56 protein-coding genes (1 of these 56 running past the window's edge) are annotated in these 54,947 nt (G+C 54.4%); 33 read left to right on the plus strand and 23 right to left on the minus strand.

The window, feature by feature from the left end; all coding sequences use genetic code 11:
* Positions 1-31: 31 nt before the first annotated feature.
* Positions 32-1,186, minus strand: a complete 1,155-nt coding sequence (locus tag AC9UEO_RS09020) for a zinc ribbon domain-containing protein (RefSeq protein ID WP_509532329.1) — start codon at positions 1,184-1,186, stop codon at positions 32-34.
* A gap of 8 nt (positions 1,187-1,194) precedes the next feature.
* A complete protein-coding gene (locus AC9UEO_RS09025; RefSeq protein ID WP_509532331.1) occupies positions 1,195-1,725 on the minus strand; it encodes a hypothetical protein in 531 nt (176 codons plus the stop codon).
* A 252-nt stretch (positions 1,726-1,977) separates the two neighbouring features.
* Between AC9UEO_RS09025 and AC9UEO_RS09030 the strand changes: the two genes are divergently transcribed.
* The 8 genes from AC9UEO_RS09030 to AC9UEO_RS09065 all read left to right on the plus strand — a co-directional run bounded on the left by AC9UEO_RS09030 (position 1,978) and on the right by AC9UEO_RS09065 (position 9,617).
* Complete coding sequence (locus AC9UEO_RS09030) at positions 1,978-2,361, plus strand: bactofilin family protein (RefSeq protein WP_509532332.1); 384 nt, start codon at positions 1,978-1,980, stop codon at positions 2,359-2,361.
* Positions 2,362-2,477: 116 nt separating this feature from the next.
* Positions 2,478-3,590 (plus strand): TatD family hydrolase, encoded by a 1,113-nt coding sequence (locus AC9UEO_RS09035; RefSeq protein ID WP_509532334.1) that lies wholly within the window; start codon positions 2,478-2,480, stop codon positions 3,588-3,590.
* Positions 3,591-3,624: 34 nt separating this feature from the next.
* Positions 3,625-5,031: an alkaline phosphatase family protein gene (locus AC9UEO_RS09040; protein ID WP_509532336.1), complete on the plus strand. Its 1,407-nt coding sequence runs from the start codon at positions 3,625-3,627 to the stop codon at positions 5,029-5,031.
* 17 nt (positions 5,032-5,048) lie between these two features.
* Positions 5,049-6,311, plus strand: a complete 1,263-nt coding sequence (locus AC9UEO_RS09045; protein ID WP_509532338.1) for a 3-dehydroquinate synthase — start codon at positions 5,049-5,051, stop codon at positions 6,309-6,311.
* Between the two features lie 4 nt (positions 6,312-6,315).
* Positions 6,316-7,518: a metabolite traffic protein EboE gene (gene eboE / locus AC9UEO_RS09050; RefSeq protein ID WP_509532340.1), complete on the plus strand. Its 1,203-nt coding sequence runs from the start codon at positions 6,316-6,318 to the stop codon at positions 7,516-7,518.
* The gene (locus AC9UEO_RS09055; RefSeq protein ID WP_509532342.1) at positions 7,515-8,384 is read left to right on the plus strand and encodes a UbiA family prenyltransferase; all 870 of its coding nucleotides are present in this window, start codon (positions 7,515-7,517) and stop codon (positions 8,382-8,384) included. Before eboE ends, AC9UEO_RS09055 begins: the two co-directional genes overlap by 4 nt.
* A gap of 6 nt (positions 8,385-8,390) precedes the next feature.
* Positions 8,391-9,299 carry an EboA domain-containing protein gene (locus AC9UEO_RS09060; protein ID WP_509532436.1) on the plus strand — a complete coding sequence of 303 codons (909 nt, stop codon included), beginning with the start codon at positions 8,391-8,393 and terminating at the stop codon, positions 9,297-9,299.
* A 12-nt stretch (positions 9,300-9,311) separates the two neighbouring features.
* Positions 9,312-9,617: a 4Fe-4S dicluster domain-containing protein gene (locus AC9UEO_RS09065; protein WP_509532344.1), complete on the plus strand. Its 306-nt coding sequence runs from the start codon at positions 9,312-9,314 to the stop codon at positions 9,615-9,617.
* 73 nt (positions 9,618-9,690) lie between these two features.
* Here AC9UEO_RS09065 and AC9UEO_RS09070 read toward each other — a convergent pair whose 3' ends face one another.
* Together AC9UEO_RS09070 and AC9UEO_RS09075 are read right to left on the minus strand one after the other, a co-directional pair.
* Positions 9,691-10,101: a c-type cytochrome gene (locus tag AC9UEO_RS09070; RefSeq protein ID WP_509532346.1), complete on the minus strand. Its 411-nt coding sequence runs from the start codon at positions 10,099-10,101 to the stop codon at positions 9,691-9,693.
* Positions 10,102-10,174: 73 nt separating this feature from the next.
* The gene (locus tag AC9UEO_RS09075) at positions 10,175-11,485 is read right to left on the minus strand and encodes a PQQ-dependent sugar dehydrogenase (protein WP_509532348.1); all 1,311 of its coding nucleotides are present in this window, start codon (positions 11,483-11,485) and stop codon (positions 10,175-10,177) included.
* 444 nt (positions 11,486-11,929) lie between these two features.
* On the opposite strand from AC9UEO_RS09075, the gene AC9UEO_RS09080 reads away from it, so the two are divergent.
* Positions 11,930-12,121: a hypothetical protein gene (locus AC9UEO_RS09080; protein WP_509532350.1), complete on the plus strand. Its 192-nt coding sequence runs from the start codon at positions 11,930-11,932 to the stop codon at positions 12,119-12,121.
* Here AC9UEO_RS09080 and AC9UEO_RS09085 read toward each other — a convergent pair.
* On the minus strand, positions 12,101-12,922 hold the full coding sequence (locus tag AC9UEO_RS09085) for a 2-keto-4-pentenoate hydratase (RefSeq protein ID WP_509532351.1): 822 nt from the start codon (positions 12,920-12,922) through the stop codon (positions 12,101-12,103). The genes AC9UEO_RS09080 and AC9UEO_RS09085 overlap by 21 nt on opposite strands.
* Positions 12,923-12,963: 41 nt before the next feature.
* On the opposite strand from AC9UEO_RS09085, the gene AC9UEO_RS09090 reads away from it, so the two are divergent.
* A complete protein-coding gene (locus tag AC9UEO_RS09090; protein ID WP_509532353.1) occupies positions 12,964-13,524 on the plus strand; it encodes a YaeQ family protein in 561 nt (186 codons plus the stop codon).
* A gap of 6 nt (positions 13,525-13,530) precedes the next feature.
* Here AC9UEO_RS09090 and AC9UEO_RS09095 read toward each other — a convergent pair whose 3' ends face one another.
* Positions 13,531-14,820 carry a Y-family DNA polymerase gene (locus AC9UEO_RS09095; protein WP_509532354.1) on the minus strand — a complete coding sequence of 430 codons (1,290 nt, stop codon included), beginning with the start codon at positions 14,818-14,820 and terminating at the stop codon, positions 13,531-13,533.
* A gap of 2 nt (positions 14,821-14,822) precedes the next feature.
* Positions 14,823-15,269, minus strand: coding sequence for a LexA family protein (locus tag AC9UEO_RS09100; RefSeq protein WP_509532356.1), 447 nt, complete (start codon positions 15,267-15,269; stop codon positions 14,823-14,825).
* 209 nt (positions 15,270-15,478) lie between these two features.
* Between AC9UEO_RS09100 and AC9UEO_RS09105 the strand changes: the two genes are divergently transcribed.
* A complete protein-coding gene (locus tag AC9UEO_RS09105) occupies positions 15,479-16,465 on the plus strand; it encodes an NAD(P)H-quinone oxidoreductase (RefSeq protein WP_509532438.1) in 987 nt (328 codons plus the stop codon).
* Here the strand turns inward: AC9UEO_RS09105 and AC9UEO_RS09110 are convergent.
* Positions 16,446-16,832 (minus strand): Fur family transcriptional regulator, encoded by a 387-nt coding sequence (locus AC9UEO_RS09110; protein WP_509532358.1) that lies wholly within the window; start codon positions 16,830-16,832, stop codon positions 16,446-16,448. The two genes, AC9UEO_RS09105 and AC9UEO_RS09110, sit on opposite strands and share 20 nt — an antisense overlap.
* A gap of 55 nt (positions 16,833-16,887) precedes the next feature.
* Between AC9UEO_RS09110 and AC9UEO_RS09115 the strand changes: the two genes are divergently transcribed.
* From AC9UEO_RS09115 to AC9UEO_RS09145, 7 genes are all read left to right on the plus strand, one after another.
* Positions 16,888-19,053, plus strand: coding sequence for a TonB-dependent receptor (locus AC9UEO_RS09115; protein WP_509532359.1), 2,166 nt, complete (start codon positions 16,888-16,890; stop codon positions 19,051-19,053).
* A gap of 12 nt (positions 19,054-19,065) precedes the next feature.
* Entirely contained in the window at positions 19,066-19,581 is a 516-nt protein-coding gene (locus AC9UEO_RS09120; RefSeq protein WP_509532360.1) for a ZrgA family zinc uptake protein, read from the plus strand.
* A 3-nt stretch (positions 19,582-19,584) separates the two neighbouring features.
* On the plus strand, positions 19,585-20,271 hold the full coding sequence (locus AC9UEO_RS09125; RefSeq protein ID WP_509532361.1) for an ATP-binding cassette domain-containing protein: 687 nt from the start codon (positions 19,585-19,587) through the stop codon (positions 20,269-20,271).
* The gene (locus tag AC9UEO_RS09130; protein ID WP_509532362.1) at positions 20,268-21,557 is read left to right on the plus strand and encodes an ABC transporter permease; all 1,290 of its coding nucleotides are present in this window, start codon (positions 20,268-20,270) and stop codon (positions 21,555-21,557) included. The genes AC9UEO_RS09125 and AC9UEO_RS09130 overlap by 4 nt, the downstream gene beginning before the upstream one ends.
* A gap of 87 nt (positions 21,558-21,644) precedes the next feature.
* Positions 21,645-22,148 carry a DUF3299 domain-containing protein gene (locus tag AC9UEO_RS09135; RefSeq protein WP_509532363.1) on the plus strand — a complete coding sequence of 168 codons (504 nt, stop codon included), beginning with the start codon at positions 21,645-21,647 and terminating at the stop codon, positions 22,146-22,148.
* A gap of 33 nt (positions 22,149-22,181) precedes the next feature.
* Positions 22,182-22,754, plus strand: coding sequence for a DUF4337 domain-containing protein (locus tag AC9UEO_RS09140; protein WP_509532364.1), 573 nt, complete (start codon positions 22,182-22,184; stop codon positions 22,752-22,754).
* A 33-nt stretch (positions 22,755-22,787) separates the two neighbouring features.
* Positions 22,788-23,225 (plus strand): bactofilin family protein, encoded by a 438-nt coding sequence (locus AC9UEO_RS09145; protein WP_509532365.1) that lies wholly within the window; start codon positions 22,788-22,790, stop codon positions 23,223-23,225.
* Positions 23,226-23,245: 20 nt separating this feature from the next.
* Here AC9UEO_RS09145 and AC9UEO_RS09150 read toward each other — a convergent pair whose 3' ends face one another.
* Both AC9UEO_RS09150 and AC9UEO_RS09155 read right to left on the minus strand, forming a co-directional pair.
* Positions 23,246-23,632, minus strand: a complete 387-nt coding sequence (locus tag AC9UEO_RS09150) for a hypothetical protein (RefSeq protein WP_509532366.1) — start codon at positions 23,630-23,632, stop codon at positions 23,246-23,248.
* 11 nt (positions 23,633-23,643) lie between these two features.
* The gene (locus AC9UEO_RS09155; protein WP_509532367.1) at positions 23,644-24,330 is read right to left on the minus strand and encodes a haloacid dehalogenase type II; all 687 of its coding nucleotides are present in this window, start codon (positions 24,328-24,330) and stop codon (positions 23,644-23,646) included.
* Positions 24,331-24,412: 82 nt separating this feature from the next.
* Here AC9UEO_RS09155 and aroQ point away from each other — a divergent pair, with 82 nt between their 5' ends.
* Positions 24,413-24,862, plus strand: coding sequence for a type II 3-dehydroquinate dehydratase (gene aroQ / locus AC9UEO_RS09160; RefSeq protein WP_509532368.1), 450 nt, complete (start codon positions 24,413-24,415; stop codon positions 24,860-24,862).
* 8 nt (positions 24,863-24,870) lie between these two features.
* On the plus strand, positions 24,871-25,245 hold the full coding sequence (locus tag AC9UEO_RS09165) for an MAPEG family protein (RefSeq protein WP_509532369.1): 375 nt from the start codon (positions 24,871-24,873) through the stop codon (positions 25,243-25,245).
* 17 nt (positions 25,246-25,262) lie between these two features.
* Here AC9UEO_RS09165 and AC9UEO_RS09170 read toward each other — a convergent pair whose 3' ends face one another.
* Entirely contained in the window at positions 25,263-25,604 is a 342-nt protein-coding gene (locus AC9UEO_RS09170) for a hypothetical protein (RefSeq protein WP_509532370.1), read from the minus strand.
* An 89-nt stretch (positions 25,605-25,693) separates the two neighbouring features.
* Here AC9UEO_RS09170 and AC9UEO_RS09175 point away from each other — a divergent pair, with 89 nt between their 5' ends.
* Positions 25,694-26,080 (plus strand): hypothetical protein, encoded by a 387-nt coding sequence (locus AC9UEO_RS09175; protein WP_509532371.1) that lies wholly within the window; start codon positions 25,694-25,696, stop codon positions 26,078-26,080.
* On the opposite strand, the gene AC9UEO_RS09180 is transcribed toward AC9UEO_RS09175, so the two are convergent.
* Both AC9UEO_RS09180 and AC9UEO_RS09185 read right to left on the minus strand, forming a co-directional pair.
* Complete coding sequence (locus AC9UEO_RS09180) at positions 26,077-27,012, minus strand: 3'-5' exonuclease (RefSeq protein WP_509532372.1); 936 nt, start codon at positions 27,010-27,012, stop codon at positions 26,077-26,079. The genes AC9UEO_RS09175 and AC9UEO_RS09180 overlap by 4 nt on opposite strands.
* Before the next feature lie 36 nt (positions 27,013-27,048).
* Entirely contained in the window at positions 27,049-28,125 is a 1,077-nt protein-coding gene (locus tag AC9UEO_RS09185; RefSeq protein ID WP_509532373.1) for a quinone-dependent dihydroorotate dehydrogenase, read from the minus strand.
* Between the two features lie 40 nt (positions 28,126-28,165).
* On the opposite strand from AC9UEO_RS09185, the gene rpiA reads away from it, so the two are divergent.
* The gene (rpiA, locus tag AC9UEO_RS09190) at positions 28,166-28,849 is read left to right on the plus strand and encodes a ribose-5-phosphate isomerase RpiA (RefSeq protein ID WP_509532374.1); all 684 of its coding nucleotides are present in this window, start codon (positions 28,166-28,168) and stop codon (positions 28,847-28,849) included.
* Here the strand turns inward: rpiA and AC9UEO_RS09195 are convergent.
* Genes AC9UEO_RS09195 through AC9UEO_RS09210 form a run of 4 tightly spaced genes read right to left on the minus strand, consistent with a single transcriptional unit; the run spans position 28,846 to position 34,895 of the window.
* On the minus strand, positions 28,846-30,873 hold the full coding sequence (locus AC9UEO_RS09195) for a M3 family metallopeptidase (protein WP_509532376.1): 2,028 nt from the start codon (positions 30,871-30,873) through the stop codon (positions 28,846-28,848). The two genes, rpiA and AC9UEO_RS09195, sit on opposite strands and share 4 nt — an antisense overlap.
* The gene (folD, locus tag AC9UEO_RS09200; protein ID WP_509532378.1) at positions 30,870-31,730 is read right to left on the minus strand and encodes a bifunctional methylenetetrahydrofolate dehydrogenase/methenyltetrahydrofolate cyclohydrolase FolD; all 861 of its coding nucleotides are present in this window, start codon (positions 31,728-31,730) and stop codon (positions 30,870-30,872) included. Before folD ends, AC9UEO_RS09195 begins: the two co-directional genes overlap by 4 nt.
* Positions 31,730-32,353 carry a response regulator transcription factor gene (locus AC9UEO_RS09205; RefSeq protein ID WP_509532380.1) on the minus strand — a complete coding sequence of 208 codons (624 nt, stop codon included), beginning with the start codon at positions 32,351-32,353 and terminating at the stop codon, positions 31,730-31,732. The genes folD and AC9UEO_RS09205 overlap by 1 nt, the downstream gene beginning before the upstream one ends.
* Before the next feature lie 28 nt (positions 32,354-32,381).
* On the minus strand, positions 32,382-34,895 hold the full coding sequence (locus tag AC9UEO_RS09210) for a PAS domain-containing sensor histidine kinase (RefSeq protein WP_509532382.1): 2,514 nt from the start codon (positions 34,893-34,895) through the stop codon (positions 32,382-32,384).
* A gap of 144 nt (positions 34,896-35,039) precedes the next feature.
* On the opposite strand from AC9UEO_RS09210, the gene aceE reads away from it, so the two are divergent.
* Genes aceE through AC9UEO_RS09230 form a run of 4 tightly spaced genes read left to right on the plus strand, consistent with a single transcriptional unit; the run spans position 35,040 to position 41,599 of the window.
* Entirely contained in the window at positions 35,040-37,751 is a 2,712-nt protein-coding gene (gene aceE, locus AC9UEO_RS09215; protein ID WP_509532383.1) for a pyruvate dehydrogenase (acetyl-transferring), homodimeric type, read from the plus strand.
* 16 nt (positions 37,752-37,767) lie between these two features.
* Positions 37,768-39,108: a dihydrolipoyllysine-residue acetyltransferase gene (aceF, locus tag AC9UEO_RS09220; protein ID WP_509532385.1), complete on the plus strand. Its 1,341-nt coding sequence runs from the start codon at positions 37,768-37,770 to the stop codon at positions 39,106-39,108.
* Positions 39,109-39,122: 14 nt separating this feature from the next.
* Positions 39,123-40,955: a dihydrolipoyl dehydrogenase gene (gene lpdA / locus AC9UEO_RS09225; RefSeq protein ID WP_509532386.1), complete on the plus strand. Its 1,833-nt coding sequence runs from the start codon at positions 39,123-39,125 to the stop codon at positions 40,953-40,955.
* Between the two features lie 23 nt (positions 40,956-40,978).
* Positions 40,979-41,599, plus strand: a complete 621-nt coding sequence (locus tag AC9UEO_RS09230; RefSeq protein ID WP_509532387.1) for a glutathione S-transferase — start codon at positions 40,979-40,981, stop codon at positions 41,597-41,599.
* 20 nt (positions 41,600-41,619) lie between these two features.
* Here AC9UEO_RS09230 and AC9UEO_RS09235 read toward each other — a convergent pair whose 3' ends face one another.
* A complete protein-coding gene (locus AC9UEO_RS09235) occupies positions 41,620-42,513 on the minus strand; it encodes a LysR family transcriptional regulator (RefSeq protein WP_509532389.1) in 894 nt (297 codons plus the stop codon).
* A 94-nt stretch (positions 42,514-42,607) separates the two neighbouring features.
* Between AC9UEO_RS09235 and AC9UEO_RS09240 the strand changes: the two genes are divergently transcribed.
* Entirely contained in the window at positions 42,608-43,765 is a 1,158-nt protein-coding gene (locus AC9UEO_RS09240) for an Acg family FMN-binding oxidoreductase (protein ID WP_509532391.1), read from the plus strand.
* A gap of 87 nt (positions 43,766-43,852) precedes the next feature.
* Here the strand turns inward: AC9UEO_RS09240 and AC9UEO_RS09245 are convergent, their stop codons facing one another.
* On the minus strand, positions 43,853-44,518 hold the full coding sequence (locus AC9UEO_RS09245; protein WP_509532393.1) for a cytochrome b/b6 domain-containing protein: 666 nt from the start codon (positions 44,516-44,518) through the stop codon (positions 43,853-43,855).
* 18 nt (positions 44,519-44,536) lie between these two features.
* Here AC9UEO_RS09245 and AC9UEO_RS09250 point away from each other — a divergent pair, with 18 nt between their 5' ends.
* Positions 44,537-44,992: a c-type cytochrome gene (locus AC9UEO_RS09250; RefSeq protein ID WP_509532395.1), complete on the plus strand. Its 456-nt coding sequence runs from the start codon at positions 44,537-44,539 to the stop codon at positions 44,990-44,992.
* A gap of 9 nt (positions 44,993-45,001) precedes the next feature.
* On the opposite strand, the gene AC9UEO_RS09255 is transcribed toward AC9UEO_RS09250, so the two are convergent.
* From AC9UEO_RS09255 to AC9UEO_RS09270, 4 genes are all read right to left on the minus strand, one after another.
* Positions 45,002-45,430, minus strand: coding sequence for a BLUF domain-containing protein (locus AC9UEO_RS09255; RefSeq protein ID WP_509532397.1), 429 nt, complete (start codon positions 45,428-45,430; stop codon positions 45,002-45,004).
* 1 nt (position 45,431) lies between these two features.
* The gene (aptA, locus tag AC9UEO_RS09260) at positions 45,432-46,781 is read right to left on the minus strand and encodes an omega-aminotransferase AptA (protein ID WP_509532398.1); all 1,350 of its coding nucleotides are present in this window, start codon (positions 46,779-46,781) and stop codon (positions 45,432-45,434) included.
* A gap of 2 nt (positions 46,782-46,783) precedes the next feature.
* Entirely contained in the window at positions 46,784-48,313 is a 1,530-nt protein-coding gene (locus AC9UEO_RS09265) for a helicase HerA-like C-terminal domain-containing protein (RefSeq protein WP_509532400.1), read from the minus strand.
* Positions 48,314-48,383: 70 nt separating this feature from the next.
* Positions 48,384-48,962, minus strand: coding sequence for a C40 family peptidase (locus AC9UEO_RS09270; RefSeq protein WP_509532402.1), 579 nt, complete (start codon positions 48,960-48,962; stop codon positions 48,384-48,386).
* A gap of 95 nt (positions 48,963-49,057) precedes the next feature.
* Here AC9UEO_RS09270 and AC9UEO_RS09275 point away from each other — a divergent pair, with 95 nt between their 5' ends.
* The 5 genes from AC9UEO_RS09275 to AC9UEO_RS09295 all read left to right on the plus strand — a co-directional run.
* A complete protein-coding gene (locus tag AC9UEO_RS09275) occupies positions 49,058-49,183 on the plus strand; it encodes a BrnA antitoxin family protein (RefSeq protein WP_509532404.1) in 126 nt (41 codons plus the stop codon).
* Positions 49,184-49,227: 44 nt separating this feature from the next.
* The gene (gene acuI / locus AC9UEO_RS09280; protein ID WP_509532406.1) at positions 49,228-50,202 is read left to right on the plus strand and encodes an acrylyl-CoA reductase (NADPH); all 975 of its coding nucleotides are present in this window, start codon (positions 49,228-49,230) and stop codon (positions 50,200-50,202) included.
* A gap of 3 nt (positions 50,203-50,205) precedes the next feature.
* Positions 50,206-50,814 carry an isochorismatase family protein gene (locus AC9UEO_RS09285; protein WP_509532408.1) on the plus strand — a complete coding sequence of 203 codons (609 nt, stop codon included), beginning with the start codon at positions 50,206-50,208 and terminating at the stop codon, positions 50,812-50,814.
* A gap of 25 nt (positions 50,815-50,839) precedes the next feature.
* Entirely contained in the window at positions 50,840-52,732 is a 1,893-nt protein-coding gene (locus AC9UEO_RS09290; protein WP_509532410.1) for a propionate--CoA ligase, read from the plus strand.
* Between the two features lie 176 nt (positions 52,733-52,908).
* Positions 52,909-54,947, plus strand: the 5' portion of a protein-coding gene (locus AC9UEO_RS09295; protein ID WP_509532412.1) for a 2-oxoglutarate dehydrogenase E1 component. Its footprint extends 841 nt past the window's final position; the window shows 2,039 of its 2,880 coding nt (coding positions 1-2,039); its start codon is at positions 52,909-52,911; the stop codon falls past the right edge of the window.

Raw genomic sequence — 54,947 nt, forward strand, 5'->3', positions numbered from 1 at the left:
AATCATGGGGTGCTTTCAGAATTTGCGTGCATCAATGTGATTTGGCTTTGGCAGGAGCTTCATGCTTATCCGCTGGAGCGTTCTTGTCTGCAGGCTCGCCATGCTTTTCAGAGGGGCTAGCCGTATGCGTATCCGTGGCATCTCCATGCCCTGCGCTGTCATGTTTGGCTTGGGCGTCAGTTTTGGCAGGTTCGTGCGACAAGAAGTTGTAAATAGCCAAAGAGCTCAGCACCACAGTCAAACCGCACAAAAGACCAATGACAAAAATCATGAAGCTGCCGCCATCGCTGTCGCTGTCCGCAGACGACATGGATTTGGGGGAGGATTTCTCGGCTGTTTTTTTCTGTACGGCCTGTAACTGAGCCTTAAGTTCGCTCATGCCAGAAGCTAAAGCGCCCATGTTTTTTTCCAAACTTTGCTGCGCAGCTTGGTGGTAGGCATCAACGCGTTTTTCAAGGTGCTCTATGACCTCATGTTGGTCATCTTTGAGGTTTTCATTGTTTTGCGCCATGCTTTGCGCAAGTAATTTATGAATCTCAATTTTTTGTTTTTCAAGTTGAAGCTTGAATTCGTCTGGCATACGCTGCGAATATTGTTGCGCTTCATTCTGAGAAAACAACGCAGCCAATTGGGTAAGTTGACTTTGCAAGTTGGTTTGTTGCTCAGCCACTTGGCTCACCAAAGGCTCTAGCGGGTCAGGTTGGGTTTGCTGATGGTTTTGTTGTTGCGATGTGAGCGAAATGAAGTCGAGCAACAGGGAGTGTTTTTCAAGGGTCTTTTTGATTTCCTGTTGCGTTTGTTCAACAGCTTTTAGCCTATCGTGGTCTATGCTGGGTATTGTCTCTTTGACTGAACTGGTGGGTGCAGGTGTGATGTCTGAAGGGGCAACAGGGGGGGCAGGAATGTTGACTTCCGGTTCAGCATAGGCTGGGGTTACCGTTTGGCTAGGTGTTGGGGCCAACTCTAGGTCAATTTCACGCATATCAGCCATGTGTTCAGGCGGACTGAGTGTGAAGCTCATTTCATCAACAGGTTTGGTTTCTGCAGGGGCCGCAGTTAGCTCGACAGAGTTTTCATCGATGAGGGCTGCCTCAGTAAGCTTTGTGCTGCGTTTAACGGGCGCGCCGCACTTGCCACAAAACTTGGCGGTGATTGAAATAGGTTTTCCACATGCAACGCAATCCATAGCTTTACCTAGTTAGTTTCTTCTGATGTGTAAATACGACAAGGAGAGTACTTGCCTGTGCTGGCTTGGTTTTCTTCACAATCTTTCCTTGCAATTTCCTCAGCCTTTTCTTTGCTTTTGTCGGTGACAGCGCCTGCACAGTAAGCGGTTTCGCCATCAAAACTGTAAACAAAGGCACGGAAGGGCTTTGCTGGGTCGTTTTCTCGCATGAAGCGTTCAAACAGTTTTTTACATTTTCCTAGAAGTGGAGGACGGTACAAATTGGCCAAAGGAGAGGGCTCGGCTTTGACGAAGGACTTTTCATCTAATGCCGAAGATTCAGCGGTGGGCGTTTCGTCATGCGCCGAGGGGGTCTCATCTTGCTGGGTTTGTCCGTCTGCGCCTGCATGCGCATGAACAGGGGCGCCATGCATATCAACTGCTTCCATGCCTGCCCGCTCAGACTTCAAAAAGGAACGGGAATAGATGAACAATGGGATGTTGATAGAGGCCATCAACATCACCATGATCAGGTATTTGGTCATTCCTTTGGTGTTCATTTGTCAAAAAATCTAATAGTTACAGGAGGTTGTTAGCAAAACTTGTTCCACTTTAATCGGTTTGAATATCATCGACTTGAGTCCACAGTACCTCAAGTATTGCCTGAGAAGTTAGAAGTGTATTATTTAGCATTCAAAAAAATCATAAAAAAGCTATTTTTTCATAAGCCTATGGGTTAGTGAGAGGGTTTTTGTTATTAGAATGTTTTTTTTGCATAAAAAATTCCTCTTTCTTTAACCTAAAGGTATGACATGGCTGAAGCTACACCATCTGCAAGCAGTTTGATCATTGGAGAAGGTGTCACCTTTGTTGGCACCATAACCGCACCTGGTCGCGCAACAGTCAACGGCATTATTTCTGGCGAAATCACTGTTCATGATTTACACATAGGCACCCACGGCAGTGTGTCAGGAAGCATTGACGCCCATACCATCGATGTCCATGGTGTTTTGGCTCAACATGTTGTTTGCCATCAGCACATCATGATTCACCGCGATGGTGCGGTTTCAGGCAAACTTGACTATGCGGAAATTGAAATTGAACGCGGGGGGCAATTCATGGGCCAGATGACCCAGCACGAAGCCAATCAAGTCAAGTCAACAGCAGACCTCAGCAAGCCCCTGCCAAAACCCTGAATTTCCTCTGATTAAGGGGCTTTCCCTTAGGATGGCTAAACCCCCATAGTGCTATGATATTTGGCTCTCAGCCGTGATTATTGTTGGCTGTCGTTTGGCCAGTTAATGAGGAAGACATGAAGACCCAAGCCCCCTTTACCGGATCTGAAGCACAGGTCAATTCTTCTGCGGTTGAAGAGATGTTTGCGGGTAAATCTGTGGCCTGTCCTTGTTGCAACGGTAATTTGACACCTAGCATGTTGCAAAAAATCATGGACGACGCCAGTCGTTTAGAGGGTTTCAAAAAAGAATTTCGCGCTATCCCCACAGGGGGCCTTGGCATGATGATCGACCCCCATGCCCACATGACCGCGCGAACCACCGACGACTATGAAGCCATGGCCCAAGCAGGTATCGTGGCTGTCATCGAACCTGCCTTTTGGTTGGGCCAATTACGTACCAATGTAGGCACCTTTGTTGACTACTTCTCTACCATCACAGGCTTTGAGCGCTTTCGCGCCGGTCAGTTTGGTATTCGCCACTATTGCACGATTGGTTTGAACCCGAAAGAGGCTAACAACGAAGCTTTGGCCGAACAAGTGCTGGCTGTTTTGCCGCGCTACCTGACCAAAGAGGGTGTGGTTGCCGTGGGCGAAATTGGTTACGACGAGCAAACACCGCAGGAGGATAAAGCCTTCCGTGCCCAAATTGAGATGGCCAAAGAGTACGACTTGCCCATCATGATCCACACGCCACACCGCGATAAAACCCGTGGTACCCAGCGCAGCATGGATGTGTTGGAAGAGCATGGCTTTGACCCCGCACGATGTGTGATCGATCACAACAATGAAGAAACCATCCGTGAAGTGCTAGACCGAGGCTATTGGTGTGCTTTCACCATTTACCCGTCTACCAAAATGGGCAATGAGCGTTTGGCTACTTTGGTACAGCAGTATGGTTCAGAGCGCGTGATTGTTGATTCTTCATGCGACTGGGGCGTCTCAGACCCCTTGGCTGTTCCTAAGACTGCGCGTTTGATGGCTGACAGAGGTATTTCTGCAGACATCATTCACCAAGTGGTTTACAAAAACGCCTTGGCGGTTTATGGCCTAAATGGCGAGATGCAAGAAGAGCATTGGCTCAAACCCCAGGCCATCGATCAACGCACTCTTTACGAAGGAAACTCGGTTTTGCGGGGTCAAGAGCCCAAAGTACACACCCGTCAAGTCGACGCAAACGTGATCCGCTGACCGGATTAGCTGTTGACTTTTGGGTTTTTCATTTATGCAGCCGCTGATCGTTCTCAATATCGTGGGTCTTACCCCCCGCCACCTAGGTGCAAATACGCCGCGTTTATCGGCGTTTGCCCGTCAAGGTGCTATGCGGCCTTTAACCACCACCTTACCCGCGGTCACGTGCACCACGCAAGCGACTTTCATGACCGGTTTGCCGCCAGACCAAACCGGGGTGGTGGCCAATGGTTGGTTGTTTCGTGACCTGTGTGAAATTTGGTTTTGGCGACAGTCGAATCGCTTGGTCAATGGCGAAAAAATTTGGGAAGCAGGAAAAACACGGGACCCGCGTTTCACCTGCGCCAATATGTTTTGGTGGTACAACATGGCCTCAAGTCACGATTATGGTGCCACCCCCAGACCCATTTACAAAGCAGACGGAAGAAAACTCCCAGACTGCTTTACCGTACCTACCGATTGGCGCGATAAGTTAAGTGAGCGCTTGGGCAAGTTCCCTTTGTTTAGCTTTTGGGGCCCCAATACCAATATAGCGTCGACTCGCTGGATTGCCAAGGCCTCCGAGTTAGCCATTACTGATTTCGATCCCACGCTTACCATGGTCTATTTGCCGCATCTCGATTACGACATGCAGCGTTTTGGTCCCAATGAAAACCATCCTGCAGTGGCCAAGTCTTTGCAAGAGATCGATCAAGTGGCTGGCGACCTGATCGACTTTGCGCAAAAGCACGGTCGCCAAGTCATGGTTTTGTCCGAGTACGGTATCACCGAGGTAGATCGACCGATTCATATCAATCGTGAAATTCGTCGCCAAGGTTGGCTGCAAGTTCGCATGGAAGATGGTCACGAAATGTTAGACCCCACCACCTCCAAAGTGTTTGCGGTGGCAGATCACCAAATTGCGCATGTATATATCCGCGACTCTTCACTGATATCGCAAGTCAAGGCCTTGCTCTTGGCCATGCCGGGGGTCGAGTCTGTATGGGACAAAACCGAGCAAGCAGCCCACCATATTGCGCACGAACGAAGCGGTGAGTTGGTCGTCATGTCGGATGCACGCTCTTGGTTTACCTATTATTTTTGGCTCGATGACGCCTTGGCTCCCGACTTTGCTCGCACTGTTGAAATTCACCGCAAAGCTGGCTATGACCCCGTGGAATTGTTTCTGGACCCAAAGTTAGCTTTCCCGAAGTTGTACATCGTTTGGAAGCTTGTGAAAAAACTTCTAGGCTTTCGTATGCTGCTCGATGTCATCCCTTTGGACGCCAATTTGGTCAAAGGCTCGCATGGCCGGCCCACGGATGACCCACTCGACGGTCCCTTGGTCATGAGCGATATGCCCAATTTGCTTCCAGACACAGTGTCGGCCACCGACATTAAAGCGATTGCATTGCAACATATTTTTGGCGTTTCGACACCTGCTGGTCTCAGGACGACTTGATCGAGGACCTGACACTGATGACCGATGTCCTAACCCCCTACACCCGAATTCAAAAAGAGGAAGTTGATATGAATGCGCGAGCACCATCTCATGAAACACTAGAACCCAACACGGTCAGCGACAGCTTGCAAGTGCAAAGCTTTTCGGTCGATTACGCTTACCCTGTGGTCTTTACACGTCATGCGTTTGACCCTGCCAATTCGCACCTGCTAGACGTTTTACAGCGTCGTGAAACCCACAAGCGCCACCGTGTTGCCGTGTTCATAGATGGTGGCGTGGCGTCTGCGCTACCTAATTTGCTGAGTCAAATCCAAGCCTATTTCCAAGCCCATGCCCAGCACATTGAACTCGTGGGTGATGCGGTCGTTTTGCAAGGCGGAGAAGCCTGTAAAAACGACCCTGAACTGATTACCAATTTGCTGAAAATTTTGTCTGACAAGGCCATTGACCGTCACTCTTACTCGTTGGCCATTGGTGGCGGCGCGATCATGGACGCGGTAGGGTATGCCTCGGCTATTTTCCATCGCGGAGTGCGTCACATTCGTTTCCCGACCACGGTACTGGGTCAAGACGACAGCGGCGTGGGTGTGAAGAATGCCGTCAACTGGCTGGGTTTGAAAAACTTGGTGGGCACGTTTGCTCCTCCTTGGGCGGTCATCAACGACGGTGTGTTCATCGACTCACTTCCCGAGCGTGAAAAGCGTTGCGGCATGTCAGAGGCTGTCAAAGTCTCGCTCATTCGAGACGGCGCATTCTTTACTTGGCTGGAAAACAATGCACAGGCCTTGGCCCGTTTTGATACGGTGCCTTTGTCTTACCTCATTAAGCGTTCAGCCCAAATCCACATGAACCAAATCGCCTTGGGCGGTGACCCCTTCGAGTCTGGCTCGGCACGTCCCTTGGACTATGGCCACTGGGTTGCCCACAAGTTAGAGCGCATGACCACGCAGCACGAACTCAGCCACGGCGAGGCGGTGGCCATTGGTGTTGCCATGGATGCCCATTACTCTGTGTTGGCAGGTTTGTTGCCTGCAGGCGAAGACCTGCGGGTGCATCGCTTGCTCAGCACACTCGGCTTCAAACTCTGGAACGACCAACTTGAAACCCGCAATGCCCAAGGCCGCTTGGCTGTGTTGCAAGGCTTGGCAGATTTTCGCGAACATCTGGGCGGCGAACTCACCATTACTTTGCTGGCAGGCATCGGTAAAGGCATAGAGGTACATGAAATTCAAGACGACTGGGTGACCCAATCTATAGCTTGGCTGAAACAACACATTTGAAGACATGCAACTGACACGGCTTGCCGCCCAACCCCATCTCACCTACTGCACGAATATCCATGCAGGTGAAAGTTGGGATGAGGTAAGCCAAAGTCTCAACCTCTTTGTTCCTACCATCAGAGACGCCGTTGCTGATGGTGCCCCTATGGGCATAGGTTTGCGTTTGTCGGGGCAAGCCGCCTTCAGTCTGCACGACCCCAGCGTTTTGCAAACCTTTCAAGCTCAACTGAAGTCGCTCAACGCTTATGTGTTCACGCTGAATGCTTTTCCTTATGGCACTTTTCATGGCGTGCCAGTCAAGCAAGATGTGTATGCCCCTGATTGGACCCATGCAGAGCGTGTTCGCTACACCTTGGCTTGCATCGATATCTTGACCGCGCTGTTGCCCCAGGGCGTTGACGGCAGCATCTCGACCGTGCCTGTAGGCTTTCGAGATGCCTGCGACGCCCCTCAGGCCATGCCCAAGGTTGTGAGTCATTTATTGCAGTGCGTGGCGCATATGGTGGTGATCAAGCGGCAAACGGGTAAGCACATTGCCCTGGCTTTAGAACCCGAACCAGCGTGTTATTTGGAAACCACCCAAGAGGCTTCGCACTTCATCCAAACCCATATACGCAGCGACAAGGCCGTGGCCGAGTTGGCACAGGCCTTGGCGTGTTCCAGCGAACTGGCCAGGAAAGCCTTGGCCGAGCATTTGGGTGTGTGCTTCGATGTCTGCCACAGCGCAGTCGAGTTTGAAGACCCCGCGCTGGCTTTGAACAATTTGCGCCAAGCAGGCATTGCCATTCCCAAAATTCAGCTCAGCAGCGCGGTTCGCATTCCTCAAATGACAGCGGCGCAACTTCCCACGGTGCAGGGTTTTGACGACGCGGTGTATCTGCACCAAGTGGTGGTTCAGCAGGCGGGACAAATCACACGTTACGTCGATTTGCCCGATGCCGTGGCTGCGTTTCATAGTGGCCAAGCGCAAGGCGAGTGGCGTGTGCATTGCCACGTGCCGGTTTTTTTGCAAGATGCAGGGGCCATCTCCACCACCCAAGCGCAGTTGCTGCAAACCTTGGAGGCTTGCAAGCATGAGGGCTTTTCTTCGCATCTAGAGGTCGAAACCTATACTTGGGATGTTCTGCCCGCTGCGCTCAAGACCGATTCCAAGGCACAAGCCATCGCCCGTGAACTGCTGTTTGTTAAAAAGGTCTTGCTGGCATGAATACCCCGCGTACTGGATTTGCCACTTATTTAAAGATTGGACGGGTGTCCAATTTACCCACCGTCTGGACCAATGTACTGGCTGGCGCTTTTTTGTCGGGCCATGCGGCTGATGTGCCCACCCTGTTGTGGGTGATGCTGGCCATCACCTTGTTTTACACGGGTGGCATGTACCTCAATGACGCTTTTGATGCTGATATCGATGCGCGTGAACGCCCCAATCGTCCCATTCCCTCGGGCCAAATTTCAGCCAAGGCGGTGTCAGCCATTGGCTGCGCCATGTTGATGGGCGGTATTTTCATCGTCGCCCCTTATGGTGTACTGGCGGTTCAAGCTGGCGCAGCTTTGAGCTTGGCCATTCTTTTGTACAACGCGTGGCACAAAGGCAATGTGTTCTCGCCTGTCATCATGGGCAGCTGCCGTGCCTTGGTGTATGCCTTGGCAGCTTGGGTGTGTTTGCCGCAATCGCCAGACGCATTGCTGTGGGGCATGTTGGCGGTTTTTGCACATATCGCAGGCTTAACCTACGCGGCCAAGCAAGAAAGCTTGGACCGCATAGAGCGGCTTTGGCCACTGTTTATTTTGGTCTTGCCTTTTGCCATTTTTGTGCTCAATTTTTCCTCACCGCCTTTGGCTTTGCTCACCTTGTTACTGTTGGCAGTGGCAGATATTTTGGCGGTGCGTTTGTTGGCCTTGCGTCGCCAAGGTGGGGATGTGCCTAGGGCTGTGGCGCAACTGATTGCGGCTTGTGCTTTGCTAGACGCAGCAGCCGTCGCTTTCGCGGGAGGCAGTTGGCCTTGGGTTCTTGCTTGCGTACTGGCTTATTTGGCTTGTCGTTTGTTTCAAAAATTCATTCCAGGCACTTGATTGCATATGTTCCCTCAACATCACCATCTTTCACCCGCGGCCATTCCTCAGGCCATCGACTTGCTCAGTGTTTGGTTGAAGCCGCGCTTGTCTCCCGAAGGCTTTGCCTGGTTTGATACTGAGTTGCGGGCTTTGCAAGCCAAGCCCGAGCAAGCCCGTTGGTTCAAAGCATTGGGTTTGGCGCCTCGCAAGCTTGGCAAGGCGGATTTGCAGCCCACGCAGGCGGAGTTGCAGGCCGCGCAAGCACTGCGTCAGGGCTTAGACCCCAGCGAGTGGAGCGTTGACCAAACAGCTCGTATTGCATTCACGCTTGCGTTCTACCAAGGTGATGAGGCAGGTTTTGTTCAGCAAGTAGTGATGCTGATAGACACCTCCGAGATCAACGAACTGTTGGCCATTTTCCGTGGCTTTGCGCTGTTTCCCCACCCCCAGGCTTTGGAGCCCAAGGCCCGTGAGGCCATTCGCTCGACCATGCGACCTGTCTATGAGGCCATGTCGCATCGCAACCCTTTTCCCTTGGAGTTTTTCGACGAAGCTGCATGGAACCAGATGATCGTCAAGGCGTTTTTCTTGGATTCTTCTATTTGGCAAATCCAAGGTGTGGATGAACGCTACAACGCTGATCTTTCTGTCATCCTCATTTTGTTGGTGCAAGAGCGTTGGGCGGCAGGGCGCTTCATTGCCCCCGAAATTTGGCGTTGTGCGGTGCCCTATGCCAATGCCGAAGGGGTAGCGGTCATTCTGCAAGCCTTGGCTGGCAAAGCCTTGGAGCGAGAGCTACAAGTCATTGCCAAGATATGCCTCAGCCACCCCGACCTGTGTCCCCCTGAGGTAGTGCAAGCCGTCAAGGTCAAAGCGTGGGCCGATGACCCCAGCGGTCTGGCGTGGTCGAGTTTCGCTTCTGCCTCTTACTGAGTTTTAACTGTCATGGCCAATGCTTCCCCCGACCCCACTGTCTGCGCCGATCAAGCGGGCAAAGTCGCACCTGTGATCAACCGCAGTCGCTGCGAGGGTAAGGCCGACTGTGTGGCCGTTTGCCCCTATGCGGTGTTTGAGGTACGCCAATTCACTTGGGAAGAGTTAGGCGACATTTCTTTGCGTGGTCGATTAAAGGCTTGGGCGCACAAGCGTATGCAAGCCGATGTGGTGTCGCCCGAGGCTTGCCATGCCTGTGGCCTTTGCTTGAAGTCATGTCCTGAAGATGCCATCACGCTAGAGAAGTTTCTCACTTAGTTCTCGTCATCTACACAGGCGAAAAAAAACCTGCTGAAACAGCAGGTTTTTTAATGTGTGTGGTGGACAGCCGTTAAGGCATGAACTCATCTCCCATGATAAATGCGGTTACGCCAATGCGTTGCTGCTGATTAAAAACAGCTTTCCAAGAGGGCATTTTGCGAAAACCATTGGTGACGCGGTCGTACACAAACTCGGCTTGGTAGGAGGAAGGCTTGAGCTTGGGTGCTTTGCCGGGGTAGGCGCTGTTACCGTGGCAATGGCGGCATTGGCCGTCCCACACCTGCTTGCCAGCTTCAACATAGGCAGGGTCTTTGATCATGGCAGCCGTGATGACGGGCGCAGGTTCATCGTTGGCGGCAGGTGCCGCAGCTTCTTCAGACCACACAGAGGTGCTTGCAAAGCCAAAGGCCAGCAGGGTTGAAACGCACAACATGAGCTGTGCGCGGCGCAGTGAAAAAAAGGAGAGAGATGAAGTTTTCATGACATCAGTATATTCAAAAAAAAACTGCCACCCATGTCGCACAGGTGGCAGTTTCAGACCTTAGCTTACAAAATTATTTTGCAACAACTTTGTAGATGGTATCTTGCGAACCATTGGGGCCAGTAGTGACGGAAGTCAAAGCATAGACGTCACCTTTGTTATCTTGGGCGAAAGCCAGGATGTAAGGGATCTTGCCGTTGGGGGTTCCACCTTGGACTTCAACAGAAGCAACTTCCATGGACCATTTGCCATCAGAACCTTTGGTGCCGATGAAAATTTGGCCGTCGTTTTCAGCAAAGCCTTTGCTCCAGTCGCCGAAGATGTACTTGCCTTTAGAGCCAGTGCCATCGCCGCGGGAGATGTAGCCACCAGTGACGGAGATGCCTTTGCAACCGTTAGGAACGGCTGTGCAGTTGGCGTATTCCATGATGGAAGCAGTGATGCCAGATTTGTCGCAGCTAGCGGGATGGTTGTCAGGCTCTGCCCAGTTGAAGCAGCGCATCACACCTTCCACACGACGCCAGCCCATGTTTTGGCCTTTGTCGATAGCTTTAACGGCTTCCCAGCTGTTTTGCTGCACGTCGCCGCAATACAGTTGTGTGCCACCAGCTTGGTCGAATGAACATCTCCAGGGGTTACGCAGACCGTAAGCCCAGATTTCTGGCAAAACGTCTTTCTTGCCGACAAATGGATTGTCAGAAGGAATGCCGTAAGGCTTGTCGCCTGTACGTGCATCAACGTCAACGCGCAGGATTTTGCCCATGGCGGTGGTCAAATCTTGACCGTTACCGATCAAAGGATTGTGGCCAATGCCCCAGTCGTTGGCATAGCCGCCGTCGCCGGTGGAGATGTACAACTTCTTGTCAGGACCAAAGCCAATCCAGTGACCATTGTGGTTGAACTGGGGCCAGCTGATGGAGTGGATACGACGTGCAGAAGACATGTCGGCCATGTTTTTGTCGCCTTTGGAGACGGTGTACTCTTCAACCACGTTGCTGTGGTTGTACCAAAGCATTTGGCCCAAATCTGATTGGTAGTCCAAGTGAGCTGAGTAAGCCACATAGAACTTGCCGTTCGATTTGAAATCGGGGTGAAAAGCTAAGCCCAACAGACCGCGCTCGTCGAAGTCAGCCATCAGCGGAACGATTTTGCTGCGGATGTCGAGGAAAGTGCCTGTGATTTTGCCGTTTTCAAGAATCTTGATACGACCGTTTTGTTCTGTGATGAACATGCGGCTGTCACCGGCAGGTTGCACCATGGACAGTGGCGTATTGATACCACTGACTACTTTTTCCAACTTGACGCTAGGGCCGGCGTGTGCTGCCGAGCCAAAGGCCATCAATGTAGTCGCAGCAATAGCCGCAACCAGTTTAAGTGCACGCATTAGAGAACTCCTCGTCTTTGTGAATTGAACGTAACAACCCCGACTTGCTGTTGCTAAGTAAACTTATCAACCCTGTCCTTGGGATTGCACCCTTTAATCAGGCGAATGCATGATAGAACTCTTGCAATACCCTTTGCATAGGTGTTAACTCTATGCTCGGTATTTGCAGGGAAATTTTTTTTGGTGTATGCAATTTTTTGTTTAGATCTTTGAGGTGTTCTACGCGTCTTTGGGGGCGCGGTTTTTTTAGCCCGCCTTGGCACTTTCACGGTGCAGCGCCATTGCGCTAAGTTGGGGCTAGGCATCAATTTATTAGCCCTAAAGATTTCATAATGAGTCGATGTATCCCCAAATATGAGCGTTTCAAAATATTTTGCTGTGATTTGTCATCCGTGTCCCATGGTGGGGCGTTAAGAGCAACAAGATTGTTAACCCATGACCGCCATGAACAAGTCACACACAGACCAGCCCTCAAAGCCCACTGAATCACTAGGCAGCGGTGCTTACATTCCTTCAGAAAACATCTCCATCCGCAACACTTTCGAACGTATTCGCAGCCAAATGGCGCAAGAGGCAGAGCAAAAAAGCCGCCCCGTCTCTCGTTTGTACCCCGGCCTACGTGCCCTCAGAGCCTAAGTTCAGCTTTATCTTTAACCCCGTCAAGGGAAGGTCATAGCGGCTTTCCCACTGCTGGCCAGCCTTTAAAGGCCACGCGTCGGTCCAAGTCCCTGTCGTGATCACATCTCCCGCCTGCACACCGGGCGCCCCAGGGCATTGCCGCAGGGCTTTCAAAAAATACAGCAAGGCCATCAAGGGGCTGTCCAGCACGTTGCTGGCGTAGCCCGTTTCCACCGTTTTCCCCTCGTGCAGAAGTTGCAGCGACATGCCCGACAGCAGGTTATGCAAAGTTGCGCCGTCTGCGGCGACTTCCCGTACCGCCAAGGGCTTGCCCACCAGCAAATGCGCATGAAGCCCGCTGTCGGTCACAGTGTCAGCCACTTTGAAGCGCCAATCGGCGGCGTGGGACTGCACGATTTCAAAGCCGCAGGCCATCCACTCGATGGCATCAAACAGGCTTTGCGGGTTTAAATCGTCAGAGGGCGTGCTGCGCATGCCAAACACCAACTCGGGCTCCAAGCGCGGTTGGCTTATGTGGCTGATGTCAACAAAGCCCTCGCCCTGCGCATCAGCGTGGCTGAGGGTGGTGTTCCAGACCGTGCCCCAAATGGGCTCGAACACTTGGTAGCGTTCCCAAATGCTGCGGTTGGTGAAACCAATTTTGAAGCCGCGCGGTTGTTCGCCGCGCTGCACACGCAACTGCCTCACTTGCAAAGCGGTTTGGTAGGCCAGTGAAACATCGCTGGGGATGGACGCTACGCTGTCGGCAGGCCATAGGCTGCCTTGGTCGATATGCTGCAAAAGTGTGTCGGGTGTCATGTGGATGCTTGTCAGGGGCAGGGCGCAGACTATCATCGCCCATGGCCATCAAATCTACCATTTACAAGGCGCAGCTGCAGATCGCCGATATCGACCATGGCTATTACGCCGACCATGCGCTGACCTTGGCGCGTCACCCCAGCGAGACCGACGAGCGCATGATGGTGCGGCTTGTCGCCCTCGCCATGAACGCCCATGAGGTGCAAGACCTGTGTCAAGGCGATGCAGTGTTGGCGTTTGGGGCGGGCTTGTCCGACCCCGATGATCCCGATGTATCTATCACTGATTTCACCGGCCGCAAGCGGGTATGGATCGAGGTGGGCCAGCCCGAAGAAAAACCCATGCTGCGTGCTTGCAGCAAGTCTGACCGCGTGCTGGTCTATGCCTTTGCGCACTCAGCGGATATTTGGTGGCGTGGCATCGAGAACAAACTGCATCGCCAAGACAAGCTCAAAGTGATGCGCATTCCTTCTGAGGCCTCGCAAGCCATGGCCGCCATGGCTGAGCGCAGCATGCAATTACAAGCCACCATACAAGAGGGCGGCATGACGCTGAGCAGCCATTTGGGCAGTGTGCATTTTGAGACGGTGGTGTGGCGCTGAGAGCGTTCACTGGGCGCTGGGTAGCTCGTCCCAGCGGGTGGTAAAGCGTGGTGAGCGGTTGGCGCTGCGCATACGCCAATCACGGCTGGTGCCTGTGGCGGCCAAGTGAACCGTGTTGCGTCCGAAATGCAGGTTCAGGCGATCGAGTGTTTTCATCAACTCAGCGTCACGTGTACGCGTCGCGCTGCTGTCAAACAAGCTGTGTTGCTGACGTTGTGCTTCACTCAAAGCGCACAGCATGACACCGGCTTTTTTATAGGCAAAACCGGCACGAAATATTTTGCGCAAAGCCACCCACACCGCGTCGCTGAGCAAGCGGCTGTCGTCGCTGGGTTCGGGCAAAGGTACCAAGAGACTGGCGTTGTACTGCGGTTCGTCGGGCTTGAAGGGGTTGGTGCGGATGAAGACGTGAACAGCCCCTGCCAGCGACTGCTGAGCACGCAGCTTTTCACCTGCCCGCGCCACATGGGTGCTGAGGGCTTCGCGCAACTCCACCATGCTGTGGACAGGTCTGCCAAAGCTGCGCGACGCCATGATTTGTTGCTTTGGGGGGGTGATGTCTTCCAATCCCAAGCAGCTGACGCCACGCAGTTCGCACACGATGCGCTCCATCACCACGCCAAAGCGCTGGCGCACACGCGCAGGCGGCGTGTTGCGCAAATCAAGCACGGTGTGAATGTCCATGTCGGCCAAGCGCCGTGCGGTGCGACTGCCCACGCCCCAAACCTCACGCACCTCGGTTTGCGCCATCCAGTCTTGGCGTTCAGGGCGAGAGAGGGCATTTAAATCGCACACGCCCTCAAACACGGCTTGCTTCTTGGCCAGATGGTTGGCGAACTTGGCCAAGGTTTTGGTCGGGCCTATGCCCACGCACACCGGCAAGCCGGTCCACTGGCGAATGCGTTGGCGCATCTGCCGCCCCAGCGCCACACCACCGCCGTGCAGCGGCAGCACTTGTTCAACACGTAAAAAACTTTCGTCGATGCTATACACCTCTAAGTCGGGGGCGTAGTCACGCAAGATATCGACCACGCGTTGGCTCATGTCGGCGTACAGCGTGTAGTTGGAGGAAAACGCCTCGATGCCGTGCAGCAATGCCAAATCTTTGAGCGAAAACCAAGGCGCACCCATCTTCACGCCAAGCGCTTTCACCTCGTTGGAGCGAGCCACCGCGCAGCCATCGTTGTTGGAGAGCACCACCACGGGTATGTTGTGCAGGCGAGGTTGAAACACGCGCTCGCAACTGACATAAAAGTTGTTGACATCGACCAGCGCAAACTGTGCGGGTGTGCTCATGCCTAGCCCCCGCGTGTTAAGCGTCGCACCACGCCGACCACCACGCCCCACACCTCCAAAGGCCGCTCGGCGCTGAGCACAATGGCTTGGTAGGCGGGGTTGTCGGGGCGCAGCTCAATGCGCCCGTGTTGTTGGTGCAAGCGCTTGATGGTGTAGTCGCCTTCAACCACGGCGATCACGATGTCGTTGTGGCGTGCTTGCAGCGAGCGGTCCACCACCACTTTGTCGCCGTCTTCGATGCTGGCGCCACGCATGGAGTCGCCGCGCACATTGAACATGAAGGTGGCGGGTTTGTGGCGCACCAAGTAGTCGTTGAGGTCGAGGCTGTCTTCGGTGTCGTCAGCAGCGGGTGAGGGAAAGCCGGCCGACATGCGGTGCAGCAGCAGGCGCAGCGGTGCGCCGCTGGGCTGGGTTTGCAGGGTTTGGGGTTGTTGGTGCAGGGTGTGCATGTCAAGTGAGAATAAATACTGTATAAAAACACAGTTTAACGGAGTTTAATCAGGGGCGTAGGACACGGTGTGCTGGGTGCGGGGTGCGGGGTGCGGGGTGCGGGGTGCGGGGTGCGGGGTGCGGGGTGCTATCCTGCATGCCCCGAGCCGGTTCCCAAGTGTGCACGGCTGTTTTTCATAAGGTTTTGACGATGACGATACCTGCTTTGATGCGTTTTATCGACCACGGCAGTGGCGGTGCCCCCGATATATTGAAGCCCGCCCAGACCGGCGTGCCCACACCCGCGGCAGGCGAGGTCTTGGTCAAGGTGGCTTATGCGGGTGTGAACCGCCCCGATTGCTTGCAGCGCAGCGGTCGCTACCCACCCCCACCGGGTGCTTCACCCATTTTGGGTTTGGAAGCCTCAGGCCATGTGGTGGCGTTGGGCGAGGGCGTGACCCGCTGGAAGGTGGGCGACGCGGTATGCGGTTTGGCCAATGGTGGAGCCTACGCCGAGTACGTCAGCATCCCCGAGGGGCAAGCTTTGCCTGTTCCCAAGGGTTTAAGCCTGTTGCAAGCAGCAGCTTTGCCTGAAAACTACTTCACCGTCTGGACCAATGTGTTTCAGCGTGGCCGTTTGCAGAAGGGGGAAACTTTCTTGGTGCATGGCGGCTCGTCCGGCATTGGCTTGACCGCGATTCAACTCGCCAAGGCCTTTGGTGCCAAGGTGCTGTGTACCGTGGGCAATGCCGACAAGGTGGCGGCTTGCTTGAAAGCCGGTGCCGATGTGGCCATCGATTACCGCCAGCAAGATTTTGTCGCCCAAGCACTTGCCGCCACCGAGCAAAAGGGTGTGAACATCATTTTGGACATGGTGGGTGGCGACTATATGCAGCGCAATTTGCAAACGCTTGCCATCGACGGTCGTTTGGTGCAAATCGCGTTTTTACAGCCCTCGAAAACCGAGGTCGATTGGATTGCGCTGATGGTCAAGCGACTGACCTTCACCGGTTCCACCCTGCGTCCGCGCAGTGCAGCGGACAAAGCACAGATGGCCCATGAATTGCAAACGCAGGTCTGGCCGCTGCTGGCGCAAGGCAAAGCTTTGCCCGTCATTCACCAAGTGTTCGAGTTAGACCAAGCAGCGCAAGCCCATGCGCTGATGGAGTCGTCCACGCACATTGGCAAAATCATGCTCAAGGTGGCGGGGGACTGAGTTGGCATCTCTCACACGCACCGTACAGCGTCAGCTCGTGGCTCTCCACATGAAAGCCTTTGGGGGCAAGTTGCTGTAACTCCCCCGGGCATTCATGCACGTCATAGACCTTATCGCAGCGTGTGCAATGGAAATGGTGGTGGTGGTGGTGGTGCGAGGACTCGTAGCGAGGGTTTTCGCCGGGCAAATACACCGTGCCCACCAAGCCGTTTTCTACCAACGATTTGATATTTCGGTACACCGTGGCGATACCCATGCCCGGTGCCTTGGCTGCTGCTTCATCCAAAATTTCTTGTGCTAACAGGGGGCGGCCAGCCGTTTTTATGGCGTTGAGGATGGCCGTGCCTTGTTTGGTGATGCGTTCCATAGGGTAAGCTGTTTATATGATAATGAGTTATCATTATCGTGTAACGGAGGATTCCATGCACCGATTTTCACCCCAAAACCAAGTACTCGACGCCAAGCGCTGGGGCTTGGCCATCTTGCTCTTTCAGGTGCTTCATTCACAAGCCCAAAACATGCCTGTCGCAAATCCTGAGCGACTGCAAGAAGTGACGGTGACGGGCAATGCCTTGGGTAACGCCGAGGGCATACAAGCTGTGCAAATCTTGCAAGGCGAGGAATTGATGATCAACAGCCAAAGCACACTGGGTGAGACCTTGGCGCTCACGCCTGGTGTCAGCAGCAGCTATTTCGGCCCCAATGCCAGCCGCCCCATCATCCGTGGCATGGACGGCGACAGGATCAAAATCTTGAACAACAGCGCAAGCTCGCACGATGTGTCTGCGCTTAGCAATGACCATGCAGTGCCGTCAGACCCTTTGACGGTCGAGCGCATCGAGGTGCTGCGCGGCCCCTCGGCCATCATGTACGGCGGCAGCGCTGTGGGGGGCGTGGTGAATTTGATCGACAACCGCATTCCTACGCAGCCCATGGAAGGCTTGAGCGGCAAGGCCGATGTGGGTTGGTCCACGGTCAACAAAGAGTCCCGTGCCGCGGTCATGCTCGAGTCTGGCAACGAGCGCTATGGTTTGCATGTGGATGCCTTTGGCAGGCACAGCGGCGACATGGGTGTGCCCGATACCTTGGCTTGTACCAAGTCGGGTTCTAGCGCCTCAGCCAAGGCCATTTGTAATTCAGCCAACACCAGCCGTGGCTATGCCTTGGGCGGTTCGGTCTTTTGGGACAAGGGCTATCTGGGTTTGTCAGGCACGCACTACAACAGCACTTACGGCACGGTGGCCGAGGATACGGTGACCATAGGCATGCAAAGCGATCGCTATGCCTTGGAAACGGAAATTCGCTATCCTGTAACCGGCTGGGACAATATGCGGGTGCAGTTCACCCAAACCGATTACCAACATACGGAATACGAATCGGGCGCGGTTGGCACAGTGTTCAGCCAAGAGGGGCAAGAGCTGCGCTGGAGCGCCAAGCACCAAGCCGTGGCCAGCCCATGGGGACAGTGGCAAGGGGTAGTCGGCTGGCAAGGCGAAGACAACCGCTTTGCGGCCAATGGCGCGGAGGCCTTCATGCCGTCTACCCAAACCCGGCAATCAGCGATTTACTGGGTTGAAGAGCTGAAAAAACCATGGGGAGGTTTCAGTTTTGGGCTTCGTTCCGAAGCTGTCAAAGTCAATGGCGATGCCTTCGACCCAGAGAGCGACGGGTCGACCCGTTACACCGCCGCGACCACCAACATGTTTTCCCCTATCAGCAGTTCTTTGGGGGTTTTGTACAAGCTCAGTTCCGATGTGTCGCTCAAAGCCCATTGGGCGCGTACCGCACGAGCGCCCAAAGACTATGAGTTGCGTGCCGACGGTGTGCATGTGGCCACCGCCGCTTATGAGCAAGGCTCGGTCGCTTTGCAAACCGAAAAAGCCCGTCAAATGGACATTGGCATGGAATGGGGGCAGGGGCCGCACACTGCCAGCCTGAATTACTTCGTCAACCGCTTTAGCAATTACATAGGTTTGAATGCCACAGGCGATGTAGTAAATGGCTCAGGCCTTGTCGGTGGCGCAGGTACAGACAGCGTTGCTTGTACCAGTGCAGACGCCGACAACGATTGCTGGGATAAATACGAGTTTGAAGCGGTTCGAGCCCAGTTCAAAGGCTGGGAAGCCATGGCGCAGCTGCGTTTGAGTGGCAGCAGCGGCTTGTTTCCAGCCATCGATGGGCTTGCCTTGTGGGATCTCAAATTACGGGCGGATTCCGTTCGTGCCAGCAACCTTGACACGGGAGAAGCCTTGCCGCGTATCGCCCCCTTTCGTTGGGGCGCAAGCTTGTCAAGGCAATCGGGGCCTTGGCGTTGGTCGCTGGGGATGGACAAGGCACAAGCCCCCCGCTTGGCGTCCACTCAGGTGGCCACTGCCGGTTACAACTTGTGGAACACCCAGCTCAGTTACCGACAAACCCTTCAAGCCAACCAAGCTGTGTGGTATATCAAGGTTGACAACCTGACCGACCAATTGGCTTATCCCGCCACCTCTGTGTTGACCACCACCGCTGCAGACACGGTGACAGGCCGCCCCAAGGCGCCGTTGCCTGGCAGAAATATCAAATTGGGTTTGCAACTGATCTTCTAGAATGGAAAAATGATGAAACACAAAATTTGTAGCGCTTTCGCGGCGGCAGTCTTGCTTCACGGCGCTTGTGCGCTGGCCGGTGACAAGCACGCTGCCCATTCCCATGGTTTTGGCACATTGGAGCTGGTTGTCCAAGGCGGCACGGTCAAAGCCAACTTTGAAATTCCCATGGAAAGCTTGCTGGGTCACGAGCATTTGCCGCGTACCCCCGAACAAAAAAAGGCCATGGCCGAGTTGCAAACAGCCGTGGCGCAAGCCAGTTACTTCATCACCCTGCCTGCGGCGGCGGGTTGCCAAACCAAGTCTTTGCTAGTGAACTCTGACATGTTCAAGGGTAAAAAGTCCGAGCACAGCGACTTGGATGCCGAGCTTGAGTTCAGCTGCAGCCAGCCCAGCGCTTTGACTCAGGTTGAAATTCCCTTGTTTAAAAAGCACGCCCGTTTAAGTGCTTTGAAAGTGGACATGGTCAGCCCCAAAGGGCAGGCCAGCGTCACCCTCAAAGCCAAAGACCCAGTGCTTCGCTGGTAAACCGTGACCCACGCTCTTCAACTCTCGCAACTCTCCCACGCTTGGGGCAATTCGCCGCCCTTGTTTGACATTGCGCAACTGACGCTGTTGCAGGGCGAAAACTTGTTCATTCAAGGGCCGAGCGGCTGCGGCAAAAGCACTTTGCTGGGTATGTTGGCAGGCGTGATTGCTGTTCAGCACGGAGACTGCGAAGTATTGGGGCAAGCCTTGAAGCAACTGAGCGCCGCACAGCGCGACCGCTTGCGTGGTGAGCACATGGGCGTGATTTTTCAGCAGTTCAATTTGCTGCCCTACCTCGACGTCAAAACCAATGTGCTGCTGCCTACCCGCTTGTTCCCCAGCCGTGCCGCTGCTGCCGTGCAGGAATGGGGCAGTGCCGAGCAGCAAGCCTTGCATTTGTTGCACACCTTGGGTCTGCCTAAGGCCGTGTGGCAGCAAGGTGTGAACCAACTGTCGGTGGGTCAGCAGCAACGGGTTGCTGCAGTGCGAGCGCTCATGGGCAGCCCCCGCTTGGTGATTGCCGACGAACCTACGTCGGCGCTGGACGAGGCCAATCAACTCGAGTTCCTTGATGTGTTGTTGGGCACAGCGCGGCGCCAAGCTGCCAGCGTGGTCATGGTCAGCCACAACCCGCAACTGGCATCTCGTTTCGACCAAGTCTTTGCCATGCCTTTAAGGGGCCGAGCATGATGTGGCTGAACCTGGCTTGGCGCAGTGCATGGTCGCGTCGCCAAGCTTTGGCCATGGTCATTGTGTCTGTGTGTGTCTCAGTGTTGATTGTGCTGGGCGTGCAGCAACTGCGGGAAGACGCCAAACGCAGTTTCTCCAATGCGCTCAGTGGCGTAGACCTGATCGTGGGGCCACGCGGCAGCGCCACCGAACTCATGCTCTACAGCGTGTTTCAAATTGGCAGACCCTCACGCAATATGAGTTACGAGGGCTTTACCGCTTTGGCGCAACTGCCCCAAGTGCAATGGGCTGTACCCATTCAACTGGGGGACAGTTATTTAGGCCATCCGGTGCTGGGCAGCACCCCTGACATATTCACCCGTTTCAAAAGCCAAGGCCAAGGTTTGCAGTGGGCTCAGGGGCGGGCGTTTGCAGACCCTCTCACCCAGCCTGAGGCCTTGAGCGAGGTGGTGCTAGGTGCCGAGGTGGCCAAACGTTTTGGCCATAAGCTCAATGACAAATTGGTGCTCACCCACGGCCAGTCCAGTGGCCTTGGCACCGAGCATGAAGACCACCCCATGACCGTGGTGGGCATCTTGCAGCCCACTGGCGCACCCATAGACCGAAGCGTCATTGTCAGCTTGCAGGCTTTCGAGGCCATCCATGTCGGTTGGGGCATGGGCATCTCGCCCAGTGCTTTCAAGGCGGCAGGCGGTGCACCGCAGGCCTTGGACATCAAAGAGTTGCAACCCTCCAGTCTGTCGGCTGTGTGGGTGGGTTTGCATAACCGTGCCGAGGTGTTCTCGGTACGGCGCAAGATCGAAGGCTTGGAGCGTGGTCAGTTGATGGCGGTCATGCCAGGCGTGGCGCTAGACGAGTTGTGGCAAATTGTGAAAGTGGTTGAAAACACCTTGTTGCTGGTGGGTATGCTGGTGGCGGTGAGTGCCATGTTCAGCGTGGCGGCGGTGCTGCTCGTGGCGATGGCCGGTCGGCGCAAAGAATTGGCCATTTTGCGGGCCATGGGTGCGGCGCCTTTGGCTTTGATGGGCTTTGTTTTGTTGGAATCTTTGTTGGTCTGCGTGGTGGGTATAGTGATGGGTTATGTGCTGTGCCAAGCCTTGTTGATAGCGGGGCAAGGGGTATTGCGCACCGAGTTTGGTGTGTTGGTGCAAGCAGGCTGGCCTGCTGCACAGGCATGGTGGGCTTTAGCGGGCTTGTGTGGCGTGGCTTTGCTGGCCAGTCTGGTGCCGGCTTGGCGTGCCTACCGTTTGTCTTTGTCGGATGGTTTGCATCCCCCGTCAGTTTGAATAGAGGAATTTCAAATGCATCGTCATTTTTGGGTCTGTGTTGTTTCTTGCTGCCTCAGTGTTGCAGCTTTCATATCACCTGTGTATGTGAGCGCAGAGACCCCAGGCTACAGCCTGATCGATTGGAACGACCTCATGCCCGAGCCTTGGGTCAAAGAGATGACCAAGGAGATGGCGGCGGCTAGCAAATTATCAAATCTGCAGGACAACAGTGACGAGGCCAATAAAGCGATGGCTGTTATGCGCAAAAAATTTGACGAAGCGCCTATCGTTAAATCGCAACTCAATAAAAAAGTACGCTTACCTGGCTACGTCGTACCTCTAGACGCGGATCGAAGCGAAAAACGTGAGTTTTTGTTGGTTCCTTATTTTGGTGCATGTATCCACACTCCCCCCCCGCCAGCCAACCAAATTGTGCTGATTCGCCCGACAGCTCAAAGCAAAATCAAGAAGTTACCGGAGTCTATGGACATTGTTTGGGTCGAGGGAGAGATCAAGGAGGGGCGGGTAGCCACATCCCAAGGGATGAGCGGTTATTTGCTAGAGGCTGTTTCTGTGGCCCCCTACGAGGTTAAACCGGCTAAACGCTGATTACAATGGGCGTTTAAACCCCAAAAACAAAAAATGGAATCCCCAGACCCCACCGAATTGGCCGAAGCTGCCAACGACCCTTTCAAGACCCATTGCGCCTTGTTCATTTCTGCCTTGGCCCTGATCTTGACGGTCAATAATCTGGGTGGCTCTAACACCGGTAAAGAGGCCATGATGTCAAATATCTTGGCCTCCAATATGTATTCTTTTTACCAAGCCAAAAACATCCGCCAAACAGAATACAAGTTAGCAGTTGATAGGCTTGAAATTCAGTTGGCCAACGACAAACCAACGGCCCAAGCCAAAGATCTGATGGAAGCGAAATTGGCTGGCTACAAAAAAAACGTCGAGCGGTATGAAACCGAACCCGAAACGGGCGAAGGCAAAAAAGAGCTCATGGCCAAGGCTAAACACCTTGAGCAAGAGCGCGACCTTGCCTTGCGCAAAGACCCTTGGTTTGATTACGCCGAGGGTCTTCTCCAACTGGCCATTGTGCTCACCTCTGTGGCTATCATCTCCAATCGGCGAGCCATGTTTTACGCTTCCGCTGTCTTGGGCGTGTTAGGTTCTGTGTGCACCCTCAACGGCTATTTCCTTTTTTATTAAACTACCCACTTCACTTCAAAGCGAGACTGACTTATGGCAACCAATATTGATCAATCCAACAATCTGGTGATTGGCAACGGCGTTACTTTCAAGGGCACGCTCAACGTCCCCAAAAAAGCCACTATTTACGGCACTGTAGATGGTGAGTTGACCGCGGAAGAAATCTTTATTGGCCAGTCCGGCAAAATCACCGGCAAAGTCACTGCCCGCGCCATTGAGGTCGAAGGCGAAATGCACCAAATCATTCACTGCCGTGACCATTTGCATATCCGTGCTACTGGTAAAGTGTCTGGCAAGCTTGAATATTCGCAAATTCAAATTGAGCGTGGCGGCGAATTCCGCGGCGAAATGCAGCAAGTCGGCGCACCGCCTGTTTACCCCGCAGGTAGCGCCCCCAGTGCGCCTAAGCCCAATGTGTCGGCACCTGCTGCGCAGCCTCCAACCGTGACAGGTGGCAATACCCCCAACTGAGTTGTTGGCTTAAAGGCCCGTTACTTATAAGGATTTTCACAAGCTGCCTCAGGTGTATTCTTCATGCACCGGCAGCTAAATCCATAGGTTTTCAGGTGATTTTTTTCAATGCCTCTGATAGAGGCATTTCTTTTTTGTCCGGCAGGTATGTAGATCTTGGGTTCAAAAGCGTGTTGGCGCTGTTTGCCGTCTTTCATCTCGAAGCTGGCTCCTACACAGTAGATGGGGCCACTCAGGCGGTTGCCTACTTCAAACAGCATCAACTGGGGGTCATCGCTGGACCAACCCGATTGAATGCTGACTTGTTTCAGCTCAGTTGGCGACAAGTCAAAGCCTTTGAGCTGCTCTTTGGCGTCCCACCAACCCATGGCAGACACTGCTTTTGAGCCCACTAAGAGGCAAATCACTACCCACCTCTTCATAGCAAGGGCAAGATGTCTTTCAAAGTAGGACCGCTGTGTGTTGGGCGCGGTCCTAGGGTCTCAAAGGGCAAGCCTTGGCGGTTGACCCAAAAGCTTTTGAAGCCATACCAAGTTGCGCCCAACGCGTCCCAGCTGTTGCTCGACACAAACAGCACTTCGCGCACATCCATGGGGTAGTGGTGGGTAACCAAGCCATAGCTTTGCGGGGACGTTTTGAACTGGCGCACCTCATCGACCGACAAAACTTTGTCTATCAAGCCCGACATACCTGCGCTGCTAACGGCTTTGGCCAGCATATCTGGGCTGCCGTTGGACAAAATGGCGCAGCGCATCCCAATGGCTTGGAGGTGTTGCAAGACATCTTGGTTTTCTTCAAAGGGCGTGAGTTGGGCGTACTGGTCCATCAATTGTTTTTGTTTGGGTGGGGTGAGTTCCAGCCCCAGTTTTTGGCAGGCGTATTGCAAGCCAAGCCGCGTCAAATCCCAAAAAGATTGGTAGTGCCGACTGCCCAAGGGGTTCAGAGGATCACTCATGGTCACCAAGCGGCTGTACTCGATTTGTTTATCGCGCCACAGCACCGACAAGGCGCTGCCATGCCCGGGAAATAAAGTTTCGGCCATGGCGCTTACCGAGTACACATCGAACAAGGTACCGTAAGCGTCAAAAACCACCAAACGAATCATGGCTTGCTCCTGCGAACGCTTTGAGATGGCTGAACTTCACAGCCCCCGCCTTGCGTCCAAGATGCCATCGTATACTTATTTTATGAAGATTCTCATTCTCAACGGCCCCAATCTCAATCTGTTGGGCACCCGTGAACCTGAACAATACGGCCACGCCAGTTTGGCCGATGTCGAAGCTTTGTGCAGAGCCACCGCGCAACCTTTGGGCTTGGAAGTGCATTTTGTGCAAAGCAACCATGAGGGTGAGTTGATCGACCAGATCCATGCCTATGGACAACTTTGCCAGCAGGGCAAAGCCATTGGTGCTGTGTTTAACCCTGGGGCCTTCACCCATACCTCTGTCGCCCTGCACGACGCTATCAAAGGAACTGGTTTGCCCGTTATTGAAACCCACATCAGCAATGTGTTTGCGCGTGAAGCTTTTCGCCATCACTCCTATGTCTCACCCGTGGCGGTGGGGGTGATAGCAGGCTTGGGTGTACAGGGCTATGCCTTGGCGATTCAAGCGTTGGCGCATCGCTCTTCCAAATAGGTAAAACGATGAATATTCCTGTGATTTGTGTTGTGGTGGCAGGTGTTATGCCCTTGTTGGGAGCCGCCAGCGCCAAATGGGGGTTCAAGGGTTTTGATAACCACAATCCTCGTGCATGGTTGGCCGAACAAACAGGTGCCAGAGCCCGAGCTAATGCGGCGCAGCACAACAGCTTTGAGGCCTTTCCTTTTTTTGCAGTGGCGGTTTTATTGGCCTTGCATTTTCAAGCTGATTCAGCGCTGCTTGAAACCCTATGCTTGGTGTTTGTGGCTGCCAGAGCCTTGTACTTCCTAGCCTATGTGATGGACTGGCCCAGTTTTCGCACCCTCTGTTGGTGTGTTGGCTACGGCACTTGTTTGGCTATTTACCTGCAAGTTCTGTAAACCCTACTCGCAAGGCTTTACTCTGAAATAACCTTGCAAGGTGCTTTGATGCTGCGAGCGGTTTTCATTTGGTCGCACCGCTCCATGGCTTTGCGCTCTGCGACGGCAGACATCTTGACGTAAATAGAGCAGGTAAAGACCATTTTTTCTTGGTCCATGCTGTTGTCGTAACTGACGGCGCAGCGCCCAATCTCACCCAAATGGGGCTTCTCATTCCGATAGGCCTCTTGCAGTGGGCTGGGCAGATCGTGCAAGTGGACGTAGGGAAATTTGTAGGGGTCAGCATTGGCAGGCGCCGAAATGCCGAGAAACCCAGCAACAAGGCTGGCCACATAAACGAGGTAAAAACTTTTCTTCATTGCGAGCCATCATAAATCAGTTACCTGTCATCCCCGAGGCCATGGATCACGTTAAAAGCATGTCATTTGCTCTTCATCAAGGATTCCCCATGAAAAAGCCACTGTTTTGCGCTGCTTTGAGTCTCCTATTGGTCGCGCCTAGCTTGTCCATCGCTGGTGGCGATGGTTGGCGGGGGCATTCCTCGCATGGCTACTCAGGCCATGGTAGAGGCCATGGCGGGTATGGTGGTCATGGCGATCGTGGCCGTGGCGATCGAGGTCTGGGTTGGGTGCCGTGGGCGTCAGCTGTCGTTATTGGCTCTAGCCTTTACTGGGCTAATCAGGCTTACAGCCAGCCGTCTACCACCATCATCGTGACGCCCCCACCCCCTGTGGCCATAGAAGCGCCCCGAGTCGCTTATTTTTGCCAATCATCCAGGCAGTATTACCCCAACGTACCTACCTGCAATATGCCTTGGCAGCTTGTGCCTTACTAACTAGCCAGTGGAAGAGTGGTTTTTTGGCCTTGACGATCCGAGTGTCGAACCAAGCCGCCCAGTGTTTCAATATCCACGCTGGCGCGTTTGCCTTGGTAGACACGGCTCTTTAGCCATGACAGCTCTTCTTTCAAGGCTTTATCGCCCCCAAGCTGGCGGTGCCAGCATTTGATCTCAGGCGCCCATCTGTAGCCACGTGCTTTGAGCGAATCTTTGGAATCAAAGGGCGAGCCTGTGGCATACAAGCGCACTTGCGGCTGGTTAAGTGACTCCAGCAAGCGTAGCAAAGCGGGTTGTTGGCTTTGCGGCAATACAGCGTTAAGCAACTCCAGCAAAGCCCAGCAATCGGTTTCAGCGCGGTGCGCTTCATAAAAAATACCTTGCGTTTGCAGCAAATACTCCAGCTTGGCCGAGCCCACGCCTTCGCCTTTCCAATCGATGTCCTTGATGCTGCAGACCCATTGCTTGTTTTCAAACACAGGCCAACGCTTTTCAACAAAGGGACGGTCAAATGCGGCATTGTGCGCAATGATGACGCTGGCATTTGCCACGAATTTTTCAACAACTGTGTCGTCGATACGTTTGCCGCGAACCATCTCGTCGGTGATGTGATGTATCTGAATAGTCTCAGGTGGAATAGGGCGTCCAGGGTCTTCGAGCTCATCAAACACTTGCCGCACATTGTGAACTGTGCCCAGAACTGGGTCAAACTCAAACGCAATCATGCCAAGCTCAATCACCTGATCATCTTGCGAACTCAAGCCCGTGGTTTCGGTATCGAGTACCACGCCGGTTTGCAGCACTTGAGCAGGCACAGAAGGTAAAAAGTTGTGACGAGGAGTCAAGCGGCGCAATACCCGGTAATCGGGGTGTACGGACAAAGCTTCTGCCAAATCAGCAATGTCTTTCGGTGAGAATTCAGAGAGGTTCATAAAGGAATGAGTTTAAGGTGCAGATCTGCGAGATATTCACTTCAAGGTCTTCAAGCCCTTTGCCACTTGCGTGACCAAAGCAGGCCCTTGGTAAATCAAGCCCGTATAGATTTGCACCACATTGGCGCCGGCTTGAATTTTGTCAATTGCATCTTGAGCGCTGAAAATGCCGCCCACCCCCATCAACGCAAAATCGGATCCAAGGCCTTGGCGCAAGGCCCTGATCACGCGGTTGCTCGCTTGCTTGACTGGGGCACCAGACAAACCGCCAGTTTCGTTGGCGTGGGGTAAATGTTGAACGCCGTCTCTGGCGATCGTGGTGTTAGTGGCGATGACGCCCCAAGCATTGTCCTTGGTCTGACCATTTTCCATGCACTGGTTTTGCAAGGTCATGCACAGTTGCGCAAGCTGTGACTCATCTAAATCTGGCGCAACCTTGATAAAGATAGGAACATGTTTTTGGTAGGTGTGTGCCAGTTGCGCACGTTCCTCGCCCAACAGGCTTAAGAGGTTTGACAAAGCCGTGTCACTTTGCAGGCTGCGTAAATTCTGCGTGTTGGGGCTGGAGATATTCACCGTCACATAGTCTGCAAACGGGTAAACCGCTTGCAAGCCACGCAGGTAATCGTCGGTTGCACGTTCCATGGGGGTTGAAGCATTTTTTCCAATATTCAAACCCAGCAGCATGTGATTGGGGTTGTTTTGGCGAAAACGCGCAAGTTGCACATTGCGCAAAAAACTCTCTAGCCCTTGGTTGTTAAAACCTAGGCGGTTGATCAAAGCATTGGCTGATGGCAGGCGAAACATGCGTGGCTTGGGGTTGCCAGATTGGGCTTCAGGGGTGACAGTGCCTAACTCCACAAAGCCAAACCCCATGGCTGCAAATGCGTCGATGCAGCGGGCATTTTTGTCTAAGCCTGCGGCAAGCCCTACGCGATTGGGAAAATGTAAACCAGCCAGTTGAACAGGGTCCTCGATGCGCTTTTGTTGGTATGCCAAGCGCAAGAAATTGTGTTGTGTCGCCGACAGCATATTGAGCGTGACATCGTGCGCCACTTCAGCGTCTAAGCCAAACAACAAGGGACGCAGCAAGGCGTAGGGCAACAGGGACATGGATAATCGGACTTCTTCTAAAAAAATAGAATTGTCACCGATGAGCCAACCCGCCAGCCAAGATGTACTGAAAGCGCAAGTTGCCCAAGCCGCGTTGGCTTATGTGCAGCCGCATGCTTGGATTGGTGTGGGGACGGGTTCGACAGTGAATTTCTTTATTGATGCTTTGGCCCAAAGCGCTATTGCCCTTAAAGGTGCTGTTTCTAGCTCCGTGGCTTCTACCCAGCGCATGCAAGCCCTTGGCATCCCCGTGGTGGATTTGTCAGAGGTTCAATCTTTGTCTGTCTACATCGATGGCGCCGACGAAATCGATGGTCATGGCTTTATGGTCAAAGGTGGGGGGGCTGCGCTGACCCGCGAAAAAATTGTCGCGGCCCAAGCACAACAGTTTGTGTGCATTGTTGACCAAAGCAAACGCGTAGATATTCTGGGTGCGTTTCCTTTGCCGGTTGAGGTCATTCCTATGGCGGTGCCGCAGATCACCCGCGCCTTTGCGCAAATGGGTGGTCAAGCGGTTTTACGTATGCGGGACACGCAACCGCTGGTGACAGATAACGGCCAATATATTTTGGATGTACATGGCCTAAAGCTCACAGAGCCTTTGGCGCTGGAAGCGCGGATCAGCCAATGGCCTGGCGTGGTGACGGTAGGAATATTCGCTTTTCAAAAAGCCGATATTTGTTTACTGGCGACCCCAGAAGGGGTGCAAATTCTGCGCTACTAGTCAGCCATGCCTTGGTGGCGCATCAATGCGTCCAATGAAGGTTCGCGACCGCGAAAATCTTTGAACGAACTCATGGCAGGGCGACTGCCACCACGCTCCAAGATGCTTTGGCGATAGCGTCGCCCAGTTTCAAGGGATGGTGTGCCATCTTCTGCTGCGGTTTCTTCAAAAGCAGCATAGGCGTCAGCGCTGAGCACTTCGGCCCATTTGTAGCTGTAGTAGCCAGCAGCGTAGCCACCCGCAAAAATATGGCTAAAGGAATGCGGCATGCGGTGCCAAGCGGGTGGGTGCAACACCGCCACTTCATCACGAACCTCTTTGAGCACACCCAGCACATCGCCGCTGCGATGGGGCTCTGTGTGCAAGCGCATGTCTAGCAAAGAAAACTCAATTTGCCGCAAAGTTTGCAAGCCGCTTTGGAAGTTCTTAGCAGCCAGCATCTTGTCAAACAAAGCGTGGGGCAGGGGTTCACCCGTATCCACGTGCGCGGTCATATGACGCAAGACAGTCCATTCCCAGCAAAAGTTTTCCATGAACTGGCTGGGCAATTCAACCGCATCCCACTCCACGCCACTGATGCCAGACACATCGCGCTCATTGACTTGCGTCAGCATATGGTGAAGACCGTGACCGCACTCGTGGAAAAGGGTGATGACATCGTCATGGGTTAGCAGCGGAGGTTGTCCATTAACCCCTTCGGCAAAGTTGCAGACCAAGTGGGCAATGGGGGTTTGCAGAACGCCTGTGTCAGGACGCAACCAACGAGCTCGCACATCGTCCATCCATGCGCCACCGCGTTTGCCGCTTCTAGCGCCTGGGTCGAGGTAGAACTGTCCCACCAACTGCCCAGCGCGTTCTATTTTGTAAAACTCGACTTTGGGGTGCCACACTGGAGCGTTGTCGGGTCGGATACTCACCTCGAACAAGGTTTCCACAATTTTGAACAGGCCCGCCATCACCTTGGGCGCAGTGAAATAGGGTTTGATGTCTTGTTCGCTGAAGTTGTATCGAGCTTCTTTGAGTTTTTCGCCAATGAAGGTCCAGTCCCAAGCTTGGGGATCGGCGATGTTTAACGCTGAGCGAGCAAAGTCACGCATCTGTGTTAAATCTTTTTCTGCATAAGGCTTGGCCCTGCGTGCCAAATCTCGCAAGAAGTCCATGACTTGCGTGGGCGACTCGGCCATTTTGTTGGCAAGCGAGACTTCTGCGTGGTTGCCGTAACCCAGCAAAGCAGCCTCTTCTTGGCGCAGTTGAAGAATTTCTTGTAACAGTGCGCTATTGTCAAATTGGGGATGGGCAAACTCTGCCGAGGCGCGGGTAGCATGGGCTCGGTACAACTTTTCACGCAAACTGCTGCTGAGCGCATATTGCATGACAGGCAAATAGCACGGCATTTTGAGCGTGAGTTTGTAGCCAGTTTGACCGTCTGCCGTTGCTGCCGCTTGGGCTGTCTGCAATACATCGGCAGGAACACCCTTTACTTCGTCTTCAAAGGCAAGCACAGACCAACGATCGGTGGCGTCCAGCACATGCTCACTGAAAAGCTGGCCGATTTCAGCCAGGCGCTCTTGAATCGCGGCAAAGCGTTCTTTGGCTTGCCCCTGAAGTTTGGCGCCTGACAGCACAAAATTACGCAAGGCGAGGGTGTGCGCACGGGACTGCTCTGCATTCAAAGAACTGGAGGAAATTGCCTTGTACTTGGCGTACAGCGCTTCGTTGGCACCAAGGCGGGTGAAGAAGTCGGTGATGCGTGGCAATTCGGCGTTGTAGGCCGAACGTAACTCAGGTGTGTCAGCCACGCCTTGCAAATGCCCAACCATGCCCCAAGCGCGGCCAAGTTGCTCGGTGGCCGTATCTAGCACTTTTGAGATGGTCAGCCAATCCGCTGGGAAGTTGTGTTCAGTCACCTCAGCCATGGCTTGCTCGGCTTGAGCCAGCAGTTGTGTCATGGCGGGAGAAATATGTTCGGGATGAACCTCGCTGAAACGGGGAAGTGAAGAAAAATCTAAAAGGGGGTTGGTCATGTCTTTGCAGTTAGAGACTGTTGGGCAGAATCCAAGGTGTTGGCCAAAAGCATGGTGATGGTCATGGGGCCAACGCCGCCGGGAACAGGCGTGATGTAGCTTGCCACTTGCCTGACGGCCTCGAAATCGACATCACCACACAACTTACCAGCATCATCTCGGTTCATGCCAACATCGAGCACCACAGCCCCTGGTTTGACCATGTCGGCGGTCAACACATTGCGCTTGCCTACTGCCGCCACAATCACATCAGCTTGCAAACAGTGGTGCTTAAGGTCAACGGTTGCGCTATGGCACACAGTGACGGTGGCGTTTTCTTGCAGCAGCATCAGTGCCATGGGTTTGCCCACAATATTGCTTCTGCCAATCACCACCGCATGCTTGCCTTTGAGCTTGTAGCCAATGCTCTCCAACATCTTCATGCAGCCATGCGGTGTGCAGGGCCAGTAAGCGGGCAATCCCGTCATCAATGCGCCAGCACTGGCCACATGAAAACCGTCCACATCTTTGCTGGGTGCAATGGCTTCAATGATTTTCTGAGCGTCAATATGGGCAGGCAAAGGCAGTTGTACCAAAATGCCGTGAATAGAGGGATCGTTATTCAACGCATCTACCCTTGCCAATAAATCAGCTTGGCTCAGGTCATGTGGGTATTTTTCAAGCAGTGAATGGATGCCGACTTGTTCGCAAGCTTTGACTTTATTGCGAACATAAACCTGCGATGCTGGGTTGTCACCCACCAAGACCACTGCCAAGCCGGGGCGAATACCTTGCGAGATGAGGGACTGTGTTCGGGTAGAAAAATCAGCTCGCATGTTTTGCGAGAGGGCGTTGCCGTCGATAAGAAGTGCAGACATCAGTTTTTAGCGTGTTGACCTAGCGCAATTTTAAGCAAATCTGCAACCGTGTTGGCATTGAGCTTTTCCATGATGTTGGCTCGATGCGCTTCAACGGTTTTGATGCTGATGCCTAAGTCATCCGCAATTTGTTTGTTCAATCTGCCTGCCACGATGCGCTCAAGAACTTGGGCTTCACGGGTGGTGAGCTTAGACATGAGGGCGTCACGGTTGGCCGCAATTTGTGAATCGTTGAAGGAGTCACGTGCAAGGTCAAGCATTCGTTCAACCAAGCTGACCAATTCTTCTTCCTTGAAAGGCTTTTGGATGAAATCCATCGCACCTTTTTTCATGGTGTTCACTGCCATGGGTACATCGCCATGACCTGTGATGAAGACAATCGGCAAAGGGGACTTGCGTTCGACCAAGCGGTCTTGTAGTTCGAGGCCAGAAATGCCTGGCATTCGAATGTCGACAATCAAACAAGCAACCTCGCGCGGGTCATAGCGACTTAAAAAGTTTTCTGCAGAATCAAAACAGCGAACGCGGTAATCTTTACCTTCGAGCAACCACTGCAGGGAGTCACGCACAGCTTCGTCATCGTCGACGACGTAGACATTGCCTTTTTTGGGGATCAAACTCATCTCAAGCTCCAAGGCGCCACTGAAGGCATTAAAGGGGTATCAAGGTTTTGGTGGCTGGTAGCCAAAAAGAAAAACGACCCCCAACTATCAATTTTCCATTGTAGATGTTCTCGGCTGTCATATGGCCTTGGTGAGACTCGATGATGGTTCGGCACAAATTCAGTCCTATGCCCATGCCTTCGCTCTTGGTGGTGTAGAAGGCCTCAAACACACGTTCCATCACCTCAGCCGTCATGCCAGAGCCTGTGTCGCTGACTGAAAACTCCACCACCTCTTGACCTTCTACTTCTTTAGGAATCACTTGCAATTCGACATGGCGTTGATGGAGGGGGCGTTGTGCATGCTCAATGGCTTCGGCTGCATTCTTCAACAAATTAATAAGTACTTGCTCGATCAGTATGGCGTCGATATGCAATTTAGATAAGCGGTCTGAAACAAACAAGCTGAGTTTGACTTGCCTGCGACGCAGTTCAATGTCTGCAAGGTCAACCGCCTCTGCCACGATAGGGGCAACCGCAGAGTTCACGCGGTTGGTTTCACTGCGTTTCACAAAACTTCGTATGCGCTGAATGATTTGCCCCGCGCGTTGCGCTTGGCGTGAGGTTTTTTCGAGGGCAACTTTTAACTCTTCCTCAGTAATTTGCTTACCCTGTAAGCGGCTCAACATGCCGTTGCAATAATTGGCGATAGCCGTCAGTGGTTGATTCAGTTCATGGGCCACGCTGGAGGCCATCTCACCCATGGTGATCAATCGACTGGCTGACTGCGATCGCTCAGCTTGCAAAGCGGCCTGCTCTTCGGCCAATCGTCTAGCGGTGATGTCGGTGGAGATGACCATCTGTGCAAGTCGCCCATCGACCCAGTTGAAATAACGGGTTCGCACCTCCAGCCATTTGTTCAACTCAGCAACATAGACCTCTGCATTTTCAGTTCGGGCTTGCGTGAGGTTGAGCGTTGGCATACCCACCATATCGTCAACGTTGTCTAAATTTTGGCTTTCATTAAGGGGCAGTGTGCCTGCTTGGGTTACTAAGTCCAGATGCCCCTTGCCTTGGTTGCCAAACCACTGGCGATAGAGCTTATTGGCAAAAAGAAGCTCTGCGCTTCCCAGCGGTGATACCGACACAGATGCATCTAGCGCTTCAAGCACCGTGGTGAAGCGCTCATGCGAAGCCGAGAGCTGTTCGCGAATTTTGTTGGGTTCAGTGATGTCAGTCATTGAGGTCATCCAACCAGTTTGCTGCCCAACCGCATCAATCAAAGGCGAGACATAAAGTCTGGCATCAAAAATACTGCCGTTTTTGCGCTTAACTCGAATTTGAAAACCACTGACGGTGGTACGACCGTTGAGTTGATCGTTGAGCTTGATTTGCAGCATCTCACGGTCTTCGTCAGGCCAATACGGAAAAGGTGAACCCGAGCCTACCAACTCGGCCTCGCTCCAGCCCGTCATTTGACAAAAAGCTGCGTTGACATACGTGATGCGGCCGTTCATGTCCATCGCTCGCATACCGGTTAGCACAGAGTTTTCCATGGCACGTCGGAAGTTGGTCTCCGTGATCAAGGCTTGTTGGGCTTGAAAGCGTCTGCGAGTGTGTCGCCAAGTACCAATCAACATCCAGGTGGTCATACCGCTGAGCAACATCACCAGCCAGAAAAGACCGCTGCCTATGAGAACTTGGGAGGTGCGATAGGCTTGTGCGCGAAGTTGCAAACTGTTGCCAATGGTGGAGATAGGAACGATGTATTCATAGGCCTTGGATTCCCAAGGGGAATACTCCCACAAACCAGTGCGCGGCTTGATACTTTGTCCCGCCAGCATGGCATTGTTGCCATCCACCAAAGCAACTGCATGACGGGCTGTGACTTCAGCAGGTACGGTGTATCGCAACAAGCCTTCGATGGAGTACTCAACCATCACCACACCCCTGAAATGGGTGTTGTTGCTCATAGGGATGTGGAATTGAATTTGTGTTTCGACTTGGCCCATTTTTTCACGCGGCTTGATGGTGATAGGTGGTGAAAAAATAGCTTGTCTAAGCTCCTTAGCGAGTGAGTAGGTATCCTCTGTTTCTGGGTGTTCAAGCCAAGCGTCTTGACGGTGAAGATGCATCATGTCTAAACTGCTGCTGCTAGCTTGTGCCTTGACGCGCCGGTACTCATCAACCCAAAGAATGGCATTGATTTCGGGGTATTGCTTGAGAAGGTCTGAAGACTGCTCATCAAACTCGGGAACGCTTAGCTTTTCACCGCCAATATCTCTGGCAAGCTTCATCATGTGCTCTTGCTGTTCCAGTAAATGCAGGCGCATTTTTTGGTTGGCGTATTCCAAATCTCGCTGAACACTTTCTTGTTCGCGTTCCATTTCTTCATAGCGTAAGTAACCCACGCTGCTGATAATCGTTAGAAGAAAAATGGCAACTGCACCCATGGGAGCCAACATGGCCACCCTGTCTTGACGGTTAGGCGTTTGTTTTTTCCACCAAGCGACCCAGCGCCTGGTAAGTGGCTTGATAAGTTGGGAGATTTTTTGAAATTGCATGACGCTTAAGTTTAGGGCACCAGGTACTTAAAAAATTCGCCAGAAGATTCAATATTTCACATTAAGAAAAGAGCTGGCACTATTTGAAATTTTCATTGAAACGTGCGACACTTTGAGAAAGTAATGCCCATAAGGAGACAAACCATGGCCGCTCAAACGGAACCCTTGCGTACCTTCGCCTTGAATGACAGTGACAGCCAAGAAACCCGTGAATGGATGGACGCGCTTTCAGCCGTCATCGCCTCTGAAGGACCAGAGCGGGCCCACTTCTTGTTAGAGCAACTGCTTGAACATGCCCGAGAAAACAGCATCGACATGCCGTTTTCTGCCAATACCGGCTATGTCAACACCTTAGAACCCGACCAAGAAGAGCGTTGTCCCGGCAATATCGAGATTGAAGAGCGTTTGCGTGCTTATATGCGCTGGAACGCCATGGCCATGGTGGTCAAGGCCAACCGCCACAACCCCGCTGATGGCGGCGACTTAGGTGGGCACATTGGCTCGTTTGCATCGCTGGCCCACATGTTTGGCGCAGGCTTCAACCATTTTTGGCACGCCGAAAACGAAAACCATGGTGGCGACTTGCTCTATATCCAAGGCCATGTGTCGCCCGGCGTGTATGCACGTGCATATTTAGAGGGGCGCCTGAGCGAAGAGCAGTTGCTCAATTTCCGTCAAGAGGTAGATGGCAAAGGCTTATCCAGCTACCCGCACCCAAAGCTCATGCCCGAGTTTTGGCAGTTTCCCACCGTGTCCATGGGCCTCGGGCCTTTGATGGCCATCTACCAAGCGCGGTTTTTGAAGTATTTGCACGCACGCGGCATTGCCAATACTGAAAACCGCAAGGTCTGGGTGTTTTGCGGTGACGGTGAAATGGACGAGGTGGAGTCTTTGGGCGCTATTGGTTTGGCGGCCCGCGAAAAACTCGATAACCTGATTTTTGTCATCAACTGCAATTTGCAGCGTTTGGACGGCCCAGTGCGCGGCAACGGCAAGATCATCCAAGAGCTGGAGAGCGAATTCCGAGGTGCAGGCTGGAATGTGCTCAAGCTGATTTGGGGCAGCAACTGGGACCCGTTGATCGCCCGCGACAAAGACGGCGCTCTGCGCCGCATCATGATGGAAACCGTTGACGGCGATTACCAAGCTTTCAAAGCTAACGATGGCGCTTATGTGCGCAAGCATTTCTTTGGCCGCGACCCGCGCACCTTGGAGATGGTGGCCAAGATGAGCGACGACGATATTTGGAATTTACGCCGTGGCGGCCACGACCCGCAAAAGGTGTATGCCGCTTACGCCGCAGCGGTCAAGCACAAAGGTCAACCCACGGTGCTGCTGATCAAAACCGTCAAAGGTTTTGGCATGGGCTCCTCGGGTGAGGGCAAAAACACGGTGCACCAAACCAAGAAGCTGACCGACGAAGACATCAAAATCTTCCGCGACCGCTTCAATATTCCTATTCCCGATAGCGAGTTGTCCAAGCTGCCTTTTTACAAGCCCGCTGACGACACCCCCGAGATGCGCTATTTGCACGAGCGTCGACAAGCCTTGGGCGGCTATTTGCCCCACCGACGTACCAAGGCGGATGAACACTTCACCGTGCCCTCGATGGAGACTTTCAAAGCCATCACCGAACCCACGGTAGAGGGTAGAGAAATCTCCACTACCCAAGCTTATGTGCGCTTTCTCACCCAGTTATTGCGTGACCAAGCCTTAGGTCCACGTGTAGTTCCCATCTTGGTGGATGAGGCGCGTACCTTTGGCATGGAAGGCTTGTTTCGACAAATTGGTATTTACAACCCTGATGGCCAGCAGTACACGCCTGTGGACAAAGACCAGGTGATGTACTACAAGGAAGACAAAGCGGGTCAAATTTTGCAAGAAGGTATCAACGAGGCAGGTGGCATGAGCAGTTGGATCGCGGCGGCAACGTCTTACTCGACCAACAACCGCATCATGATTCCGTTTTACGTGTATTACTCGATGTTTGGCTTCCAGCGTGTAGGTGATTTGGCATGGGCTGCAGGCGACATGCAAGCACGAGGTTTTTTGCTGGGTGGCACCTCAGGCCGTACTACCTTGAACGGCGAGGGCTTGCAGCACGAGGACGGCCACAGCCACATCTTGGCGGGCACCATTCCCAACTGCGTCAGCTACGACCCGACCTTTGCCCATGAGGTGGCGGTCATCATGCAACATGGTTTGAAGCGCATGGTGGAAAAGCAAGAGAACGTGTTTTATTACCTCACCCTGCTGAATGAAAACTACCCCATGCCCGGCCTCACAGCGGGTACAGAAGAACAGATCATCAAAGGCATGTATTTGTTGCAAGTTGCTGAAGGCGCGAAAAAAATGCCCCGCGTGAACCTGCTGGGTTCGGGCACCATCTTGCGCGAGTCCATGGCTGCGCGTGACTTGTTAACCGCCGATTGGGGTGTGGCGGCCAACGTGTGGAGTTGCCCCAGCTTCAACGAATTGGCCCGCGATGGTGCTGAGGCCGAGCGCTGGAACCTGATGCACCCCACCGATGCACCCCGTGAATCCTTTGTGGCGCAACAGTTGACGCCGCACGAGGGTCCGGTGGTGGCGTCCACCGATTACATGAAAGCTTATGCCGAACAAATCCGCGCCTACATCCCTGCGGGTCGCGCTTACAAAGTATTGGGCACCGATGGTTTTGGACGCAGCGATTTCCGCAGCAAATTGCGCGAACACTTTGAGGTGAATCGCCACTACATCGTTATCGCTGCACTCAAGGCCTTGAGTGAAGATGGTGTATTGCCAGCCGAAACCGTTGCCAAAGCTATTCAAAAATACCAATTGCAGGCGGATAAGATCAATCCGCTGCACGCTTGATCAAGGGAGAAAACACATGGCAACAATGGAAGTGAAGGTCCCTGACATTGGCGACTTTGATGAAGTGGCGGTGATTGAGTTGTTGGTGAAAGTGGGCGACAAAGTTCGCGCTGAACAGTCTTTGATCACGGTGGAGTCTGACAAGGCTTCGATGGAAATCCCTTGCTCGCATGCGGGTGTGGTCAAGGAAATGCGTGTCAAACTTGGCGACAAGGTCAAGCAGGGCTCGGTGATTGTGCTGGTGGAGACTGCAGCGGCCACGGGTCTCGCAGTGCCAACACCGCCCGCCAGTCTTGCTGTGGCACCGCCAGTCACGGCAGCTGCAACTGTCAGTGTGAGTCAAGCATTCCAAGCCCCCGTCATTGTCGCTCCATTACCCACCACTGGACTCGCGGCGACACCAGTGAAACCGTCCCCTGCGGATGGCACTTTGCCCCACGCCTCACCCTCGGTACGCAAATTTGCGCGTGAGCTTGGTGTGCCACTCCATGAAGTCAAAGGCAGCGGCCCCAAAGGACGCATTTCTCAAGAAGATGTTCAAGCCTACAGCCGCGCAGTCATGGCGGGAGACACCCTTACCCAAGCGCAAAGCAGCAAGGCGCCAACTGGCGAGGGCGGTGCAGGCCTAGGCCTCATCCCTTGGCCCAAGGTGGACTTCGCTAAGTTTGGTCCCATCGAGCGAAAAGAGTTAGGACGTATTCAAAAAATCAGCGGTGCCAATTTGCTGCGCAACGCAGTGATGATTCCCGCTGTTACCAACCACGACGATGCAGACATCACTGATCTCGAAGCTTTTCGTGTGTTGACCAACAAGGAAAACGAAAAAAGCGGCATCAAGGTCACCATGCTGGCTTTCCTCATTAAAGCTTGCGTCTCAGCGCTGCAAAAGTTTCCCCAGTTCAACAGCTCGCTTGATGGGGATGCGCTGGTTTACAAGCAATACTGGCATATCGGTTTTGCGGCTGATACCCCCAACGGTTTGATGGTGCCTGTGCTCAAAGATGCAGACAAAAAAGGCATTTTGCAAATCAGCGCTGAGATGGGTGAATTGGCTAAAAAAGCCCGCGAAGGCAAACTCAGTCCCGCTGAAATGTCGGGTGCCACCTTCACCATTTCCAGCTTGGGTGGTATTGGGGGGCGCTATTTCACGCCCATCATTAACGCCCCAGAAGTGGCCATCTTGGGAGTGTGTCGCAGCACCATGGAGCCAGTGTGGAGCGGCAAAGAGTTTGTGCCACGCTTGATGCTGCCCTTGTCACTCACTTGGGACCACCGCGTGATTGATGGCGCAGCTGCAGCCCGCTTCAATGCCTATTTGGGCCAAGTACTCGGCGATTTCCGTCGCGTCTTGCTTTAACGCCAAGGACAGTCATGGCAAATACTGATATTCAAGTACCCGACATCGGCGACTTTGACGAAGTGGCGGTGATTGAGCTGCTGGTGAAAGTGGGCGACACGGTGGCGGTAGACCAAAGCCTGATCACTGTGGAAAGTGACAAAGCGTCCATGGAAATTCCCTCTTCACATGCTGGTGTCGTGAGTGCATTGAAAGTGAAACTGGGTGACAAGGTGAAGCAGGGCTCAGTGGTGTTGGTCCTTGAGACTGCCTCTGCCTCTGGCGCCGAACTGACCGACAGTGTCATTGCGAGTCAAGCGCAACAAGCCCCTGTCTTGGCTAGCGAAGTAAAGCTACCCCAGACTGTTTCTCCCCCAAGAGGACACGCAGTGACCACCCAACCCCGCGACTACGACCTGCTGGTCTTAGGTGGCGGGCCTGGCGGCTACAGCGCGGCCTTTCGTGCCGCAGACTTGGGCCTCAAAGTAGCCATCGTCGAGCGTTACGCCGAGTTGGGTGGCGTATGTTTGAACGTGGGTTGCATTCCCTCTAAGGCCTTGCTGCATGTGGCAGCCGTCATGGACGAGGTGAGCCACCTGTCTGCTGTGGGCATAGACTTTGGTAAACCCAAGGTGAACATTGACACCTTGCGTGGCCACAAAGAAAAAGTCATCAGCAAGCTGACCGGCGGTTTGGCGGCCATGGCCAAAATGCGCAAGGTCACTGTGCTGCGTGGCTACGGTGTGTTTGTCGATGCGAACCATGTGTCGGTGGAAGAAACCAGCGGCAAAGCGCAAGACAAAACCGGCAAAACCCAAGTGGTCAGTTTTAAAAACTGCATCATCGCAGCGGGTAGTCAAGCGGTGCATTTGCCCTTCATGCCCGACGACCCCCGCGTGGTCGACAGCACTGGCGCATTGCAATTGGCCAAGACAGCTAAACGCATGTTGATCGTAGGCGGCGGCATCATCGGTCTAGAGATGGGCACCGTCTACAGCACGCTGGGTGCGAGGCTGGATGTGGTGGAGATGATGGATGGCTTGATGCAAGGTGCGGACCGCGACTTGGTGAAGGTGTGGCAAAAAATGAATGCGCCGCGCTTTGACAACATCATGCTGAAAACCAAAACCGTGTCCGCCAGAGCCATGGCCAAGGGTATCGAGGTGACGTTTGAAGGAGAAGGCGCACCCGCGCCGCAGTTGTATGACTTGGTGTTGCAAGCCGTGGGTCGTACCCCAAACGGCAAAAAAATATCAGCCGATAAAGCCGGTGTGGATATCACTGACCGCGGCTTCATCCAAGTGGACAAGCAAATGCGCACCAATGTGCCACACATCTTTGCCATTGGCGATGTGGTGGGACAGCCCATGTTGGCGCACAAAGCGGTTCATGAGGGCCATGTGGCTGCAGAGGTGATTGCCGGTGAGTTGCTGGACAAACACGAGTTGGCGTCGTCTGCGTTTGATGCGCGAGTGATACCAAGCGTGGCCTATACCGACCCCGAAGTGGCTTGGGTGGGACTCACCGAAGATCAGGCCAAAGCGCAAGGTATCAAAGTAAAGAAAGGTTTGTTCCCTTGGGCTGCCTCAGGCAGAGCCATTGCCAATGGCCGAGATGAGGGCTTTACCAAGCTCTTGTTTGACGACTCCGAGGAAACCCATGGCCACGGCAAGATCTTGGGCGGCGGCATCGTAGGCACCCATGCGGGCGACATGATTGGTGAGATTGCACTCGCTATAGAGATGGGCGCAGATGCGGTGGATATTGGAAAGACGATTCATCCGCATCCGACGCTTGGCGAAAGCATTGGCATGGCGGCCGAGGTGGCGCATGGGTCTTGCACGGATTTGCCGCCGGCACGTAAATAAGCATCTGGCGCCTTTAACGGCTGATGTCAAAACCCCTTCTCTACACCTACCGCCGCTGCCCCTACGCCATGCGCGCTCGCATGGCTTTGCTGCAAGCGGGTGTGGAATACCAAGCGCATGAATTGACCTCGTTGCGCGACAAGCCCCCCGCCATGTTGGCGGTGTCGCCCAAAGGCACGGTGCCGGTGCTGGTCTTGGCCAATGGCGAGGTGCTGGAGCAAAGCTGGGACATCATGTGCTGGGCCTATGGGCAGAACGGCGACAAAGACACTTGGTGGGCAAGGGCGCAATCCTCTGAAAATAAATCATTGGTCGCGCTTTGCGATGGCGAGTTCAAGTACCACTTAGACCGCTACAAATACCCGCAGCGCTTTGGCGACGCTTTGGGCACCGAGCACCACGCCAGCAAAGCCATGGCTGTGCTGTTAAAGCCCTTGGAAGCGCAATTGAAAGACCAGCCCCAGCTGGGCGGCGCCACCCCTTGCGCAGCAGACATCGGCATTTTTCCGTTTGTGCGCCAGTTTGCGGCGGTGGATCCGGCATGGTTTGAGGCCTTGCCTTTGCCTGCCGTGAAGGCTTGGTTGGCGGGGTGGTTGGCGCACCCCTTGTTTGAGGTGGCGATGAGAAAACTGCCCGCCGTTTAAATGCAAAGCCGCTCTCAATGCTAAACCTTCAAACTTTGCCCCACCTGCTCAGCAAAAAAATCGTAAACAGCACGAATGCGAGCGCTGGTTTGCAGCTCTCGGTGTACGGTGAGCCACATGGGGAATTGGGGCAGTTCCAACTCGGGTAGCAGAGCTTGAACTGAAGGCTCGCTGCGCAGCAAGTAGTCGGCCATAAAGCCCACTCCCAAACCCGCTTTGACCGCCACCCATTGGGCGATCAGGTCGTCGCTGCGCAAGGCAAATTGCAAATCTTTAACCGCAAAACCTTGCGCCTCAAAACCCAGTTCAACATCACTGTTGTGGTCGCCTGCGATCAGATCGTGGTTAAGCAAATCGGCGACTTGCACGGGGGTGACTGTGCGTTGCAGATAGTCGCGGTGTGCGCAGGCCCGAATGGCGATGTGGCCGATTTGCTTGGCGATGAGGCTGCTTTGCTCGGGGCGCACCATGCGCAGGGCAATATCGGCTTCACGGCGCAGCAAGTTGCTGACATCGTTGCTGACCACCAGCGCCACCGTCACCTCGGGCAAGGACCGTCGCATGTTTGCCAAGATGGGCGGCAACAAAAAACACGCCACCGGTTGGCTGGCGGTGATGCGAACCAAGCCCTGCAAACTGGCGGTGCTGCCACTGGCCAAGCGCGAAAAACTGGCTGCGCCGCTTTGCATGGTTTGGGCGGCTTCGGCCAAAGCCAAAGCGTTGGGTGTGGCTTGCAAACCGCGGCCTGTGCGCTCAAAAAGCAGCACATTCAATTGTTGTTCCAATTCGGCAATATGCCGCCCCAAGGTAGGTTGGCTCACTCCGGTCGCCCGCGCCGCGCCCATCAAACTGCCGTGTTCCAAGGCCGCCAAAAACGAGGGGATCAAAGACCAGTTGAAGTTTTTGTCATTCATAAATGAATAGTTGTGTTTTGGTTTTATGCAATTGTGCAATTTTCAGTGCTTCAACACAATGCATACATCCACAACAGTTTCAAGGGAGAAAAGCATGAATAAACGTCAATTTTTACGTATCGCAGGGGGTGGTGTGATAGCCGCCGCCACTGTCAGCAGCCTGTCTGGTTGCAGCAGCGCCTTGCCGCCCGAGGCGATAGTTGCTTGGCAGCCACCCGCGGATGATTTGGATATTCGTCGCTGGGCGCTTTCTCACGCTTTGTTAGCCCCCCACGCCCACAATTTGCAGTCTTGGTTGGTGAATCTGGACACCCCAGACACCATCGTGCTGCGCATGGACTTGCAGCGCTTGTTGCCCGAAACTGACCCATGGTCGCGACAGCTCGTCATCAGCCAAGGGACTTTTTTAGAGCTGTTGGACATGGCTGCCAAACAAAGGGGCTACCGCGCCGACATCAACCTGTTCCCTGAGGGTGAGTTCGATGCCAAAGCGCCCGATGGCCGACCCACCGTCAGCATTCGCCTGGTCAAGGACGATGCCGTTAAAGCAGATCCTTTATTTGCGCAGATCTTTCATCGACATACCCACCGTGGGCTTTATGAAAACCGCATCCCCAATGCCCAAGCACGCCAGGCCTTGGCCGATAGCGTCAAGGGCTTGCCTGTCAAATTTGGTTTGGTCACTGCAGACGAAGCCAGCATGCAGCAACACCGGCAAATTGCCATGGACGCATGGCGCATTGAAATGCAAACCCCACGCACTTTGCTGGAGTCGTACAAGGTGTTGCGGGTCGGTCCGCAAGAAATAGCACATTACCGCGATGGTATTTCCCTCAACACGCCGATGATTCGCGGTTTGGTGGTACTCGGCTTGTTTGACCGCAGCAAGCCTTCAGAGCCAGACAGCTCGGCCGTCAAAGGACAAATCAGCGATTTCAACGAAAAAATGACGGCCACGCCCGCCTGTGTGTGGCTCAGCACCACGGACAACACCCGCACAACACAAATGCTGTGTGGCCGTGCTTATGTGCGCTTGCAACTCGCAGCTACTGCCCTAGGCTTGCGTATGCACCCTTTGTCGCAGGCCTTGCAAGAGTACCCTGAGCAGGCGCAAAACTACAAAGCCATTCACCAACTTTTAGGTGGCAAGGACAGCGCAGACACTGTGCAAATGTGGACACGTTTGGGCTATGCGCCAGAGGTCGGACCTTCACCGCGCAGGGGCATGCAAGCGCATTTGGATAAAGCCTGATGTCTTGCCTCGTAAGGTGTGTGTCGCAGGTCGGCCGTAGCCGACGTTGTGACAGCATGGAGGGGAGGACGAGCCTGCGGCAAGTACCTACACAAGCTGCAGCAAGGCAGCGATACCCAGTGCGATGACGCAGATGATCAGCAAAGCCCCCAAACGCCTAGGCCATGTATCCACAGAGGCCACTGCATCCACCGGCCACTGCCTTACGCCGTGCCACATGGCTTGAATCAAGGCTTGGCGTTTCACCAATGTGTAAAAAAGCACCGCCACCACATGCAAAGCGATGAGGCCAATCAACACCCATCTGCCCACATCGGCGTGGTAGGTGGTGAGAAAAGACACCCAGCTTGAAGGTATCAAGGGTGTGAGCGGTCCGTTAAACCCTACATCGTCATCGCTGCCCAAACCACTGGCGACTTGCAAGAGCAAAAATAAAAGCAGGGCATAGACCGACCAAGCACCCAAGGGGCTGTGGCCTGGGTTGACCATGTCAGCGTCAGTGGAAGACAGGTAGGCACGGGTTTGCCGCCATGAAGGCACAAAGGACGCAAAGCGCGACCAATGGCCGCCCACCACGCCCCACACCAAGCGAAACAGGCACAGAGCCAAAACCGCATAGCCAAATCGGCTGTGCAAAACCATGTCTTGGGCAATCCACACGGCGTAAAACGACCCGCAGATAGCCAACAGCAAACTCCAATGGAAAACCCGTGTGGGTAAGTCCCATACCTTCACGCTAAACTTCTCAGACATTATTTAAAGGGGCCTTTCATGAAATTTCTATCTCTTGCTTCGATGTTACTCATCGGCAGTTTCACCTTCTCGTCTGCACAAGCCCAGTTCGCCAAACCCGAGGATGCCATCAAATACCGTCAAAGTTCCTTGGCGGTGATGGGTGCGCATTTCGGTCGCTTGGCTGGCATGGCACAGGGCAAAATTCCTTATGATGCCAAAGCTGCTGCCGACAACGCTGCCGTGGTGGAGTTCATGTCCAAATTACCATGGACCGCTTTTGGCGAAGGCACCGACCAAGGCGGCAATACCAAGGCCAAGCCTGAAGTTTGGTCGGACAACGCCAAATTCAAAGACGCTGCTGACAAAATGCAAGCCGAGGTGGTCAAACTGAGTGCCGCTGCCAAAACCGGCAAGTTAGACGACTTGAAAGCTGCTGTGAGTGCAACCGGAGGCACTTGCAAAAACTGTCACGACAATTTCCGCAACAAGTAAACCCAGGCCTCAAGCGGGGTCTTGTATGGCTGAAGCTGATGTCAGTAAGTCGGTGATCAACCCAATGATGGCGGTGCTGTTGGCGGAGTAAGGATCAAACTCTGGGTGTTTCATGACCACCATGGGGTCGTCCATGCTTAGGTTCACCAGCGCCATAGACCACGAACCGAATTCCCGACTGTTGATGTCAGTGAAAGACACGATGTCGGGTTGGTCATGGCGATTGTCAGCAACGATGCGCCTGTAAAGGCTGTTGATCACGCTGCGCTCGCCTTCGAGCACTTGCACATACAAGCCCTTGCCTTGGCAAAGCACACCAGTAAGGTTGTGCGACTTGTTAAAAGCCCGTGCTGTTTCCAAAATTTGGGTGGTGACCGTGGTGGTTTGTGGCCCCACCGCACGGCTGATGTATACCAAGCGGGTTAATAGCTGTGTCATATCAGTTGGTTTCCTGCAAAGCTTCGCCAAGGGCTTGAACCAGACTGTCGATTTGGTTTTTTTCCATGATGAAAGGTGGGGCGAGCTGAATCGTGTCCCCGCCATAGCGCACATAAAAGCCTTTGTCCCAGCATTTCATAGCGACTTCATAGGGACGTTTGGCGGGCTCGCCCGGCAGCGCATTAAGCGTAAAACCAGCGGCCAGACCATAGTTTCGAATATCGGTGACGTGGCGCACGCCTTTCAAGCTGTGCACTGCCGCTTCAAAGTAAGGCGCGATGTTGTTGACGCGACCCAGCATGTCTTCTTTAACCAGCACGTCCAATGCAGCCAAGCCCACAGCGCAGGCCACGGGGTGGGCTGAATAGGTGTAGCCATGCGCGAACTCGAGCATGTACTCGGGGCCGCCATGCGCCATGAAGGTGTTGTAAATATCCGCGCTTGCCAGCACCGCACCCAAGGGCTGGGTGCCATTGGTGATTTGCTTTGCCACGTTCATGATGTCGGGCGTGACACCAAAGGATTCGGCGCCGGTGTAACTGCCACAGCGACCAAAGCCGGTGATGACCTCGTCAAAAATCAGCAAAATATTGTGCGCGGTGCAGATGTCGCGGATGCGCTGCAAATAGCCCACCGGCGGAATGACCACGCCTGACGACCCCGAAAAAGGTTCGATGATGACAGCCGCAATATTGGAGGCGTCGTGCAAAGCAATCAGGCGCAAAAGTTCTTCTGCCAAATGCACGCCATGCGTAGGCATGCCTTTGGAGAAAGCGTTTTCGGGCAACTGGGTGTGCGGCAGATGATCAGCCTCGACACCTTGGCCAAAAGTTTTGCGGTTGCCGGGCATGCCACCTACCGAAATACCGCCAAAGTTCACGCCGTGGTAGCCCTTTTCGCGGCCAATAAATCGGGTTTTGCTGCCCATGCCTTTAGCCCTCCAATAAGCGCGGGCCATTTTCAAAGAGGTGTCTGCTGCTTCTGAACCTGAGCCTGTGAAGAATACATAGTCGAGGCCATCTGGGGTGAGCGCTTTCAAGCGGTTGGCCAATTCGAAGGACTTGGTGTGGCCGTGTTGAAAAGCGGGGGAGTAGTCCAGTGTTGCCATTTGGTGGGCTGCCGCTTCCACCAACTCGGGGCGCGAATGGCCTAGTCCGCAACACCACAGGCCCGACAAACCGTCCAAGATTTGGCGCCCGTCTACATCGGTGTAATAAACGCCCTTGGCGCTGGCGATGAGGCGAGGCTTGGCTTTGAAGTTGCGGTTGCCTGTGAAGGGCATCCAGTGCGCTTCCAAGAAAGCTTGGTCATAGGGTGTTGAGCTTGTCATGGGTACATCATTGAGCTTCATGCTTATCTCCTGCGACCGCCGCCGCCCAGCAAACTTCCTAAAACGCCGCGCACAATTTCGCGGCCAATGGCCGAACCAACGGTGCGTACCGCACTTTTTACCACCAGTTGCGCCACGCCGTCGCGTTTGCCGCCCCTGGGGCCGGAACTGCCAAACAGCATGTCAGAAACGCCTGTCATCAAGCCACCGCCCTCGTCGGTGCTCGTGCTTTTGAGCTGGGTCTGCGCTTTTTGCACAGCGCTCTCGTCCATGGCGGGAGCTCGACCCTTGATTAACTCATAAGCGGATTCGCGGTCCACGGTTTTTTCATATACACCCGCCACCAACGAGCTTTGCAGCAAGGCTTGGCGTTGCTCGGCGGTGATGGGGCCAAGCTGGCTACCGGGGGGCAACACAAACACGCGCTCGGTTTCACTCGGGCGGCCCTTGGCGTCGAGCAGGCTGATGAGCGCCTCGCCCACGGCCAAATCGGTGATGGCCGCTTCAATGTTCAAGCCTTTTTTGGGGCGCATAGTTTGGGCGGTGGCGGCCACGGCTTTTTGGTCACGCGGCGTGAAAGCCCGCAGCACGTGCTGCACACGGTTACCCAATTGCGCCAGCACGCTGTCGGGGATGTCCAGCGGGTTTTGAGTGACGAAATACACGCCCACGCCTTTGGAGCGCACCAAGCGCACCACCAACTCGATGCGCTCGATCAAGGCCTTGGGGGCTTCGTTGAACAGCAAATGCGCTTCGTCGAAAAAGAACACCAGCTTCGGTTTATCAGGGTCGCCGATTTCGGGCAGTTGCTCGAACAATTCGGACAGCATCCACAGCAAAAACGTGGCGTACAGGCGCGGCGAGTTCATCAGCTTGTCGGCCGCCAAGATGTTGACCATGCCGTGGCCGTTGCCGTCGGTTTGCATGAAGTCGTGGATGTCGAGCATGGGCTCGCCAAAGAACTTGTCGCCGCCTTGTTGCTCGACTTGCATCAAGCCGCGTTGTATGGCGCCGATGCTGGCGGCGCTGACATTGCCGTACTCGGTGGTGAACTCTTTGGCGTTGTCACCCACATACTGCAGCATGGCGCGCAGGTCTTTGAGGTCTAGCAGCAACATGCCACGGTCGTCGGCGATTTTGAACACCAAGTTGAGCACGCCCTCTTGGGTGTCGTTGAGGTTGAGCATGCGCCCCAAAAGCAGCGGTCCCATGTCGCTGACGGTGGCGCGCACCGGGTGGCCCTGCTCGCCAAACACATCCCACAAGGTGGTGGGGCAGGGCGCAAAAGCGGGTATCTCCAAGCCGCGCTCTTTCAATATGGCGGCCATTTTGTCGCTCAGCTTACCCGTTTGGCTAAGGCCCGTCAGGTCACCCTTGACGTCGGCCATGAACACCGGCACGCCAATGCGCGAGAGGCTTTGCGCCATGGTTTGCAAGGTGACGGTTTTGCCCGAACCGGTGGCGCCTGTGATCAGGCCGTGGCGGTTGGTCAGTTGGGGCAGCAAAAAACACTCTGCCGAGGCGTTGCGGGCAATCAATAGGGGTTCAGACATGGCGTTTCTCTGAAAAAGAACAGACTAAGCGACAGCGGTTTGCGCGAAAACCTACTAGCTTAGGCCTAGCTTATCGCAAAGAGGCGTCAGAAACCGTGTTGTTTAACTCAGGATTGACCCGACGTGCGCCATTGAAGCGTTTGACCCAATAACTCTCGCGCATGTCTTCGATACGAACTTCACCGCCTGGGCGTGGCGAGTGGATGAACTTGCCCTCACCGACATAAATGCCGACATGGCTGAAGGCACGGCGCAGAGTGTTGAAAAATACCAAATCACCAGGCTGCAGTTCAGTTTTGTCAATTTTATCGGTGGCTGCAGCCTGCGCCTTGGCGTTGTGCGGCAAAACCAAACCCAAGCTGTTCTCGTACATGGCTTGCACAAAGCCGCTGCAATCAAAACCTTGGATGCCAGTTCCGCCGCGGCGATAAGGCACGCCCAAATAGCCCATGGCATTGACCACCAATTCAGAGGCTTGAGAGCCGAAGTTTTGGCCGACGGTGCCTACCTTTTGACCAACATCCGCCACGGCCTTGACCACGCCACGCTCAATCAGCAGCAGGTCAAGCTCGTCATGCGCGGCGTTGTTGGGCGCAGCGTGTGCGCCCAAAGCCAGCATCAGCAAGGGTATCAAAAGGTGTTTCGGCATGGGGCGAGATCATAACCGTGTAAGCAAAGGGGTTTTCTTACGCCAGTAGCGCTTCAAGATTTGGCCCTGACTCTTACATCATCAAGAAATTGTAAGTGAAACGACCCACACTCAATATGCGGGTCGACGCAGATGTATTGGATGCGTTCAACGCCACGGGTCCTGGATGGCAAACCCGCATCAATGCCGTTTTGCTGCAAGCTGTCCGCAAAGGGCTTTGAAGGACAATGGGCCAATTCACGACTTAAACCCTTTAAGGAAAACCATGTTTCGCGCACTGCTACTAGAAAAAGAACCCAATTTCCAAGCCTCTGTCCAGTCTGTGGACGAAAGCCGCTTGCCCGAGGCCGATGTGCATGTGCGCGTGGCCTATTCCACCTTGAATTACAAAGACGGCTTGGCCATCACGAACAAAAGCCCAGTGGTGCGCAACTGGCCTATGGTGGCTGGCATCGATGGTGCTGGCACTGTCATCGCCTCTAGCCACCCGAAGTGGAAGGCCGGCGACAGTTTTGTTCACAATGGTTGGGGCGTGGGCGAAACCCATTGGGGCTGCCTGGCCGAACAAGCCCGTCTCAAGGGCGATTGGCTGGTCAAACTCCCCACAGCTTTCACGCCTCGCCAAGCCATGGCGATTGGCACGGCGGGTTACACCGCCATGTTGTGCGTCATGGCATTGGAGCAGCAGGGTGTCAAGCCCGGCAGTGGCGAGGTCTTGGTGACCGGTGCCACTGGCGGCGTGGGCAGTGTGGCGATTGCCTTGCTCGCTCAATTGGGTTACCAAGTCGTGGCGGCTACCGGCAAAACCAGCGAGGAGGCCTATTTGAAAAGCTTGGGTGCGAGCAGCCTGCTCGACCGCGCCGAACTCTCTGCTGCTGGTAAGCCCTTCCAAAAAGAACGCTGGGCTGGCGTGGTCGACGCTGTGGGCTCGCACACCTTGGCCAATGCGCTGGCGCAAACCCGCTACGGCGGTGCAGTAGCAGCATGTGGCTTGGCGCAGGGCATGGACTTGCCCACCACCGTCATGCCCTTCATCTTGCGCGGCGTTCGTTTGATCGGCGTGGATTCCGTCATGGCGCCGCTGGCGCTGCGCCAGCAAGCTTGGGAGCGTTTGGCAAGAGATTTGGACATCGCCAAGCTCGAGAGCATGGTTGAAGAGGTCGATTTGGACCACGCCGCTGACAAAGCCCATGCGCTGATGGCGGGTCAGGTGCGCGGTCGTGTGGTGGTGAGGATTTAAGCCATGTTGATGGACGCAGATGACAGCCAACTGGTGTTGATCGATTACCAAGAGCGCCTCATGCCTGCCCTGTTCGAGGGGCAAGCTTGTTTAGACAACGCCATGCGGCTGGCGCAAGCTGCCCACCTGTTGGGCGTACCTTTGTGGGGAACCGAGCAAAACCCCTCGAAATTGGGCAGTTTGCCCCCCGCAATGAAAGCAATGTGTACGCAAACGCTGGCTAAATTGCAGTTCAGTGCTTGCGAAGAAGGTTTGCTGGAACTGCTGCGCCCGTCGCCTGTGGCCAAACCCGCCCAAGGCAACGCCCGTAGCTTGCCCAAGCATTTGCAAAAGCCCACCGCTCCTGCGCCTGAACGCGCCAGTGTGGTGCTGGCTGGGGTGGAAGCCCATGTGTGTTTGTTGCAAACTGCTTTGGACTTGCTTGAAGACGAGTTTGAAGTTTGGGTGGTCACTGACGCCTGCAGTTCTCGCACCGAGCGCAACCGCGACGCGGCTTTCGACCGCTTGGCAGGTGCCGGTGTGGAGTTGGTGACTACCGAGATGGTGTTGTTCGAGTGGCTTCGTACCGCAGAACACCCGCACTTTAAAGAGATGCAAGCCTTGATCAAATAAGAAGAACCCATACAAGGGAGACTAGATGAATACCTACCAAGCGTTTTACCGCCGGTCTTTGGACGACCGAGAGGGTTTTTGGGGTGAGCAAGCCCAATTGATCGATTGGCATGTGCCGCCAACCCAGATTTGCGACTACAGCCGTCCTCCATTCGCTGACTGGTACCAAGGTGGTCAAACCAATTTGTGCCACAACGCGGTGGACCGCCATTTGGCCCAGCATGGTGACAAACCCGCGCTGATCTACGTGTCTACTGAAACCGATACAGAAGTCACTTACAGCTTTGCCCAGTTGCACACCGAGGTGCAGCGCATGGCCGCCATTTTGCAAAGTCTTGGTGTTGGCAAAGGCGACCGTGTGTTGATTTACATGCCGATGATCGCCGAGGCGGCGTTTGCCATGTTGGCCTGTGTGCGCATAGGTGCCATCCACTCGGTGGTGTTTGGCGGGTTTGCAGCGCATTCCTTGGCCACCCGCATTGAAGACGCCACGCCCAAGCTCGTCATCAGCGCTGACGCGGGTTCGCGCGGTGGCAAGGTGGTACCTTACAAACCCTTGCTGGACGAGGCCATTCAACTCAGCCAGCACAAACCTGCGTCGGTCTTGATGGTTGACCGAGGCTTGAGTCCCTTCACCCATGTAGACGGCCGTGACCACGGTTACGCCGCTTTGCGCCAAACCCACCTGAACGCTCAAGTGCCCTGTGTCTGGGTGGACAGCAACCACATCAGCTATACCCTGTACACCTCAGGCACCACCGGCAAGCCCAAGGGCGTGCAGCGCGATACAGGCGGTTATGCCGTGGCTTTGGCGGCCAGCATGCAGCATATTTTCGAAGGCCAAGCAGGGCAGGTGTATTTCTCGACCAGCGACATCGGTTGGGTGGTGGGCCACAGTTACATCATTTACGGCCCGCTCTTGGCCGGTATGGCCACCCTCATGTACGAGGGCTTGCCCACACGCCCCGATGGCGGTATTTGGTGGCAGTTGGTCGAAAAATACAAAGTCACCCACATGTTCAGCGCCCCAACAGCGGTGCGGGTTTTAAAGAAGCAAGACCCCGCGTTGTTAAGCAAATACGACATCTCCAGCCTCAAAGCCCTGTATTTGGCTGGTGAACCGCTGGATGAACCCACCGCGCAATGGATTGCCGACGGCTTGAAAAAACCCATCATCGACAACTACTGGCAAACCGAAACCGGCTGGCCCATCCTCACTGTGGCCAACGGTGTGCAAAAAATGCCAAGCAAATACGGTAGCCCTGGCATCCCCATGTATGGTTTTGATGTCAAGCTGGTCGATGAAAACACCGGTGAACCCTTGCACGGTGCCAACCAAAAAGGCGTGGTGGTCATCGAGGGGCCCTTGCCGCCGGGTTGTTTGCAAACCCTGTGGGGCGACGATCAGCGTTTTGTCAAAACCTATTGGCAAAGCATTCCGGGCAAGCTGATGTACTCCACCTTCGACTGGGGTGTGCGCGACGAAGACGGCTACTACTTCATCTTGGGGCGCACCGACGATGTCATCAATGTGGCGGGACACCGCTTGGGCACCCGTGAGATTGAAGAAAGCATCTCCAGCCACCCGAATGTGGCCGAGGTCGCGGTAGTGGGTGTGGCAGATCAGCTCAAAGGGCAGGTGGCCATGGCTTTTGTAGTGGCCAAAGACACCTCTGCCTTGAGCGACGCAGCAGGGCGCTTGAAGTTGGAAGGCGAGATCATGAAATTGGTGGACAGCCAGCTGGGCGCTGTTGCAAGACCCTCAAGGGTACTGTTCCTGAGTTTGTTGCCCAAGACCCGCAGCGGTAAGTTGCTGCGCCGAGCCATTCAAGCGGTGTGCGAGAAGCGCGACCCCGGTGACCTGACCACGATTGACGATCCGACACCTTTGCAACAAATCAAAGAGCAGCTGGCTTGATGGATTAAACCGACATATTTCGCACTTGTCGTGAAACTGTCAGTTATCGATGGCACAATGACCGTACATACCTAAGGGGCAGCCTCTTGGGTCGCATCCACTAGCCGGTTCAGCCGTGTCGTGGAGGGTTCTTCAACCAAGCTAATGTTTCCTGCAGGGAAACGGAGGTCAGCGCCATGAGCGATTCATCGCAGACGGGTTCGTCCGTCTATCAAGCCTATGCGGGCAACACTTATCTCTTTGGGGGCAACGCTCCTTATGTCGAAGAGATGTACGAAAACTACCTCGCCAACCCTGGCAGCGTCCCCGACAGCTGGCGCCAGTATTTCGATGCGCTTCAACACGTTCCCGCGGTCGACGGCAGCAATGCCAAAGACGTCCCCCATTTGCCTGTGGTCAATGCCTTTGCCGAGCGTGCCAAACAAGGTGGTACCCGTGTGGTCATGGCCAGCGCCGACGCCGAGATGGGGCGCAAACGCACCGCCGCGCAGCAGTTAATCGCGGCTTATCGCAACGTGGGCCAACGCTGGGCCAACCTCGACCCCTTGCAGCGCACCGAGCGCCCCAATATTCCTGAACTTGAACCCTCGTTCTATGGTTTTGGCGACGCCGACCAAGAAACCGTGTTCGACACCAGCAACACCTTCTTCGGCAAAGACCGCATGAGCTTGCGTGAATTGGTCAATGCCCTGCGTGAAACCTACTGCGGCACTTTGGGTGCGGAGTACATGTACACCACCGACATGACGCAAAAGCGTTGGTGGCAGCAAAAGTTGGAGAGCATTCGCAGCAAACCGACTTTCAGCGCCGAGAAGAAAAAACACATCCTCGACCGCCTCACCGCTGCCGAAGGCCTAGAGCGCTATTTGCACACCAAATACGTGGGTCAAAAGCGCTTCTCGTTGGAGGGAGGTGAAAGCTTCATCGCCGCCATGGACGAGTTGATCCACATGGCAGGCATCAAGGGCGTTCAAGAGGTGGTGATTGGCATGGCCCACCGTGGCCGCTTGAATGTGCTGGTCAATACCATGGGCAAACTGCCCGCCGATATGTTCGCCGAGTTTGATCATACCGCCCCAGAGGAATTGCCCGCCGGTGACGTGAAATACCACCAAGGCTTTAGCTCCGACGTGTCCACCCCTGGCGGCCCGGTTCACTTGAGCTTGGCTTTCAATCCCTCGCACTTGGAAATTGTCAACCCTGTGGTGGAAGGCTCGGTACGTTCGCGCATGGACCGCCGCGATGATCCCAAGGGCAGCCAAGTGCTGCCGGTACTTGTGCATGGCGACGCCGCCTTCGGCGGCCAAGGCGTGAACCAAGAAACCTTGGCGCTGGCGCAAACCCGTGGTTATTCCACTGGTGGCACGGTGCACATCATCATCAACAACCAAATTGGTTTCACCACTTCCGACCCCCGCGATATGCGCTCCTCGGTGTTTTGCACCGATATTGTCAAAATGGTCGAAGCGCCCGTGCTGCACGTGAACGGCGACGACCCTGAGGCGGTGGTGTTGGCCACGCAGTTAGCGTTGGAATACCGCATGGAATTTCGCCAAGACGTGGTGGTGGACATCACCTGTTTCCGAAAGCTGGGCCACAACGAGCCAGACACGCCTAGCCTGACACAGCCCTTGATGTATAAAAAAATCGCAGCCCACCCCGGCACGCGCAAGCTGTACGCAGAGCGTTTGGCGTCCCAAGGCATGGGCGAGGGCTTGGGCGACGAAATGGTCAAGGCCTACCGCGCTGCTCTGGACGCAGGCAAAAACACCTCGGACCCTGTGCTCAGTAATTTCAAAACCAAGTTCACAGTGGACTGGTCGCATTTCTTGGGCAAGAAATGGACGGATGCGGCTGACACCGCCATTCCCATGACCGAATGGAAACGCTTGGCCGAGCGCATCAGCACCATTCCATCTTCTGTGACACCACATTCCTTGGTGAAAAAGGTGTACGACGACCGCGCCGCTATGGGGCGCGGTGACTTGCCGGTGGACTGGGGCATGGGCGAGCACATGGCTTTTGCCTCCTTGGTGGCCAGCGGATTTCCAGTGCGTTTGTCAGGCGAGGACTGCGGACGCGGCACCTTCACCCACCGCCACGCGGTCATTCACGACCAAAACCGCGAGAAGTGGGACACGGGTACGTACATCCCTTTGCAAAATGCCGCTGACAACCAGTCGCCTTTCAACGTCATCGACTCCATCTTGTCGGA

This window comes from Limnohabitans sp. (assembly GCF_040401495.1).
GTDB lineage: Bacteria > Pseudomonadota > Gammaproteobacteria > Burkholderiales > Burkholderiaceae_C > Limnohabitans.

What these genes read in the sequence shown, in the direction of transcription:
- AC9UEO_RS09020 (WP_509532329.1), bottom strand. Translation starts at nt 1,186, where the DNA reads ATGGATTGCGTTGCATGTGGAAAACCTATTTCAATCACCGCCAAGTTT.
- AC9UEO_RS09025 (WP_509532331.1), bottom strand. Translation starts at nt 1,725, where the DNA reads ATGAACACCAAAGGAATGACCAAATACCTGATCATGGTGATGTTGATG.
- AC9UEO_RS09030 (WP_509532332.1), top strand. Translation starts at nt 1,978, where the DNA reads ATGGCTGAAGCTACACCATCTGCAAGCAGTTTGATCATTGGAGAAGGT.
- AC9UEO_RS09035 (WP_509532334.1), top strand. Translation starts at nt 2,478, where the DNA reads ATGAAGACCCAAGCCCCCTTTACCGGATCTGAAGCACAGGTCAATTCT.
- AC9UEO_RS09040 (WP_509532336.1), top strand. Translation starts at nt 3,625, where the DNA reads ATGCAGCCGCTGATCGTTCTCAATATCGTGGGTCTTACCCCCCGCCAC.
- AC9UEO_RS09045 (WP_509532338.1), top strand. Translation starts at nt 5,049, where the DNA reads ATGACCGATGTCCTAACCCCCTACACCCGAATTCAAAAAGAGGAAGTT.
- eboE (WP_509532340.1), top strand. Translation starts at nt 6,316, where the DNA reads ATGCAACTGACACGGCTTGCCGCCCAACCCCATCTCACCTACTGCACG.
- AC9UEO_RS09055 (WP_509532342.1), top strand. Translation starts at nt 7,515, where the DNA reads ATGAATACCCCGCGTACTGGATTTGCCACTTATTTAAAGATTGGACGG.
- AC9UEO_RS09060 (WP_509532436.1), top strand. Translation starts at nt 8,391, where the DNA reads ATGTTCCCTCAACATCACCATCTTTCACCCGCGGCCATTCCTCAGGCC.
- AC9UEO_RS09065 (WP_509532344.1), top strand. Translation starts at nt 9,312, where the DNA reads ATGGCCAATGCTTCCCCCGACCCCACTGTCTGCGCCGATCAAGCGGGC.
- AC9UEO_RS09070 (WP_509532346.1), bottom strand. Translation starts at nt 10,101, where the DNA reads ATGAAAACTTCATCTCTCTCCTTTTTTTCACTGCGCCGCGCACAGCTC.
- AC9UEO_RS09075 (WP_509532348.1), bottom strand. Translation starts at nt 11,485, where the DNA reads ATGCGTGCACTTAAACTGGTTGCGGCTATTGCTGCGACTACATTGATG.
- AC9UEO_RS09080 (WP_509532350.1), top strand. Translation starts at nt 11,930, where the DNA reads ATGAACAAGTCACACACAGACCAGCCCTCAAAGCCCACTGAATCACTA.
- AC9UEO_RS09085 (WP_509532351.1), bottom strand. Translation starts at nt 12,922, where the DNA reads ATGACACCCGACACACTTTTGCAGCATATCGACCAAGGCAGCCTATGG.
- AC9UEO_RS09090 (WP_509532353.1), top strand. Translation starts at nt 12,964, where the DNA reads ATGGCCATCAAATCTACCATTTACAAGGCGCAGCTGCAGATCGCCGAT.
- AC9UEO_RS09095 (WP_509532354.1), bottom strand. Translation starts at nt 14,820, where the DNA reads ATGAGCACACCCGCACAGTTTGCGCTGGTCGATGTCAACAACTTTTAT.
- AC9UEO_RS09100 (WP_509532356.1), bottom strand. Translation starts at nt 15,269, where the DNA reads ATGCACACCCTGCACCAACAACCCCAAACCCTGCAAACCCAGCCCAGC.
- AC9UEO_RS09105 (WP_509532438.1), top strand. Translation starts at nt 15,479, where the DNA reads ATGCGTTTTATCGACCACGGCAGTGGCGGTGCCCCCGATATATTGAAG.
- AC9UEO_RS09110 (WP_509532358.1), bottom strand. Translation starts at nt 16,832, where the DNA reads ATGGAACGCATCACCAAACAAGGCACGGCCATCCTCAACGCCATAAAA.
- AC9UEO_RS09115 (WP_509532359.1), top strand. Translation starts at nt 16,888, where the DNA reads ATGCACCGATTTTCACCCCAAAACCAAGTACTCGACGCCAAGCGCTGG.
- AC9UEO_RS09120 (WP_509532360.1), top strand. Translation starts at nt 19,066, where the DNA reads ATGAAACACAAAATTTGTAGCGCTTTCGCGGCGGCAGTCTTGCTTCAC.
- AC9UEO_RS09130 (WP_509532362.1), top strand. Translation starts at nt 20,268, where the DNA reads ATGATGTGGCTGAACCTGGCTTGGCGCAGTGCATGGTCGCGTCGCCAA.
- AC9UEO_RS09140 (WP_509532364.1), top strand. Translation starts at nt 22,182, where the DNA reads ATGGAATCCCCAGACCCCACCGAATTGGCCGAAGCTGCCAACGACCCT.
- AC9UEO_RS09145 (WP_509532365.1), top strand. Translation starts at nt 22,788, where the DNA reads ATGGCAACCAATATTGATCAATCCAACAATCTGGTGATTGGCAACGGC.
- AC9UEO_RS09155 (WP_509532367.1), bottom strand. Translation starts at nt 24,330, where the DNA reads ATGATTCGTTTGGTGGTTTTTGACGCTTACGGTACCTTGTTCGATGTG.
- aroQ (WP_509532368.1), top strand. Translation starts at nt 24,413, where the DNA reads ATGAAGATTCTCATTCTCAACGGCCCCAATCTCAATCTGTTGGGCACC.
- AC9UEO_RS09165 (WP_509532369.1), top strand. Translation starts at nt 24,871, where the DNA reads ATGAATATTCCTGTGATTTGTGTTGTGGTGGCAGGTGTTATGCCCTTG.
- AC9UEO_RS09170 (WP_509532370.1), bottom strand. Translation starts at nt 25,604, where the DNA reads ATGAAGAAAAGTTTTTACCTCGTTTATGTGGCCAGCCTTGTTGCTGGG.
- AC9UEO_RS09175 (WP_509532371.1), top strand. Translation starts at nt 25,694, where the DNA reads ATGAAAAAGCCACTGTTTTGCGCTGCTTTGAGTCTCCTATTGGTCGCG.
- AC9UEO_RS09180 (WP_509532372.1), bottom strand. Translation starts at nt 27,012, where the DNA reads ATGAACCTCTCTGAATTCTCACCGAAAGACATTGCTGATTTGGCAGAA.
- AC9UEO_RS09185 (WP_509532373.1), bottom strand. Translation starts at nt 28,125, where the DNA reads ATGTCCCTGTTGCCCTACGCCTTGCTGCGTCCCTTGTTGTTTGGCTTA.
- rpiA (WP_509532374.1), top strand. Translation starts at nt 28,166, where the DNA reads ATGAGCCAACCCGCCAGCCAAGATGTACTGAAAGCGCAAGTTGCCCAA.
- AC9UEO_RS09195 (WP_509532376.1), bottom strand. Translation starts at nt 30,873, where the DNA reads ATGACCAACCCCCTTTTAGATTTTTCTTCACTTCCCCGTTTCAGCGAG.
- folD (WP_509532378.1), bottom strand. Translation starts at nt 31,730, where the DNA reads ATGTCTGCACTTCTTATCGACGGCAACGCCCTCTCGCAAAACATGCGA.
- AC9UEO_RS09205 (WP_509532380.1), bottom strand. Translation starts at nt 32,353, where the DNA reads ATGAGTTTGATCCCCAAAAAAGGCAATGTCTACGTCGTCGACGATGAC.
- AC9UEO_RS09210 (WP_509532382.1), bottom strand. Translation starts at nt 34,895, where the DNA reads ATGCAATTTCAAAAAATCTCCCAACTTATCAAGCCACTTACCAGGCGC.
- aceE (WP_509532383.1), top strand. Translation starts at nt 35,040, where the DNA reads ATGGCCGCTCAAACGGAACCCTTGCGTACCTTCGCCTTGAATGACAGT.
- aceF (WP_509532385.1), top strand. Translation starts at nt 37,768, where the DNA reads ATGGCAACAATGGAAGTGAAGGTCCCTGACATTGGCGACTTTGATGAA.
- lpdA (WP_509532386.1), top strand. Translation starts at nt 39,123, where the DNA reads ATGGCAAATACTGATATTCAAGTACCCGACATCGGCGACTTTGACGAA.
- AC9UEO_RS09230 (WP_509532387.1), top strand. Translation starts at nt 40,979, where the DNA reads ATGTCAAAACCCCTTCTCTACACCTACCGCCGCTGCCCCTACGCCATG.
- AC9UEO_RS09235 (WP_509532389.1), bottom strand. Translation starts at nt 42,513, where the DNA reads ATGAATGACAAAAACTTCAACTGGTCTTTGATCCCCTCGTTTTTGGCG.
- AC9UEO_RS09240 (WP_509532391.1), top strand. Translation starts at nt 42,608, where the DNA reads ATGAATAAACGTCAATTTTTACGTATCGCAGGGGGTGGTGTGATAGCC.
- AC9UEO_RS09245 (WP_509532393.1), bottom strand. Translation starts at nt 44,518, where the DNA reads ATGTCTGAGAAGTTTAGCGTGAAGGTATGGGACTTACCCACACGGGTT.
- AC9UEO_RS09250 (WP_509532395.1), top strand. Translation starts at nt 44,537, where the DNA reads ATGAAATTTCTATCTCTTGCTTCGATGTTACTCATCGGCAGTTTCACC.
- AC9UEO_RS09255 (WP_509532397.1), bottom strand. Translation starts at nt 45,430, where the DNA reads ATGACACAGCTATTAACCCGCTTGGTATACATCAGCCGTGCGGTGGGG.
- aptA (WP_509532398.1), bottom strand. Translation starts at nt 46,781, where the DNA reads ATGAAGCTCAATGATGTACCCATGACAAGCTCAACACCCTATGACCAA.
- AC9UEO_RS09265 (WP_509532400.1), bottom strand. Translation starts at nt 48,313, where the DNA reads ATGTCTGAACCCCTATTGATTGCCCGCAACGCCTCGGCAGAGTGTTTT.
- AC9UEO_RS09270 (WP_509532402.1), bottom strand. Translation starts at nt 48,962, where the DNA reads ATGCCGAAACACCTTTTGATACCCTTGCTGATGCTGGCTTTGGGCGCA.
- acuI (WP_509532406.1), top strand. Translation starts at nt 49,228, where the DNA reads ATGTTTCGCGCACTGCTACTAGAAAAAGAACCCAATTTCCAAGCCTCT.
- AC9UEO_RS09285 (WP_509532408.1), top strand. Translation starts at nt 50,206, where the DNA reads ATGTTGATGGACGCAGATGACAGCCAACTGGTGTTGATCGATTACCAA.
- AC9UEO_RS09290 (WP_509532410.1), top strand. Translation starts at nt 50,840, where the DNA reads ATGAATACCTACCAAGCGTTTTACCGCCGGTCTTTGGACGACCGAGAG.